Annotated in this window: 45 protein-coding genes and 2 tRNA genes (1 of these 47 only partly in view); 16 read left to right on the top strand and 31 right to left on the bottom strand. The window is 71.5% G+C overall.

Features of this window, described 5'->3' with window-relative positions:
* From ABIA35_RS14585 to ABIA35_RS14575, 3 genes are all read left to right on the top strand, one after another.
* Positions 1-7,335 carry the 3' portion of an SDR family NAD(P)-dependent oxidoreductase gene (locus tag ABIA35_RS14585; RefSeq protein WP_370358234.1) on the top strand. It extends 6,531 nt beyond the left edge of the window, so only the last 7,335 of its 13,866 coding nucleotides appear in the window; its start codon lies off the left edge, out of view; the stop codon is at positions 7,333-7,335.
* A gap of 49 nt (positions 7,336-7,384) precedes the next feature.
* Entirely contained in the window at positions 7,385-9,214 is a 1,830-nt protein-coding gene (gene asnB / locus ABIA35_RS14580; protein WP_370358233.1) for an asparagine synthase (glutamine-hydrolyzing), read from the top strand.
* 111 nt (positions 9,215-9,325) lie between these two features.
* Entirely contained in the window at positions 9,326-9,805 is a 480-nt protein-coding gene (locus tag ABIA35_RS14575) for a nuclear transport factor 2 family protein (protein ID WP_370358232.1), read from the top strand.
* 72 nt (positions 9,806-9,877) lie between these two features.
* Here the strand turns inward: ABIA35_RS14575 and ABIA35_RS14570 are convergent, their stop codons facing one another.
* The 5 genes from ABIA35_RS14570 to ABIA35_RS14550 all read right to left on the bottom strand — a co-directional run bounded on the left by ABIA35_RS14570 (position 9,878) and on the right by ABIA35_RS14550 (position 17,497).
* Positions 9,878-10,639 (bottom strand): GNAT family N-acetyltransferase, encoded by a 762-nt coding sequence (locus tag ABIA35_RS14570; protein WP_370358231.1) that lies wholly within the window; start codon positions 10,637-10,639, stop codon positions 9,878-9,880.
* 48 nt (positions 10,640-10,687) lie between these two features.
* Positions 10,688-11,848: an acyl-CoA dehydrogenase family protein gene (locus ABIA35_RS14565; RefSeq protein WP_370358230.1), complete on the bottom strand. Its 1,161-nt coding sequence runs from the start codon at positions 11,846-11,848 to the stop codon at positions 10,688-10,690.
* A 28-nt stretch (positions 11,849-11,876) separates the two neighbouring features.
* A complete protein-coding gene (locus ABIA35_RS14560; RefSeq protein WP_370358229.1) occupies positions 11,877-15,689 on the bottom strand; it encodes an SDR family NAD(P)-dependent oxidoreductase in 3,813 nt (1,270 codons plus the stop codon).
* A gap of 91 nt (positions 15,690-15,780) precedes the next feature.
* On the bottom strand, positions 15,781-16,587 hold the full coding sequence (locus ABIA35_RS14555) for an ABC transporter permease (protein WP_370358228.1): 807 nt from the start codon (positions 16,585-16,587) through the stop codon (positions 15,781-15,783).
* The gene (locus ABIA35_RS14550; protein WP_370358227.1) at positions 16,568-17,497 is read right to left on the bottom strand and encodes an ABC transporter ATP-binding protein; all 930 of its coding nucleotides are present in this window, start codon (positions 17,495-17,497) and stop codon (positions 16,568-16,570) included. The genes ABIA35_RS14555 and ABIA35_RS14550 overlap by 20 nt, the downstream gene beginning before the upstream one ends.
* Before the next feature lie 187 nt (positions 17,498-17,684).
* On the opposite strand from ABIA35_RS14550, the gene ABIA35_RS14545 reads away from it, so the two are divergent.
* Positions 17,685-19,205, top strand: a complete 1,521-nt coding sequence (locus ABIA35_RS14545; RefSeq protein WP_370358226.1) for an ArnT family glycosyltransferase — start codon at positions 17,685-17,687, stop codon at positions 19,203-19,205.
* Positions 19,206-19,305: 100 nt separating this feature from the next.
* On the opposite strand, the gene ABIA35_RS14540 is transcribed toward ABIA35_RS14545, so the two are convergent.
* Entirely contained in the window at positions 19,306-20,325 is a 1,020-nt protein-coding gene (locus ABIA35_RS14540; protein WP_370338664.1) for a hypothetical protein, read from the bottom strand.
* 732 nt (positions 20,326-21,057) lie between these two features.
* Between ABIA35_RS14540 and ABIA35_RS14535 the strand changes: the two genes are divergently transcribed.
* Positions 21,058-22,086, top strand: a complete 1,029-nt coding sequence (locus ABIA35_RS14535; RefSeq protein WP_370358225.1) for a hypothetical protein — start codon at positions 21,058-21,060, stop codon at positions 22,084-22,086.
* Positions 22,087-22,143: 57 nt separating this feature from the next.
* Here the strand turns inward: ABIA35_RS14535 and ABIA35_RS14530 are convergent, their stop codons facing one another.
* The 9 genes from ABIA35_RS14530 to ABIA35_RS14490 form a co-directional block, all read right to left on the bottom strand.
* A complete protein-coding gene (locus tag ABIA35_RS14530; protein WP_370358224.1) occupies positions 22,144-23,076 on the bottom strand; it encodes a family 16 glycosylhydrolase in 933 nt (310 codons plus the stop codon).
* Positions 23,073-24,356 (bottom strand): ATP-grasp domain-containing protein, encoded by a 1,284-nt coding sequence (locus ABIA35_RS14525; protein WP_370358223.1) that lies wholly within the window; start codon positions 24,354-24,356, stop codon positions 23,073-23,075. Before ABIA35_RS14525 ends, ABIA35_RS14530 begins: the two co-directional genes overlap by 4 nt.
* A gap of 5 nt (positions 24,357-24,361) precedes the next feature.
* Positions 24,362-25,147, bottom strand: coding sequence for a polysaccharide deacetylase family protein (locus ABIA35_RS14520; RefSeq protein ID WP_370358222.1), 786 nt, complete (start codon positions 25,145-25,147; stop codon positions 24,362-24,364).
* Complete coding sequence (locus ABIA35_RS14515; RefSeq protein ID WP_370358221.1) at positions 25,144-25,509, bottom strand: hypothetical protein; 366 nt, start codon at positions 25,507-25,509, stop codon at positions 25,144-25,146. The genes ABIA35_RS14520 and ABIA35_RS14515 overlap by 4 nt, the downstream gene beginning before the upstream one ends.
* Positions 25,506-29,840, bottom strand: coding sequence for a glycosyltransferase (locus ABIA35_RS14510; RefSeq protein WP_370358220.1), 4,335 nt, complete (start codon positions 29,838-29,840; stop codon positions 25,506-25,508). The genes ABIA35_RS14515 and ABIA35_RS14510 overlap by 4 nt, the downstream gene beginning before the upstream one ends.
* Entirely contained in the window at positions 29,837-31,234 is a 1,398-nt protein-coding gene (locus tag ABIA35_RS14505; protein ID WP_370358219.1) for a glycosyltransferase family 2 protein, read from the bottom strand. Before ABIA35_RS14505 ends, ABIA35_RS14510 begins: the two co-directional genes overlap by 4 nt.
* A gap of 106 nt (positions 31,235-31,340) precedes the next feature.
* Complete coding sequence (locus ABIA35_RS14500) at positions 31,341-33,398, bottom strand: response regulator (RefSeq protein WP_370358218.1); 2,058 nt, start codon at positions 33,396-33,398, stop codon at positions 31,341-31,343.
* Positions 33,395-34,768 (bottom strand): ATP-binding protein, encoded by a 1,374-nt coding sequence (locus ABIA35_RS14495; RefSeq protein ID WP_370358217.1) that lies wholly within the window; start codon positions 34,766-34,768, stop codon positions 33,395-33,397. The genes ABIA35_RS14500 and ABIA35_RS14495 overlap by 4 nt, the downstream gene beginning before the upstream one ends.
* A 297-nt stretch (positions 34,769-35,065) precedes the next feature.
* The gene (locus ABIA35_RS14490; protein ID WP_370358216.1) at positions 35,066-36,388 is read right to left on the bottom strand and encodes a hypothetical protein; all 1,323 of its coding nucleotides are present in this window, start codon (positions 36,386-36,388) and stop codon (positions 35,066-35,068) included.
* A gap of 161 nt (positions 36,389-36,549) precedes the next feature.
* On the opposite strand from ABIA35_RS14490, the gene ABIA35_RS14485 reads away from it, so the two are divergent.
* Entirely contained in the window at positions 36,550-36,891 is a 342-nt protein-coding gene (locus ABIA35_RS14485; RefSeq protein WP_370358215.1) for a hypothetical protein, read from the top strand.
* Between the two features lie 15 nt (positions 36,892-36,906).
* Here ABIA35_RS14485 and ABIA35_RS14480 read toward each other — a convergent pair whose 3' ends face one another.
* Positions 36,907-37,623: a response regulator transcription factor gene (locus ABIA35_RS14480; protein WP_370338689.1), complete on the bottom strand. Its 717-nt coding sequence runs from the start codon at positions 37,621-37,623 to the stop codon at positions 36,907-36,909.
* Positions 37,617-38,000, bottom strand: a complete 384-nt coding sequence (locus tag ABIA35_RS14475) for a histidine kinase dimerization/phospho-acceptor domain-containing protein (RefSeq protein WP_370338691.1) — start codon at positions 37,998-38,000, stop codon at positions 37,617-37,619. Before ABIA35_RS14475 ends, ABIA35_RS14480 begins: the two co-directional genes overlap by 7 nt.
* Positions 38,001-38,204: 204 nt before the next feature.
* Between ABIA35_RS14475 and ABIA35_RS14470 the strand changes: the two genes are divergently transcribed.
* Both ABIA35_RS14470 and ABIA35_RS14465 read left to right on the top strand, forming a co-directional pair.
* Complete coding sequence (locus ABIA35_RS14470; protein WP_370358214.1) at positions 38,205-39,212, top strand: glycosyltransferase family 2 protein; 1,008 nt, start codon at positions 38,205-38,207, stop codon at positions 39,210-39,212.
* Entirely contained in the window at positions 39,209-40,537 is a 1,329-nt protein-coding gene (locus ABIA35_RS14465; RefSeq protein WP_370358213.1) for an NAD(P)-binding domain-containing protein, read from the top strand. Before ABIA35_RS14470 ends, ABIA35_RS14465 begins: the two co-directional genes overlap by 4 nt.
* Positions 40,538-40,634: 97 nt before the next feature.
* Here ABIA35_RS14465 and ABIA35_RS14460 read toward each other — a convergent pair whose 3' ends face one another.
* Positions 40,635-41,531, bottom strand: coding sequence for a UTP--glucose-1-phosphate uridylyltransferase (locus tag ABIA35_RS14460; protein ID WP_370338697.1), 897 nt, complete (start codon positions 41,529-41,531; stop codon positions 40,635-40,637).
* A 64-nt stretch (positions 41,532-41,595) separates the two neighbouring features.
* On the opposite strand from ABIA35_RS14460, the gene ABIA35_RS14455 reads away from it, so the two are divergent.
* Positions 41,596-42,342: a DUF6348 family protein gene (locus tag ABIA35_RS14455; RefSeq protein ID WP_370358212.1), complete on the top strand. Its 747-nt coding sequence runs from the start codon at positions 41,596-41,598 to the stop codon at positions 42,340-42,342.
* Positions 42,343-42,371: 29 nt separating this feature from the next.
* On the opposite strand, the gene ABIA35_RS14450 is transcribed toward ABIA35_RS14455, so the two are convergent.
* The 3 genes from ABIA35_RS14450 to ABIA35_RS14440 form a co-directional block, all read right to left on the bottom strand.
* Positions 42,372-43,049 (bottom strand): hypothetical protein, encoded by a 678-nt coding sequence (locus ABIA35_RS14450; protein ID WP_370358211.1) that lies wholly within the window; start codon positions 43,047-43,049, stop codon positions 42,372-42,374.
* A gap of 47 nt (positions 43,050-43,096) precedes the next feature.
* Complete coding sequence (locus ABIA35_RS14445; RefSeq protein WP_370358210.1) at positions 43,097-43,471, bottom strand: hypothetical protein; 375 nt, start codon at positions 43,469-43,471, stop codon at positions 43,097-43,099.
* Between the two features lie 117 nt (positions 43,472-43,588).
* Complete coding sequence (locus ABIA35_RS14440; RefSeq protein ID WP_370358209.1) at positions 43,589-44,347, bottom strand: SDR family oxidoreductase; 759 nt, start codon at positions 44,345-44,347, stop codon at positions 43,589-43,591.
* A 110-nt stretch (positions 44,348-44,457) separates the two neighbouring features.
* Between ABIA35_RS14440 and ABIA35_RS14435 the strand changes: the two genes are divergently transcribed.
* Complete coding sequence (locus tag ABIA35_RS14435) at positions 44,458-45,294, top strand: helix-turn-helix domain-containing protein (RefSeq protein ID WP_370358320.1); 837 nt, start codon at positions 44,458-44,460, stop codon at positions 45,292-45,294.
* Positions 45,295-45,363: 69 nt separating this feature from the next.
* Here ABIA35_RS14435 and ABIA35_RS14430 read toward each other — a convergent pair whose 3' ends face one another.
* From ABIA35_RS14430 to ABIA35_RS14410, 5 genes are all read right to left on the bottom strand, one after another.
* Positions 45,364-45,840, bottom strand: a complete 477-nt coding sequence (locus ABIA35_RS14430) for an SRPBCC domain-containing protein (protein ID WP_370358208.1) — start codon at positions 45,838-45,840, stop codon at positions 45,364-45,366.
* A gap of 88 nt (positions 45,841-45,928) precedes the next feature.
* Entirely contained in the window at positions 45,929-47,254 is a 1,326-nt protein-coding gene (locus tag ABIA35_RS14425; RefSeq protein ID WP_370358207.1) for a sigma-70 family RNA polymerase sigma factor, read from the bottom strand.
* Between the two features lie 72 nt (positions 47,255-47,326).
* Complete coding sequence (locus ABIA35_RS14420) at positions 47,327-47,734, bottom strand: hypothetical protein (protein ID WP_370338704.1); 408 nt, start codon at positions 47,732-47,734, stop codon at positions 47,327-47,329.
* Between the two features lie 229 nt (positions 47,735-47,963).
* Positions 47,964-48,037: transfer RNA gene (locus ABIA35_RS14415), tRNA-Ile, on the bottom strand.
* Between the two features lie 151 nt (positions 48,038-48,188).
* Positions 48,189-48,261 (bottom strand) — tRNA-Asn (locus ABIA35_RS14410).
* A gap of 196 nt (positions 48,262-48,457) precedes the next feature.
* Between ABIA35_RS14410 and ABIA35_RS14405 the strand changes: the two genes are divergently transcribed.
* Entirely contained in the window at positions 48,458-48,736 is a 279-nt protein-coding gene (locus tag ABIA35_RS14405; protein WP_370338706.1) for a YtxH domain-containing protein, read from the top strand.
* 200 nt (positions 48,737-48,936) lie between these two features.
* Positions 48,937-49,677: a 3-oxoacyl-ACP reductase family protein gene (locus ABIA35_RS14400; protein ID WP_370358206.1), complete on the top strand. Its 741-nt coding sequence runs from the start codon at positions 48,937-48,939 to the stop codon at positions 49,675-49,677.
* 49 nt (positions 49,678-49,726) lie between these two features.
* Here ABIA35_RS14400 and ABIA35_RS14395 read toward each other — a convergent pair whose 3' ends face one another.
* Genes ABIA35_RS14395 through ABIA35_RS14385 form a run of 3 tightly spaced genes read right to left on the bottom strand, consistent with a single transcriptional unit; the run spans position 49,727 to position 51,661 of the window.
* Positions 49,727-50,086 carry a TrmO family methyltransferase gene (locus tag ABIA35_RS14395; RefSeq protein ID WP_370358205.1) on the bottom strand — a complete coding sequence of 120 codons (360 nt, stop codon included), beginning with the start codon at positions 50,084-50,086 and terminating at the stop codon, positions 49,727-49,729.
* Between the two features lie 46 nt (positions 50,087-50,132).
* The gene (locus ABIA35_RS14390; protein WP_370358204.1) at positions 50,133-50,837 is read right to left on the bottom strand and encodes a DUF4352 domain-containing protein; all 705 of its coding nucleotides are present in this window, start codon (positions 50,835-50,837) and stop codon (positions 50,133-50,135) included.
* A gap of 53 nt (positions 50,838-50,890) precedes the next feature.
* Positions 50,891-51,661 (bottom strand): GNAT family N-acetyltransferase, encoded by a 771-nt coding sequence (locus ABIA35_RS14385; protein ID WP_370358203.1) that lies wholly within the window; start codon positions 51,659-51,661, stop codon positions 50,891-50,893.
* 111 nt (positions 51,662-51,772) lie between these two features.
* On the opposite strand from ABIA35_RS14385, the gene ABIA35_RS14380 reads away from it, so the two are divergent.
* Entirely contained in the window at positions 51,773-52,699 is a 927-nt protein-coding gene (locus ABIA35_RS14380) for a hypothetical protein (RefSeq protein WP_370358202.1), read from the top strand.
* An 85-nt stretch (positions 52,700-52,784) separates the two neighbouring features.
* The gene (locus ABIA35_RS14375) at positions 52,785-54,650 is read left to right on the top strand and encodes an alkyl/aryl-sulfatase (protein WP_370358319.1); all 1,866 of its coding nucleotides are present in this window, start codon (positions 52,785-52,787) and stop codon (positions 54,648-54,650) included.
* Positions 54,651-54,663: 13 nt separating this feature from the next.
* Here the strand turns inward: ABIA35_RS14375 and ABIA35_RS14370 are convergent, their stop codons facing one another.
* Entirely contained in the window at positions 54,664-55,551 is an 888-nt protein-coding gene (locus tag ABIA35_RS14370) for an NAD-dependent epimerase/dehydratase family protein (RefSeq protein ID WP_370358201.1), read from the bottom strand.
* A gap of 141 nt (positions 55,552-55,692) precedes the next feature.
* Here ABIA35_RS14370 and ABIA35_RS14365 point away from each other — a divergent pair, with 141 nt between their 5' ends.
* Positions 55,693-56,544, top strand: coding sequence for a helix-turn-helix transcriptional regulator (locus tag ABIA35_RS14365; RefSeq protein WP_370358318.1), 852 nt, complete (start codon positions 55,693-55,695; stop codon positions 56,542-56,544).
* Between the two features lie 91 nt (positions 56,545-56,635).
* Positions 56,636-56,935, top strand: a complete 300-nt coding sequence (locus ABIA35_RS14360) for a hypothetical protein (protein WP_370358200.1) — start codon at positions 56,636-56,638, stop codon at positions 56,933-56,935.
* Here the strand turns inward: ABIA35_RS14360 and ABIA35_RS14355 are convergent.
* The gene (locus tag ABIA35_RS14355) at positions 56,914-57,420 is read right to left on the bottom strand and encodes a GNAT family N-acetyltransferase (RefSeq protein WP_370358199.1); all 507 of its coding nucleotides are present in this window, start codon (positions 57,418-57,420) and stop codon (positions 56,914-56,916) included. The genes ABIA35_RS14360 and ABIA35_RS14355 overlap by 22 nt on opposite strands.
* Positions 57,421-57,428: the final 8 nt, after the last annotated feature.

The raw sequence follows: 57,428 nt of genomic DNA, 5'->3' as shown, positions 1-57,428 counted from the left end.
GCGACCCCCGCCGATCTGGCCGCCTACAAGCTGGCCGACCGCGGCCTGGACATCGCGGCCGTCAACGGTCCGCAGGTGACCGTGGTCGCCGGTCCCGTCGAGGCGATGGCGGCGTTCGTCGCGGAACTGCGCGATGCCGAGGTCCCGCACCGCGCGCTGAGTACCGCGCACGCCTTCCACTCGCGGATGCTGGAGCCGTTGCAGGACCGGCTGACCGAGTGGGTCGCGGCCAACGTCACGCTGAACGCGCCGCAGATCCCTTACCTGTCCAACGTCACCGGCACCCGCGTCGGCGCCGAGGACGCGACCGACCCGGCGTACTGGTCCCGGCACATGTGCCGCACCGTCCGCTTCGGCGACGCGATCGCGGCGCTGCTGGCCGATCCCGAGATCGCGATCCTGGAGATCGGCCCGGGCCAGTCGCTCGGCACGATGATCCGGGGCGCGAAGTGCCCGCCGGACCGCTGGCCGCTGATCCTGGCCACGCTGCCCGCCGCCGACGACAAGCGGCCCGACGACCTGGCGTTCACCGAGGCGCTGGCCCGGTTGTGGCTGGTCGGCGCGGACCCGGACTTCGTGGCGTATCAGGGCCGGAACACGGTCGGCGAGGGCGACGACCCGCTGCTGCCGGGCCGCATCCCGCTGCCCACCTATCCCTTCCAGCGCCAGCGGTACTGGACCGAGATCCCGACCGGCGCGACCACGGTCGCGGCGCCCAGGCGCGCCGCGTTGCCGACTCCCGCGCAGGCCGCGAAGCCGCAGGCCAAGCCGGAACCCGAGGAAGTCCTCGTCGAGGTGCTGCGGCCGCGCTGGTCGGCCGCTCCCATCGCGGCCGGCGCCGGCGCGCTCGGCAAGGTCGTGCTGGTCGCCGACGAGGGCGGGGTCGCCGAGGCGCTGAGCGAGGTGCTGGCCGCCTCCGGAGCCGAGGTGGTCTGCGTGCCCGGCGGCCCGGCGCTGACCCGGGAGGAGCACGCCGCGATCGTGGCCCGCGAGGCCGCCGAGGACCGCACCACGGTCGTCGATCTGCGCCTGCTGGACCGGCCCGCCGGCGACGCCGCCGATCTGGACGGCCGCGACGTCATCCAGCCGCTGGCCCGCCTGCTGGACGCCTGGGGCAGCGACGGCACCGGCAGTGCCCGGATGCTGATCGCCACCCGCGGCGGCCAGCCGGTCGGCGGCGACGTGCCGCGCCCGGCGCAGCACGCGGCGGCGGTGCTCCAGGTCGTCGCGAACCTGGAATACCTGAACCTGGAGTGCGGCACTGTCGACGTCGGCGCGGACGCCGACGCCCCGACCGTCGCCGCCGCGCTGGCCGCCGAGATCGGCCGACCCTCCGACGTGGACGACGTCCTGGTCGGCTACCGCGACGGCGAGCGGCACGTGCGGGACTACGTGCCCGCCGACGCGCCGCCGGCCGAGCCGGTGCACCAGATCCGCACCGGCGGCAGCTACCTGATCACCGGCGGTCTGGGCGACCTCGGCCTGATCCTGGCCGAGCACTTCGCGGCCTCCGGGGCCGGCCGGCTGATCCTGACCAGCCGCACCGGCGCCCCCGAGGGCGGCAAGCGGCTGGACCGGCTGGAGGCCTTGCGCGCGGCCGGAGTGGAGGTCCTGACCCCGGCCGTGGACGTCACCGACGCCGACGCCATGCGCGCCGTGCTCGCCGACGCGCTCGCCGACGGCGGCCGCATCGACGGCATCGTGCACGCGGCAGCCGTGACCCACCCGGACACCTTCCGCGCTCTGCGCGCGGTCGACGACGAGGCGGTCGGGCTGCACTTCGGCGCGAAGGTCGGCGGCGCCCTGGTGCTGGACGGGCTGCTGGCCGAGCTGGCGGCAGATCCTGAATTCAACGCAGATCAGGCCCCTGAGTTCTGCCTGCTGTTCTCGTCCACCTCCTCGGTCCTCGGCGGCATCGCCTTCGCCTGCTACGCCGGCGGCAACGCGGCGCTCGCGGCGATCGGCCAGCGCAACCACGCCCGGTTCCTGGCCGGCGACTCGCCGACCCGCTGGATCTCCACCAGCTGGGACACCTGGTCGGTGACCATCGACAGCCACCACGTCGGCGCGGTCATGATCAAGCACTCCATGACCCGCGAGCAGGCCCTGGCGGCCTTCGACGCCACGCTGGCCGGCCCGGGACCCTCGCTCGTGGTCGCCGCCGGCGGTCTGACCGACCGGCTGCCGCGCGCCATGGCCCTCACCGACGTGGTCGGCGGCGGGGAGAAGTTCCCGCGCCCGGATCTGCCGCAGCCCTACAGCGCGCCGTCCACCGACGCCGAGCGTTCGCTGGCCGAGCTGTGGTCGCACCTGCTCGGCGTGGAGCCGGTCGGCGTCAAGGACGCGTTCTTCGACCTCGGCGGCAACTCGCTGCTGGCGTTGCAGATGCTGGCGCTGGTCAAGAAGCGGTTCGGGGTCGCGATCCCGGCGGTCACGCTGTTCGAGGCGCCGACCGTGCAGGGGCTGGCGGCGATCCTGGACAACGAGGGCGCGACCGACAAGGAGGCTGCCTCGGTCGCCGCGCGGCGCGCCGAGCGCCCCGCGGCGGTCGGTGGGAACAGATCCGCAGGTCTCGCCGCCTCCGACGACGACCGCCGCATCGCGGTCATCGGCATGGCCGGACGGTTCCCCGGCGCTTCGGACGTCGAGCAGTTCTGGACCAACGTGCGCGGCGGTGTCGAGACGATCAGCTTCTTCACCGACGAGGAACTGCTGGCCTCCGGCGTCACCCCCGAGGAGCTGGCCGATCCGGCCTACGTGCGGGCCCGTCCGGTGCTGCCGGACGTCCGCGGCTTCGACGCCTCCTTCTTCGGGATGAGCCCCCGCATGGCGGCCCTGACTGACCCGCAGCAGCGGCTGTTCCTTGAGGTCTGCTGGGAGGCGCTGGAGCAGGCCGGCTACGCGGCCCCCGAAGGCCGCAGCCGTGTCGGCGTCTATGGCGGGTCCAACATCAGCACCTACCTGATGCGGCACCCCGAGATCCTCGCCGACCCCGAGTTCAGCGTCTACGAAGTCCTGATGGGCAACGACAAGGACGCGCTCACCACCACCGTCTCCTACCTGCTGGACCTGTACGGGCCGAGCATCGCGGTGCAGACCTTCTGCTCCACCTCTCTTGTCGCCACGCACATGGCCGTGCAGGCGCTGCGCAACGGCGAGTGCGAGATCGCGCTGGCCGGCGGCTCCTCGGTGCACGTGCCGGAGAAGGTCGGCCACCGCTTCGAGGCCGGCGGCATGGCCTCGCCGGACGGGCACGTGCGCACCTTCGACGCCGGCGCGCGCGGCAGCATGTTCGGCGACGGCGCCGCCGTCGTGGCCCTCAAGCGCCTGTCCGACGCGCTGCGCGACGGCGACCACATCTGGTCGGTGATCCGCGGCTCGGCGGTCAACAACGACGGCGCCCTGAAGGTCGGCTTCACCGCGCCGAGCGTGGTCGGCCAGTCCTCGGTGGTCATCGAGGCGATGGCCGACGCCGGGGTCACCGGGGACGACATCAGCTACATCGAGGCCCACGGCACCGCCACCGAGCTCGGCGACCCGATCGAGGTCGCGGCGCTCACGCGGGCCTTCGGGGACACCGACGGCAAGCAGTACTGCCCGATCGGCTCGGTGAAGACCAACGTCGGCCACCTGGACCGTGCTGCGGGCGTCACAGGTCTGATCAAGACCTCGCTGGCGCTGAAGGACCAGATGATCCCGGCGAGCCTGCACTACGAGACGCCGAACCCGAACATCGACTTCGAGGACAGCCCGTTCTACGTCAACACCGAGCTGTCCCCGTGGCAGACCCGCGACGGCCGCCCGCCGATCGCCGGGATCAACTCCCTGGGCATGGGCGGGACCAACGTCCACGTGGTCGTCGAGCAGGCCCCCGAGCGGGTGCCGGCCGAGCCCGCGGACCCGAACGCGGTGCGGCGCTACCACGTGGTGCCGATGTCGGCGCGCAACTCCGGGGCCGTCGAGGCCGCCGCCGAACGGCTCGGGGCGTACCTGTTGGACGCCGCCGCCGATGCCCCGGACCTGCGGCTGCGCGACGTCGCCTACACGATGCAGGCCGGGCGCAAACTGTTCGAGCACCGGCGCGCGGTCGTCGCCGACGGCGTCGAGCAGCTGGCCGCCGCGCTGACCGGGCCGGACAAGGCCGCGGTGCTGGGCCGGCTGGACACCACCACGAGCCGTCCGGTGGCGTTCCTGTTCTCCGGCGTGGGGGAGCAGTACCCCGGGATGGTGCGGGAGCTGTACCGGCGCGAGCCGGTGTTCCGGACGCTGCTGGACGAGTGCCTGGAGCACCTGCGGGTTCTGATTCCCGACGCGGACCTGAAGGACCTGCTGACCGGGACCCGGGGCGGCGGTGCCGATCTGGCGGCGCTGCTGGGCCGCGGCGGCGGTTCCTCCTCCGACGAGCGGGCTTCGGCGCTGGAGCGGACCGAAGTGGTGCAGCCGGCCATGTTCGCCGTCGAGTACGCGCTCGCCAAGACCCTGATGACCTGGGGTGTGCAGCCCAAGCTGATGCTCGGGTACAGCCTCGGCGAGTACGTCGCGGCCTGCCTGGCCGGGGTGCTGTCGCTGTCCGACGCGCTGGCGCTGGTCGCGCAGCGGGCCAAGCTCATCGGCGCGCAGCCCGCCGGCGGGATGGCGGCGGTGTCGCTGTCGCCGAAGGGGCTGGAGAAGTACGGACTGGCCGCGCGCGGGCTGGACATCGCGGCGGTCAACGGGCCGGAGGTCACGGTCGTCGCAGGACCCGACGACGCGCTGGCCGCCCTCGGTGCCGAGCTGCTGGACGCGGAGATCCCGTTCCGTCCGCTCCAGACCACGCACGCCTTCCACAGCCGCATGCTGGAGCCGGTGCGCGAGGCGCTGACCGAGTGGGTCAAGACGAACGTGACGCTGAACGCGCCGCGGGTGCCGTACATCTCCAACACCACCGGCACCCGGGTCGGGGCCGACCAGGTCACCGACCCCGGCTACTGGGCCCGGCACATGTGCCAGCCGGTGCAGTTCGCGACCGCGATCAGCACCCTGCTGGCCGACCCGGACCTGGCCGTGGTCGAGATCGGCCCGGGCCAGTCGCTCGGCGCCCTGGTGCGCGCCGCCGGCTGCCCGCCCGAGCGCTGGTCGACGATCGTCAGCACCCTGCCGGCCGCCGGCGACGGCCGCGCCGACGACGCGGTGCTCACCGACTGCCTGGCCCGCCTGTGGCTGGTCGGCGCGGACCTGGACTGGGCGACCATGAACGACCGCCAGCCCGGCGCCCGCCCCGAGGACCCGGCGACCGTGCCGAACCGCGTGCCGCTGCCGACGTACGCGTTCCAGCGGCAGGTGCACTGGATCGACGCGCCGATGCGGCCCGCCGTGTACATGGGCGGGGTCACCGGCGGAGCCGCAGGTGGTAATGGCGGCTTCGGGGGCATCGGCGGTGAGACGACGCTGGAGACGGTCGCGGACCTGCCGAAGCTGCCGGAGGAGCAGTGGCTGCACCTGCCGGTGTGGCGGCAGACCGCCGCGCCGGCCGCCGTGGAGCTGCCCGAGTCGTGGCTGGTGTTCAGCCGGGACGGGGTCGCCGAGCGGGTGGTCGAGCGGCTGCGGGGGAGCGGTGCGGCGGTGACGGTGGTGCGGCCGGGTGAGGCTTACGCGGATGGGGACTATGCCATCCGGCCTGGAAACCTGGACGACACCCTGCGCTTGTTGCGCGATCTGCGTGCGAACGGCGGGGTGCCTTCGCGGGTGGTGCACCTGTGGGCGCTCGGGTCTTCGGACCCGGTGGTCGACGGCTTGCACACGCTGGTGACGCTCGCCCGGGCCGCCGGCGAGGTCGGCATCGACGACTGGTCGCTGGATGTCGTGACCGCCGGCGCGCAGCAGGTGCTGCCGGGCGACGCCACCGACCCGCTCGCGGCCACGCTCACCGGACCCGCGCTGGTGATCCCGGTCGAGTACCCGAGCGTCACCGCGCGCCTGATCGACCTCGACGCGCAGCCGACCGCCAAGACGGTCGCCGCGCTGACCGCCGAGCTCGCACGCCCGGCCGCCGACCGGATCGTGGCGCTGCGGCATGGCCGACGCTGGATCTGCGGATTCGAGAGCATGCCCGCCGAGCCGCAAAGTCAGGATGCTGTCACTCTCCGCGAATCGGGCGTCTACCTCATCACCGGCGGCCTCGGCGGCATCGCCCTGGCCATGGCCGAGCGCCTGGCGGCCGAGTGCCGCGCCAAGCTCGTCCTGTTCGGCCGCACCGGCCTTCCGCCGCGCGAGCAGTGGTCCGACGTCGCCGACGAGCCGACCCGCGAGCGCGTGCGCAAGGTGCAGGCGCTGCTCGATCTCGGCGCCGAGGTCGAGATCGTCGTCGGCGACCTGGGTCGGCCCGAGGACGTGCGGCGCGCCGTGGACACCGCCGTCGATCGCTTCGGCGCCCTGCACGGCGTCCTGCACGCCGCCGGCCTGCCCGGCATGGGCCTGATGCAGTTCAAGGAGCCCGAGCAGCTGGACACCGTCCTGGCGCCGAAGGTCGCCGGGACGCTGGCCCTGGCCGAGGCGCTGCGCTTCGGCGAGGCCGACGAGATCGAGCTGGACTTCCTGGTCCTGTTCTCCTCGATCACCTCCGCCACCGGCGGCGGGCCCGGCCAGGTCGACTACTGCTCGGCCAACGCGTTCCTGGACGCCTTCGCCGCGCAGCAGTCCGCCGCCGGACGGCGGGTCGTCGCCGTGGACTGGGGCGAGTGGCTGTGGAACGCGTGGTCGGCCGGGCTGGACGGGTACGCCGAGGCGCTGCGCAGCTTCCTGGAGGAGAACCGGACGCGCATCGGCATCGGCTTCGACGAGGGCTGGCGCTGCCTGCGGCGCGCGCTGGCCGCCGGCGAGCCGCGGGTGGTGGTCTCCACCCAGGACTTCGGCCCGCTGGTGCGGCTCAGCTCGCAGTTCACGCTGGACGCCGTCGCGGCCACCGCGGCGCTCGACGGCGGCACGCCGCACCCGCGGCCCGAGCTCATGACGCCGTTCCAGGAGCCCGACGGGGCCACCGAGGAGACCATCGCCCGGATGTGGCGCGAGTCGCTGCGGCTGGACCAGGTCGGCGTCCTGGACAACTTCTTCGAGCTCGGGGGCAACTCGCTGCTCGGGGTCACGATCGTCACCGCCCTGCGCAAGGAGTTCGGGCTCGACGACCTGCCGCCGCACACGCTCTACGAGGCGCCGACCGTGGCCGCGCTGGCCGAGGTCGTCGACAAGGCCCGCTCCGGGGCCCCGGTCCCGATGCCGGACGCCGACGCCGGCGTCCGGGCCCAGCTGCGCCGATCCGGCGTCCGCACCGCGGCCGCCCGCAGGCGCTCAGGCAGCTGAGCCGGCCCGGTTCTGCCAAACCGACAAGAAATCCAGAAAGGGACATCACATGTGCGGAATCACCGGGTGGGTCAGCTACGAGCGTGACCTGTCCGCCGAACGCGCCACCGTCGATGCCATGACCGAGACGATGATCTGCCGCGGCCCGGACGAGGGCGGCGTCTTCATCGACGGTCCGGTCGCCCTGGGCCACCGGCGCCTGGCGGTCATCGACATCGAGGGCGGCAAGCAGCCGATGACCGCCCAGGGCCTGGCCCCGGTCGCCATCACCTACAGCGGCGAGGTCTACAACTTCCAGGAGCTGCGCGCGGAGCTGGAGGGCAAGGGCCACAAGTTCCGGACCTCCAGCGACACCGAGGTCGTGCTGCACGCCTACCTGGAGTGGGGCAGCACCTTCGTGGACCGCCTCACCGGCATGTACGCCTTCGCGGTCTGGGACGGCCGCACCCGCGAGCTCCTGCTGATCCGCGACCGCATGGGGATCAAGCCGCTGTACTACCAGGTCACGCCCGACGGCGTCCTGTTCGGCTCCGAGCCCAAGGCCATCATGGCCTCCGGCCTGGTCGACCCGGCCGTCGACCTGGACGGCCTGCGCGAGATCTTCGCCTCCGTGAAGACCCCGGGCACCGCCTACTTCCGCGGCATGAAGGAGGTGAAGCCGGGCACCTTCGTGCGGGTGCGCCCCGAGGGCACCACCGAGCACCGGTACTGGGCCCTGGAGGCCACCGAGCACACCGACGACCTGCCGACCACCGTGGCGACCATCCGCGAGCTGCTGGACGACATCATCGCCCACCAGGTGGTGGCGGACGTCCCGCTGTGCTCCCTGCTGTCCGGAGGCCTGGACTCCAGCGCCATCACGGCCCTGACCCAGCGCGCCCTGACCGCGCGCGGCCAGGGCCCGGTCCGCTCCTTCTGCGTCGACTTCGAGGGCCTGACCGAGAACTTCGTCGCCGACCACCTGCGCGCCGAGGCGGACACCCCGTACGTGCACGCCCTGGCCGAGTTCGCCGGCACCGAGCACCGCGACATCGTCCTGCGCACCTCCGACCTGATGGACCCGGCCAACCGCACCGCGGCCCTGCTGGCCCGCGACGCCCCGCCGCAGGGCGACATCGACATCTCGATGTTCCTGCTGTTCAAGGCGATCCGCGAGCACTCCACCGTCGCCCTGTCCGGCGAGGCGGCCGACGAGGTCTTCGGCGGCTACAGCTGGTTCCACGACGAGGCCGCGGTGAAGGCCGACACCTTCCCCTGGCTGGCGGGCCTGGGCAACCTGGACGGCGCGGACTTCCTGGAGCCGGAGCTGGCCGCGAAGCTGGACCTGGCGACCTACCGCGCCGACCGCTACTCCGACGCCATGGCCGAGATGCCGCGCCTGGCGGGCGAGGACGGCCTGGAGAAGCGCATGCGCGAGATCAGCTACCTGCACCTGACGCGCTTCGTGAACATCCTGCTGGACCGCAAGGACCGCCTGAGCATGGCCAGCGGCCTGGAGGTGCGCGTCCCGTTCTGCGACCACCGGCTGGTCCAGTACGTGTTCAACACGCCGTGGGCGATGAAGACCTTCGACGGCCGCGAGAAGAGCCTGCTGCGGGCGGCGGTCGCGGACATCCTGCCGGAGAAGGTGCTCCAGCGCGTGAAGAGCCCCTATCCGACGACCCAGGACCCGAGCTACTACCTGGCCCTGCAGAAGGCGGCGCAGGAGATGGTGGCGAACGACCCCGAGGCGCCGATCATGTCGATCATCAACCCGTTCATCCTGCAGGTGATCCTGACCGCCCCGGCCGACGCCGACCCCCGCCTGCGCGACGGGCTGGAGAGCGCACTCGGCGGCAACGAGTGGGCGCAGCGGTACAAGGTGACGCTGGACGTGTGAGATCCCCGGGTCCCCCGGATGAGGGAGCCCCGTGGACGGTGCGAACTGTCCGCGGGGCTCCCGCGCATTGGTTCGAGTGCCGACGGCCTCGGCCACGGGTAGACAGACTCAATGTGCTCTGACAAGACCGGCCGCCCGACGCTCGGAACCCCCTCCCCGTCCCCGGACGCCGTAGCCGCTGTGGAGGAGTTCGCCGCGGGTCTGCAAGCGGGACACGACCAGCGCGATGCCGACGTCCTCAACCGCCAGTTCGCCGCCGACGTCGCCTGGGGCAGTCCGTTCGGCGCGCTGGTCGACGGGTACGAGCAGCTGCATCCCATCCACGTCCGGTTCCAGGAACAGGCAGCCGCCGCGCCGTCGGTCCGTTACGAGGTCCGGCACGTGCTCGCCGTGGGCACGGACACGGTCGTGGCGCACATCGCCCGGATCGTGCTCGACGTCGACGGGGAGCCGGTGGAGCCCAACAACGAGCCCTACCGGCCGTTCTCGGAGCTGGCGATGTACGTCCTTATTCGGCGCGACGGGCAGTGGTGGCTGGCCGCCGGCCAGAACACCCCGATGCGTCCCGGCGGCGCCGTGCCGGCTGACTAGTGCGTGATCCTGACCGCCCCGGCCGACGCCGACCTGCGGCTGCGCTGGACGTGTGAGCCCGGTTCCTCGCCGTCACCGGTTGAGGAAGGAGTGGGTACGGCCGAGCTCGGTGAAACCGCGACGGCCGTACCACTCGCGCCGCCAGTCGCTCGCGTCCGCGATCAGGAAGAGCTGCGGGATCCCGGCGGCGGCGGCCAGCGCCAGGCCGGTGGCGAGCAGCGTGTCGCCGTGGCCCCGCCCCCGATGCGCGGCGCCGGTGACCAGATCCTCCACCTGCGCCAGCCCGGCGGCGGGGTCGAGGTAGAGGTCGCACCAGGCGGCGATCTCACCCTCCGGCGTCCGCGCGGCCAGGAAGAGTACTGTCTCGGCTCCGCGCAACCGGGCGCTGCGGCGTTCGGTGAGCTGCCGGGCCAGTCCCTCGTCCGGGCTCCACTCGAACTGCTGGTGGAAAACCGGGTCTCGCAGATCGGCCAGCTCGACGGGCCGCGCGGCGGGCTCGGGCAACAGGCAGCCGGCCGTGTCCCGGGCCAGGACCAGCTCGGTGTCCCGCTCGTAGCCGGTCGCCGCCAGCACCGGCGTCGCACGCTCGCCGAGCGCCTCGTCGAGCACGTTGATCCGGTACCGCCGCCGCGGCCCGAGGCCCTGCACGGCCAAGCCGGGCAGCGCCGCCGGATCGGCGTCCGGAGCCTCGACGATCAGCTGGTTGTGCTCCTGCGAACGCGGGAACTCCGGATCGCGCACCGCGAAGGCCCCGGGCAACTCGACAAGTTCCGCGGCCTGACGGCGCGCGAAGGCGGCACGGAACGCGGTGACGCGCTCGAGGAGATCGGACACCCCGTCATCGTCGACCTGCCGGGCGCCGTGGGCAACGGCTTTTCGCCCTCAAGACCGCTTCGACACCGGCACCACATACCGCGTGAACACCAGATCCCGCAGCACGTCGTCGCCGCCCTCGACGATCGACACGTAGCGCACGTCCCGCAGCAGCTTGCCGACGATCGACTCGTTCGTGTAGCCGAGCCCGCCGAACATCTCCGAGGCCGTCGACACCACCTGCCAGCCGGTCTGGCCGCAGAACATCTTCGCCGTCAGGGCCGACTTCAGGGTCCCTGTGCGCAGGAACTCCTCGCCGGCGTCGGGGCGGGTGGCGATGGCGTCGTAGTCGCGGGCGGCGGTCAGGCATTGGTTGGCCATCACGTCGATCTGCATCTCCATCTGGCCCAGCTTCGCCGCGAACACCGCGTTGCCGGCCAGCGGGGCGCCCTTGACCTGCTTGGTCTTGGCGTAGTCCAGGCACAGGTCGCGGGCGCGGCGGGCGATGCCCAGGCCCGTGGCGGCGATGAGGACGCGGCTGGCGTTCAGGCCGACCTCCAGCAGGCGCAGGCCGTTGCCGCGCAGGGCGTTGGCCGCCGGGACGCGGACGTTCTTCAACGAGACCTGGTACGTCGCCGAGGACCGCAGTCCGATGACCTCCCAGCGCTTGTCCACCGTCAGCCCCGGCGCGTCGCGCGGGACGACCACCGCCAGGTAGCCCGCCGGGTCGTCCTCGGCGCGCGCCACCACCACGGTGAAGCGGGCGAAGTCGGTGTCGGTGGAGAACGCCTTCAGGCCGTTGAGGATCAGCTCGTCCCCCTCGCGGCGGGCGGTTGTGGTGATGCGTGCCAGTTCGCTGCCGGCCTCGTGCTCGCTGCCGAGGGTGGCGGCGAAGCCGTGGCCGGACACCAGGTCGGACAGCAGGGTCTTGCGGAGCGGGTCCTCGGCGTACCAGGCCACCATGCTCGTGGTGAGGATCGGGATGAACAGGGTGAAGGCTGCGCCGGCGTCGCCGTAGGCGAGTTCTGCGACGATGCGCACGCTCTCCTCCAGGCTCAGCCCGGCGCCGCCGTACTCCTGGCCCACCCACCAGTTGGCCAGCCCGGCCTCGGCGAAGCGCGCGTAGAGCGGCAGCGGCATGGCGGCGAGCGCGTCCAGCGCCGCCTCCTGGCCGATCAGCTCGCGGCGGGTGAAGGCCTGGACGGCGCGCACGTGGTCGGACGGTTTCATCGCGAAGCTCCTCTCGGCGGACGGCTGCTCAGCCGTCGATCAACGCGGCCAGCCCGCGCACGGTCGGGGCCTCCAGCAGCGCCGTGGCCGGCACCGAGGCGTTCAGCGTCTTGCGGATCCGGGTGGTGACCTTGATCGCCACCAGCGAGTGGCCGCCGAGGGCGAAGAAGTCGTCCAGGGCGCCGACCGGCTCCACGCCGAGGGCCGAGGACCAGATCTCGGCCAGGGCCGTCTCGGTTCCCGGGCGCGGTTCTTCGAAGGCCGTCGGGAGATCGGGGCGCGCGTAGCGTTCGCGGACGTCGTCCTGCTCGTCGCCGCTGCCCGGGCCGCCGTTGGTCACCCACTGCGCCAGCCGGGCGGCCAGCGGCCCGGTGGAGATCACCACGTGCCCGATCCGGTCCGAGGCGGCCAGCGCGCGCTCGAAGACGTCGATGCCCTCGGCCGGCGCCATGGTGAAATCCGTGACGGTCGGGCCGTGGCCGTCGAGCCGCTCGGCGTCGATGTTCCAGGTGTCCCAGTCCACGGTGACCCAGCGCCCGGTCCCGGCCGTGCGCGCCGCGCGGGCGTACGCGTCCAGCCCGGCGTTGGAGGCGGCATACGCCCCCAGAGTCAGCCCGCCGAGCACCGCCGACAACGAGGACAAGGTGATGCGCCGGTCCGGGCAGTGGCCGGCCAGCACCCGGTCCAGGACCAGGAAGCCGCGGATCTTGGCGTCCAGGTGCGCCTCGCTCTGCTCGCGCTCGGTGAGGTGCGCGAAGGCGAAGAAGCGCGAGTCCTGCACGCCCGCGCCGTGCACCGCGACGTCGATCCCGCCGAAGCGCGCCACCGCGGCGTCGACCACGGCCTTCATCGCGACCGGATCGGCGACGTCCGCCGTCATCGCGATCACCTCGGCGCCGCTGGCCTCCAGGGCGAGGATGTTCTGGACGTGCCGTGCCGTCCGCTCCTGTCCGGCCGGGACCTCCGCGAGGAAGTCCTGCCACGCCGAGCGCGGGGGGAGTGTCGAGCGCGTGCACAGGATGAGGCGGCAGCCATAGCCGGTCGCGAGGTGCCGCGCCAGGGTCAGGCCGACGTCGCCGAGGCCGCCGGTGATCAGGACCCGGTCGCCGGTCTTGAACGCCGAATCCGTTTTGGGAAGCGGGTGGCGCAGGTAGCGGCGGATCCAGGTCTGGGCGGCGCGCTCGGCGACAGGGCCTTGATACTCGGCGGTCGCGGCGGCCAGGACGGCCTCGGCCTGGTACCGCGCGGACGAGGAAGAGGCGGACAGGCCAGAAATGGACGAGGCAGAGGCGGGCGATTCGTCGATGTCGATCTCACGGGTCCGCAGCCGCGGGTTCTCCTGGGAGAGGGTCGCGGCGAGTGCGGCCATCGTCGCGTGCTCGGGGTGCCGCAGATCGGCGCCCGCGACCGTGGTGGCTCCCGAGGTGAGCAGCACGAGGTCCAACGGCGGCGCCGAGCCCGTGTCGTCGACCAGATGCCGCGCGAGAGCCAGGACGCTGTGATACCCGCGCTCCTGGGCGGCGCTGAACGTGATGACCGGGTCGGCGTCGGCATCCGTGTCGCCGACACCGCCGGCCAGGCTGAATCCGTGCACGATCGTCCGCGGCGCCACCAGCATCGACTCGAAGAGCTCGGTGAAGTCGTCCAGGCGCGCGAGGAAGAAGTCGCCCACGTCGTCCTGGTCGAAGGCCGGTCCCGGCCGCACCGCGATGACCTCGGCTCCGGCCCGGCCCAGGCGCTCGATCAGCGCCTCGGCCCGCTCGTCGTCGGACAGCACCAGCCACGGACCGGCCAGCCGCAGGCGCTCGTCCAGATCGGCGGTCGGGACCGGGAACGGGTCCCAGACGGGCAAGTTCGTCCACTGCGAAGGATCGGCGGCGCGCCCCGTCGGTTCGCTCGCAGCCGCCTCGGGCCGTGCCTCGACCCAGTAGCGCCTGCGCTGGAACGGATACGTCGGCAGTTCCACGCGCCGCCCCGCGCCGCCGTGCAGCATCGGCCAGTCGATCGCCGCCCCGGACTCCCACAACCGTGCCACGGTCGCGAGCAGCCACGACGCCGCGTCGGTAAAGCCTTCCGGGGCCACGACCACCTCGTCGCCGTCCTCGGCAGCCCGAACACCGAGTAGCTGCAACGCGTCCTCCAGTGCTGCCATCACAGCGTCCTGTGTGGTGGAGACGCCGACTTCCGGAGCGAGTACCGCGATCGCCGCACCGAGTTGTGGCCACCACTGCGCGTCCACGGCCTCCGGTGCCGGCTCCACGAGCCGCACCCGCGGCGACCGCCGCCGGGCCTCGCCGTCGATCCAGCGGTCCGGATCCGCCAGCGCGGCGATCGCGTCCTCGCGATCCCGCACGACCACAGCTCGCCGCAGCGCGAAACCGCCGCGCGAGACCTGCAGGGTGAAGGCCACGTCCGCGAGATCGACCGTGTCGTGCTCGGTCAGGAACTCCCGCAGCTGCTCTGTCACGGCGGTCAAAGCCCCCGCGTCCGCTGCCGAGAACGTCAGCAGGTGCGGCCCCGGCCGTGCGGTCCGCGCCTCGCGCTCCGGCGCCTCCTCCAGCACCACGTGCGCGTTCGTGCCGCCGAGCCCGAAGGAGCTCACCCCGGCCCGGCGCGGATCGGCTCCGCGCTCCCAAGCCTGGTTCTCGGTCAGGACCCGGAACCGGTCCGGGGCGCCGGCCATCGCGGTGTTCGGCGCCTCGTAGTTCGGCATCGCCGGCAGGATCCTGTTCTCCAGGCACAGCGCGGCGCGCATCAGCCCGGCCACGCCCGAAGCGCGGTCCAGGTGCCCGATGCTCGGCTTCAGCGAGCCCAGCACGCACGGCACCTCCGGCGTCTGCCGGAACACCCGCTCCATCGCCGCCAGCTCGATCGAGTCACCCAGGCCCGTGCCGGTCGCGTGGCACTCGACGTAGCCGACCGTCTCCGGCTTCACCCCGGCCACCTCCAGTGCGGTGGCGATCACCTCGGCCTGGCCGTCTACGCCGGGCGCGGTGTAGCCGACGCGGACGCGGCCGTCGTTGTTCACCGAGGAGCCCAGCAGCACCGCGTGGATCACGTCGCCGTCGGCCAACGCCTCCGTCATGCGCTTGAGCGCCACCACGCCCACGCCGCTGCCCATCACCGTGCCGTCGGCGCCGGCGTCGAAGCTGCGGACCCGGCCCTGCGGGGACAGGATGCCGCCGTGCTCGAACTGGTAGCCCACCGGCTGCGGCAGCGGGATGTAGGCGCCGCCGGCCAGCGCGATGTCGCACTCGAAGGTCAGCAGGCTCTGCACCGCGAGATGGACCGCGACCAGCGAGGTCGAGCAGAAGGACTGCACCGCGATCGCCGGACCGCGCAGGCCGAGCTTGTAGGACACCAGGTTCGCCAGCGAGTCGCGCTCGTTGCCCACCCCGAGCAGCAGGTCGCCGCCCGGCTCCTCGGCGACGTGCCGGACGTTGCTCATCATGTAGTGCGGGAAGCCGCTGCCGCCGAACACGCCGACATGTCCGGGGGTGTCGGTGGGGCAGTAACCGGCGCTCTCCAGCGCCTCCCACGAGCACTCCAGGAACATCCGGTGCTGCGGCTCCATGGTCTCGGCCTCGCGCGGGCTGAAGCCGAACACCCCGGCGTCGAACCGGTCCACCTGCGGCAGCGGCCCGCCGACCCGGATGTATTCGGGGTCGGCGAGCTTGTCCGGGCCGACGCCGGCCGCGGCCAGCTCCTCCTCGGTGATCGCGCGCAGGCCCGGTACGCCGGCCAGCAGGCCGCGCCACAGCGCCGCGACGCTCTCCGCGCCCGGGAAGCGCCCGGACATGGCGATCAGCGCTATCGCGCCGTCGTAGTCGGGGTCGGTCATGAGTCGCCTCCTTGGGCGGTGGGGCAAAGGGTTCGCGCCGGCCAGGACTGCGGCCGGTCGGAGCATCGGTGAAAGGGAAAGGGCCGGAGACCTAAAGCAGATGGCTGCGACCCCACCCGCGGGCCAGCCGGTACGTGGCGAACGTGCCCGCCGCCAGCGCCCCGGCCAGCAGCAGCGCCGCCGGACGCAGCGTCCCGGCGGTGTCGCCGCGCACCGCGGCCTGCATCATCCGGATCGCCCAGTAGCCGGGGGACCCGTGCGCCGCGACCGCGGCCCAGGTCGGCATGATCGACACCGGCACCAGGGCGCCGCCCAGGGCGCTGATGGTGATGGCGCCGACGTCGGAGACCATGCCGAGCTCGGCGTGGCTGCGCAGGATCGTGGCCAGCGCCGCGCCGAGGGCCAGCAGCGCCAGGCCCCAGCTGCAGATCGCGATCGCGACCAGCCCGACCGAGTGCGGGAACGGCAGGCCGATGATCAGGCAGCCGTAGGCCATCAGCAGCGTCTGCTGGAAGACCACGATCAGGTAGACCGGGATCAGCTTGCCGAGCAGGATCTCGGCCACCGACGCCGAACTGGTCCGCAGCCGGTCCCAGGTGTGCCACTCGCGCTCGACCAGGATCGAGTTGCCGATGATGGCCAGGGTGAATACCGAGAACATGATCAGCGGCCCGGTCACCACCTGCAGCGTGCCCTGGTTGCCGGCGAAGGCGCGCAGGTACAGCGGTTTGAAGACCAGCATCAGGATCATCGGGGTCAGCACGTAGCTGATCACCTGGCCGGGGTCGCGGACGCGCATGATGACCTGGTGCCGGACCAGGACGCCGATCCGGCGCGCCGCGTCGAGCGGGGAACCGGCCGCGGAGCCGCCGGGGGTGTCAGCTGTTGCCGTGGACATCTGTGTTTCCGTGGACATCTGCGTTGCCGTGGACATCGGTGCTTCCGGGGAAATCTGTGCTTCCGGGGACATCTGTGCTGGGGACATCTATGACCGCCAGGGACCGGTAGAGGTCGTCGAGGGAGGGGTTGTGCACTTCCACGCCGCGGACCGGCCGGGCGCCGTCGTGCAGCAGGGTGACCAGGGTGGCCGTGGGATCGGCGGTGCTGATCCGCACGGTCTCCTCGTCGAAGGCGACGACGACCTCGCCGGGCAGCCGGCCCAGCAGATCCTCGGCCGTGCCGCGGGCGATCACCTTCCCGGCGCGGGCCACCGCGATGGTGGCCCGCAGGTCGGTGAGCTCGGGCAGGTAGTGCGTGGTGTACAGGACCGCGGCGCCGTCGGTGGCGCGCTGCTTGACGGTGTCCAGCAGCGCCTGCCGGGTCTCCGGGTCGGCGCCGGCGGTGGGCTCGTCCATCAGCAGGACGGTGGGCCGGTGGATCAGCGCGCACGCCGCCTGGGTCCGGCGCTGCTGGCCGCCGGAGAGCACGCCGGCCCGCCGGTCCAGGAACGCGGTCAGCCGCAGCGCGGCCGCCAGGTCGTCGATCTCGGCGCGCAGCGTGCCGCGCCGCAGCCCGGACAGCCCGCCGAACAGCCGCAGGTGCTCCCGGACGGTGACCGATGGGTACAGCGCGATGTGCTGCGGCGCGACGCCGACGCGGTCCCGGGCCCGGCCCGGCGGCCGGCCCTCGATCAGGATCCGGCCGCTGTCCGGCCGGGCCAGCCCGGAGGCCATGGAGACGAACGTCGACTTGCCGGCGCCGTTGTGGCCGACCAGGCCGACGATCTCCCCGGGCTCGACCCGCAGGCTGAACCCGTCCAGGGCACGCAGGGTGCCGTAGTTCTTCACGAGGTCGATGGCTTCCAGCACTTCGTGGCCCTCCTCGAGACGGTCGGCACGCGCCCTCTGCCCGGACCCGTTGCCACTATCCGGGCCCGCTGTCACCCTCGGCCAGAGGGCACTTGCTGCCGGGCACTTGTTGCCACCGGTCTGTCCGCCTCCGATCACCCGGCGGAGTCGACTGCCAAGTATCAGGATGCGATGATCGGTGCTTGTGATGCCCGAACCGCGTGCCGCCGACCGCGCCCTGCCGCCGTTCGCGGCAGGTCCCGTGGCGGCGGTGGCGGCGGTGTACGCGGCGGTGCTGACGGCGCTGTCCGGCCGATACGGGTTCCACCGCGACGAGTTGTACTTCCTGCAGGCCGGCCATCACCTGGCCTGGGGCTACGTCGACCAGCCGCCGCTGACCCCGTTGCTGGCCCGCGCCAGCACGACGGTGTTCGGCACCAGCCCGATGGGGCTGCGCGCGGTCGCGACCGCCGCCGGGGTGCTGATCGTCCTCACGGTGGCGCTCCTGGCCCGCGAGACCGGGGCCGGCCGGGCGGCGCAACTGCTGGCGGCGGCGGCCACGGCGGTCTCGTCGATGGTCCTGATGTCCGGGCACCTGGTGTCCACCGCGACCTTCGACCTGCTGGCCTGGCTGGTGATCTGCCTGCTGGCCGCACGACTGCTGCGGACCGGCGACCGGCGCTGGTATCCGGCGATCGGCGCCGCGACCGGGATCGCACTGCTCAACAAGGACTTGGCGGTGTTGCTGATCGCCAGCCTGGCCGCCGGCGTGCTGCTGGTCGGGCCGCGTCCGGTGACGGCTGCCGCAGGGCGTTCATGGCCGTGGGCGATCAGTGGAGTCGTGCTCGCGCTGCTGATCGTCGCGCCGAATCTGTGGTGGCAGGCCCGGCACGGCTGGCCGCAGCTGACCGTGGCCTCCGGCATCGACCGCAAGGACGGGATGCTGAACCGCGCGACGTTCGTCCCGTTCCAGTTCGTGTATCTCGCGCCGACGCTGGCCCCGTTGTGGATCGCCGGATGGCTGCGGCTGTGGCGCGACCCTGATCTGCGCCGTCTTCGGGCGTTCACCGTCGCGTACCCGGTGGCCTGCGTCGTCGTCCTGGCGACCGGCGGCAAGTGCTACTACGTGCTGCCGCTGCTGCTGGTCCTGCTCGCGGCCGGGACCGAGCCGGTGGTCGGCTGGGCCGCAAGAGGCCGGGGCTGGAACCGGCCCGCGATTCTGGCGGCCGGACTGCTGGTCACGGCGGTGATCGACGGTGTCGCGACGCTCCCGGTGCTGCCGCCGAGCTCGCTGAGCGCGGTCAACGGGGTGAACAAGGAGCAGGGGGAGCAGGTCGGCTGGCCCAAGCTGGTCGCCACCGTGGCCGGTGCGTGGAAGACGATCCCGGCCGACCAGCGCCTCCGGGCGGTGATCCTCACGCAGAACTACGGGGAAGCGGGCGCCATCGCGATGTACGGACCTGGATATGGTCTGCCCGAGCCCTATTCGGGCCACATGAGCTACTCCGCATGGGGGCCGCCGCCGGACTCGGCGACCGGGCCGGTCCTGCTGGTCTTCTTCCCCGACAACAAGATCCTGCCCTCGGAGTTCACCGGGTGCCGCCTGGCCGCGACCGTCGACGACGGTGTCGGGCTGAGCAATGACGAGCAGGGCGCCCAGATCGAGGTGTGCTCCGGCCTTCGCGGCACGTGGAGTGATCGCTGGCCGGCTTTGCGGTCGTACTATTAGCGCTTTCCAGAAGCGAATTCGTTCGCCGGCATCCGTCTGCGGGATTTGTTCAGTCAGACGACGGAATCCGTACCCGGCCCCCCGACCGGGCGTATGCGGATCAGGCCAGTTCGATCAGATCGGAACTGGCCGCACGCACTCCGGCCTGGAAGCGGCTGACCGCGTCCAGGCTTCCCATCAGGGCCGCTATGTGCCGGCGGCACGTGCGGACCGACATGCCCAGCCGCCGGGCGACCGCCTCATCGGTGTACCCCTGGGCCATCAGTTTGGCGATGTCCTGCTGCAGGCTGTCCGCGGCCTCGGCGTAGCCGAACTCCGCGACGTCCACCGGGTTCGCCGTGTCCCACAGGTGCAGGAAGTGGTCTATCAGGAACTTGACGACATCCTGCGCGCGGACCCGGGTCACCACGCAGTCGTCGGCCGCACCGCAGCCCAGCACCGACAGCTCGTTGTCGAAGACCATCAGCGACTGCGGGACCCGGCTGATGGTCCTGACCTCGGCGCCGGCCTCGATCAGCCGCTTCATCGCGGCCCGCGAGCGCAGGTGCGAGCGACATCGGTGCGGGAGGACGATCCGCAGCCGGATTCCGCGGTCCACCGGGACGTGAAAACACTGGAGTAAATCGTCGAATTCGTTCTCGTCCTCAATGTAGGGTTGGAGAACGATGATCTCCTTTTCGCAGGCATCTCCGGATTCCTTCAGGAATCCCTTGAGGACCGCGCCGCCGTCGATACGCTCGATGGCGGCCGGCGCGGCCGGTACGAGGTGGGGATTCAGCGAGCCGGACTGGGCCAGCGTGCCGAAACTCCCCTTGATGCGCGCGATGAACTCGCGGCGCTGATAGATCTCGCGCTCCATCGGATAAGTCAGGAGCGCCGTGGCCACGTCAGGGCCGATCGGCAGGTACAGACTCGGGTTGCAGGTGTCCCTGATGATCAGCCCGATGTCCATGAGCTGGTTGATCGCGGCCACCACCAAGTCGGGGTCCAGCCCCAGTTCCAGTGCCGTTTTGTCCAGGCACTCGATCATGCCGTGCCGCACGGCGTGGCAATAGATGTCGATCACATACTGATCGACGGCGGATAGTGCGGTCACGTGCGGAACAGTCTCATCGCGCATATTCGGACGGCCTCCTTCGCCCACACACAATGGCATCCATCGGCGGCCGTCGCAGAGTCCAGCGCGAGGCCGTCGTAAGCGTCTGAGAAGTCCGCCGAGTGAACAGCCGATATCGCCGGGAGCGACACTTGGGCAACGCGGCAAGAATTCCCGACTATGCCTCCCCGTTGGAGTCAATATGACTGTAGCAGAACACGATGACAGCAGGGAAGTCATCCCAGCTGGAATCCCTGCCGAGACGGGTGGCCGAGAATTGTTGAAATCTGAAGTGGTGTCGACACAACAGCGGTTGTTTGTAAAGCGCGACCGGGCCGACCTCGTGAAATACCGGCGGCGGCGGCCGGCGGGCCGCCGAGGGCCACCGTGCGTCACGACGACGGATTCCGTCGAACCTTCCGTAGGGGGAAGGTCGCACTCTCTGTGCAGGTGGGGCCGGACTTGTCGATCTTCCTCGGTCCGGCCGGCCGGATGCCTCCTCCGTTTGCGCAACCGGTTCCGTCGCCGGTAACCGGGGAGTGGGCTTCGCGGATGTTACTCATAGGTAATCGCGAAAGGCGTCGGCCGGGTTGGAATTGACGGGCCGTCAGCTTCAATGGGGACGCCTCGCGTGGCGAAGCACGCCCCGCGGCCAGATGATGAAGTGCGGCAAACACGATGAGGGAGCCGATGCGAGGCGAGCGCTGGATGTCCCGGGCGGTTCGGTGTCTGTCGGCTGCGGCGGCTGTGCTCGCCGTGGCCGCTCTCCTGGCGACCTCCGGTTGTGGGCAGGGCTCGGGCAGCAGCGCGCAGAGCACGGTACCGGCCACCAAGGCGCCGGCGGCGCAACTGGGCATCGACGTCTATTGGCACACGCCGACCGACCCCGCCAAGGCCCGCGGCGCGGCGGCCCCGATCCTGAACTACGTTGTCGGCCTGCACGCCAACAGCATCGCCCTGGCCTTCCCGATCTTCACCGACGGCGCCCGGCCGACGCGGGTCTACACCGACCCGGCCTCGACCCCCGACCCCGCGACGCTCGGTGCGCTCGTCGCCGCGGCCAAGGCCCGCGGGCTGCGGGTGACGGTCCGGCCGCTGATCGACGAGACCGACATCTCCGTCACCCCGGGCCAGTGGCGCGGCTCGATCGTGCCGGCCGACGCCGACGCGTGGTTCGCGAGCTACCGTTCCGTGCTCGATCCCTACCTCGCCGCCGCGCAGACCGTGCACGCCGACGAGTTCGTGCTCGGCGCGGAACTGAACTCGCTGATCCACGCCCCGCAGTGGCAGGACGTGTACACCGACGCCGCCGCGCGCTTCCACGGCGAGCTCAGCTACGCCGACAACTGGGACACCTGGGCCCGGGGCGAGGCGCCGCCCGCCATCCCCACCATCGGCCTGGATGCCTACCCACCGGTGGACCTGCCCGACACGGCGACCGTCGGCGAGCTCACCACGGCGTGGACCGCCTGGTTGCAGCACAGGTCGGCGGCGACGCTGGCGGCCACGGTGATCCAAGAGGTCGGCATCCCCGCGCAGCCGGGCGTGTTCAAGACGCCTTACGTCTGGGGCGTCAGCGGTGCCCCCATCACCCCGGCCATCCAGCAGAACTGGTTCGCCGCCGCGTGCCAGAGCGCTCGATCGCTGGGCATGCCCGGCCTGTACTACTGGTCGGTCGACAGCACCGATCCGTTGAACGGCCACAGCGACTCCCCGGGGTCGTTCGTCGGACGCGGCGACTCGGCGATCAAGGAGTGCTTCGCCGATCCGTGGAACGCGGCCTGACCCCGACTGGCGGGGCCGCACTCTGACCGGCGGCCGTACTCCGACTGACTGGGCCGCTCAGGGATTCTTGGCGTAGGCGGCGACGTAGGCGACCGTCATCGAGCCGCCCGAAGACGTCTGCGCGGTCGGGGTCGTGCACCCGCAGGCCGCATCGGGATACCCGCCGCCGACGGCCAGATCGAAGATGACGGAGTATCCGTGGTCGACCGCCTGCTGCCAGGTCGCGGCCGGGAACTGGCCCTCGGCCACCCGGAACATCTGCCGGCCGTCGATCGACCAGGTCATCGACTCCTTGCCGGGGGTCGTGCGGTCGATGAGCACGCTGTAGGTGTGGAAGCCGCTCTGGCAGTCCGGGCACGGGACCAGCCCGCTGCCGATGCCGTTCGGCTCGTCGCACGGGCCTCCCGGCAGGATCCCGCAGTGGAACGTTCCCGAGAAGTCCGGCAGTGCGTTGACGTTCTCCAGGATGTCGACCTCGCCGGTTCCCGGCCATTGCCCCGGCCCCAGCAGCCAGAACGCGTCCCAGTAGCCGAGCCCGGATGCCGGGGTGGGCTGGTCGATGGACGCGGTCACCTCCAGCTCCCCTCCCGCCGGAGCGGTCACCAGCTCCGTGCTCTGGATCCGCCCGGACGTCCAGGAACCGTTGGCCTTCAACGCGGTGATCACCAGATCACCCTTGCCGTCGAGGTGCGTGTTCGCGGTCGCGGTGGTGTAGGTCTGCGCGTTGCCGCTGGAGTACATGCTTCCGGGACCCACATTGTGGGCCCACACCGAGGACGAGGGCGCGCCGCCGCCCCGGCCCTGGAAGTCGTCGCCGAACACGGTGGTCCAACCCGGCGGCGCGGCGGGCAGGCCGGCCCGCGGGTCGGGCGCGTGTCCCGAACCGCCGGGGAACCACAGGACCGCCACCGCCGCCGCCACGAGGACCGCGCAGGCCATGGCCACGAGTGCGGCCGGCGAGCTGTGTCTGATCGATCCGCGGCGCATCATGGCCCCTGAGCCCGATCGATGCCGCTCCGATCGATGCCGCGGCGGACACCGGCCGCCACTGTCGACACTCCCCGTGCGACAGCGAGTCCGGCGAACCTTGTGGAGGCCACGACAAAGGGGAACATGTCGTCCCGCGCGAACCACGCGGTCTCCCGCCGGGTGTCCACGGCGCGCACCGGTGCCCGGTGCCCGGCCATCCGCGTCACCAGGCCAGCCGCCAGATCGAGGTGCTCGACCCGCAGTTCCACACCGTCGATCTGCGTCCCCTGCGGGACCGGCCTGCCGGTGAGATCCAGATGCAGGGCCCGTACTCCGTCCACACCGGCCGTCGTCCGGAACACCTGTGCCTGCGCGCCTGTCCGGGGATTGAAGTCGACCAGATGGAATCGGCCGGATCGTGCGTCGAAGCGCCAGTCCAGGTCCCCGAGCCCTCTGTACCCGATCGAGCGGCAGAACCGCGTGCTGAGCTCCGCCAGCTCCGGGTTGGCCAATGCCAGACCGCGCGCGGTGATCCCGCCGCCGGCCGGCCAGGCGCGGAGCTTGGCCCCGGTGAAGCAGACGAGGGCCCGGGACTCGGCGTCGCAGTACAGGTGCACGAACCAGTCAGGCGGATTGTCGCTCACCGTCGCCTCGGCCGGCAGGTACTCCTGCACCACGGTCGCCGCCCGGCCCGGCCCGGCCATCGCGCGCTTCACCTTCTCGACGTCCTCGCGGGTGCGCAGCACCGTGGTCGACTGCACGACCGGGGTGCGCAGCCGGTTGAAGGGCGCCCGGTGCTTGACCACCGCGGGCAGGCCGATGGCCGTCACGGCTTCGTCGAACTCGGCAGGGGAACGCGGACACACGCTGTGTGGTGTCGGGATCCCGTGCTTGAGACAGAGCTCGTGCAGGTCCTGCTTGTCGGCCAGGAGGCGGGGCAGGCCGGGGGCGATCGCCGGGGCGATCAGCCGGTCGGCAAAGGCGTCCCGGTGCTCGGCCAGCAGGATCGCGGCCTCGTCGTCGTTGGCGACCGCGACCGCCGGGTGCCCGATCCGGCCGGCGATCCGGCGCAGGCCGGCCACCAGGTCGGCCTCGTCCTCCAGGCCGGTGGTCGGCCAGGCGAACGAGCCGGTCAGGTACCGGGACAGCGCGCCGGGCAGGCGGCCGCTCTTGGTGATCGTGTAGACCGGGACGCCCAGCCGTCCCAGGCTGCGGATCAGGCCGGTAGTGCCGTGGTGCGGCGCGTAGTCGCCGATCCGGACGATGAGCACCGGGATGTCCCGGTCCAGTGTCGGGGCCACGTCGTTCACCTCCGCACGGCGTGCAGCCGTGCCCGGGAGCGGCGGTACTGCCGCCACAACATGGTCTGCGGCTGCTCGTGGGCCGAGGCCGTGGGAGCTCCCGTGCCGCTGAGCCAAGAGGCGAAGGTCTCCGGGCTGGTGTCGCGGCAGACCATGAGCCGGGCGATCCGGTAGGGATCGTCGTCCTCCGGGCTGAAGGCGTTGCGCACGGCGAACGCCCCGAGGTAGCCCGTGTGCCGCGTCTGGTTCCGCACCTCAAGGCTCGAATACCCGTAGGGATAGGCGTAGAGCGACACCGCGTGCCCCAGCGCCTCTTCGAGGATCGTCTTGGGGATCAGGAGTTCCTGGGTGATCCGCTGCGACGGCAGCGTGTCCAGTTGTTCGTGCACGTGGGCGTGCGAGCAGATCTCGATGCCCTCCTGATCCAGGCAGACGACGTCGTCCATGCTCAGCATCGGTGCGTCCCCGAGGACGCTGCGGCGGTGCGGGTGCAGGGCCCCGGTGGTGACGAACAGCGCCGCCGGCAGCGACCGCGCGGCCAGGGCCGGCGCGACGGTGTGCGCGAAGTCGCGGAACCCGTCGTCGAAGGTGAGCGCGACGGCGTCCGGCGGCAGGGCCGGCCCGCCGCGCCGGGAGGCCACGACCTGGCTCGCCGTCACGATCGGGCGTCCGCTGTCGACGACGGCGTCGAGCTGGCCGAGGAAGGTACGGGTACTGACGGAGAACGGCGCCACCCACGACGGCGGGTCGTCGTTGATCGTGTGGTAGAGCAGAACAGCGAGCGGGTTCATGACTTCGCCTCCCCGAGGTGGGTGAGTCTGGGGATCAGGGCCAGACCGGTGGTCAGCGCGGCGAGGGTGATCACGCACCGCGCCATGGTGAACGTCCCGGTCAGCGTGAACGCCTCGCTGACCAGCGTGGCCAGCGCCAGGCTCACGGCCACGGCCAGGACCACGGAGGCGAGCGCTCCGTAGGGACGGACACCGCGCCTGGCCATCAGGGCGTCGGCGAGCAGCACGGCTGCCGCCCCCGGGCACACGAGCAGGAACACGACGGAGACGACGACGCGGAGCGGCGACTGCGCCGGCAGCGCCGTCGCGGCCAGCGCGATCCACCCCGAGACGGCCAGCAGGATGATGACGGGGATCTTCATTGCGGTACCTCCGGGTGGAGCTCGGTGCCGGTGTTCGGTGGCTGTTGGGGTTGGGCCTGTGGCTGTGGCTGCGGCTGCGGGATGAGCCGGTAGACGGTCGCGTTCTCCGTCCGGTAGACGGTCTGGACCTGCGGCGACGTGTCGAGCGCCGACTGGATCTCGGCGTACACCCCGTCCGGCATCAGGCTGTTGTCGGTCACGGCCGCCTCCTGGCTGCGCGTGAGGATGACGAAGGTCGCCGCGTTGGGGGTTTGCTGGGACAGCGCCTGAAGTTCCCTCACCGGATCCTGCGCCAGCCGCTGGGTCACCTGGACGCCCTGTCCGTCGAACTGCACGAGCGGGTCGTTCCAGTAGTCCGTGTACGCGCGGTCGAACTCGTCGTTGGCGGCCAGGATCAGCGAGTGCGGCGGAGCCACGGAGTACATGTACTCGGCCGCGCGCACCTGGTCTGGCGGCGAGTAGTTCACAAGCTCGTTGCCGTAGTTGCCGAAGGTGTACGCGACGAACATCACGACCAGCGCTGCCGCCCCGGCGACGCGGATGCCGGCGTTGAACAGCCTGCGCCCGAGGCGGTGCGTCGACTCCCACGCGGCGCGCCATGGCACGAGCGCGGCGGCGGCCAGCAGCGAGGCGGCCGGGAGCATGAACAGGTAGACCCGGAAGATCACCGCGCTGCCGTAGGTGGTCAGCGCGAAGATCGGGATCGGCGCCAGGAACAGGGGGATGAGCGCGACGCGCTCGGGCCAGCGCCTGCGCAGCATGCCGATCAGCGCCAGGACGACGATCGAGGCGGACAGGGCGCGGTCGATGTTGGCGATCATCACCACGTGCGGCGGCACCGTTCCCAGCTGGATCACCCCGACGCTGGTCCCGAAGCCGAGCTTGCCGACGGCGCTGATGAACCCGCTGAGGTTCGCCGCCATGAACGGCCGGGCCACGGTCCCCGCCCACACCACGACCATCAGCGTGGTCCCGGCCAGCAGCGGCAGCGAGACCTTGCGGTAGGCGCGCTTGCACGAGACCGCCGCCAGTGCCGCCACGAGCATGAACGGCGTCAGCTGGTGGCTGGTGACGATCGCCGCGGCCATGACCAGCAGCATGGCGGTCTCGATGTGGGGCGCGCGCGGGACCCGGGTACCCCGCTTGACGGATGTGAGCCGGTGCACCAGCACGGCGATGAACGTGATGTACAGAAGCAGCGAGAAGGACTGCGGGGAGAAGTAGTCCTCGCCGATCCACGCCCCGACGTAGAAGATCCAGACACCGGTCCAGATCAGGGCCCGGCGCGAGGTCACCGACCGGAAGAGCAGCACCAGCGGCATCAGCATCAGCAGGTTGAACACCAGCGGGGCCCAGGCGGCGTAGGACGTCGAGTCCTGGACGCCGATCATCTTGGACAGCAGCGCGTTCAGGGAGAAGAAGCCGGGCCAGTCGCTGTACGCGGACAGGATGTTGGTCCCGGGCAGCGATGGGACCTTGCCGTGCGAGGCGATGTAGGAGGCGACCTCCGTGTGCTTGAAGGCCCAGGGGTAGCGCAGGGTGGAGTACCGGAAGATCGGGGTGGCGTTCTGAATGAAGATCAGGACGATGACATAGGCCGCCGGCGGCACCGCCCTGCGGACCGGCGCCGCAGTGAGGGTGAGGCAGAACCCGATGGTCAGGATGACGGCCGCGATCCAGTAGGAGTGGGGCAGGATCCCGGTCAGCCCGAGGTCCCCGAGCTTGTCCAGCGGGATGTGGTGCAACGACCGGATCCACAGCCCCAGCGCGGCGACCAGCGCCGACACCGTCGCCGCGACCAGCGCCCAGCGGAGCGCCGGGTGGGCCGCGATGAGGGGGTTGGCCGGTTCCGCGGCTCGCTCGGGTTCGGCCTGTTCCGGGGTGGCGACTGGTTCCACCGGCTCGGGCGGCTCTGGCGGCTCGGGCGGCTCGGGCGGTTCGAGTGGCTCGAGCACTCCCGCCAGGCGCGCGGCACCATCCCGATCGGCGTCCGCGCCGACCACCGGCACCTCGCTCGTACTCGCGCTCGCTGCCACCGTCGCGCTCGAAGCCAGGCCCTTGTTCGCGCTGCCGACGACGAATCCCGAGACCGTGGACACGACCCCCGCGATCAGCATCGGCACCGTGGCCAGCGAAGGCCGGTCCGGGCCGCGGCGCAGCGGCCGCACCAGCGCCGCCGGGATCGCGCTGGACAGATATCCGCGTTCCGAGGCCAGTCCGGCCCCGCTGCCGGACATGCGCCGGACCACGGACTTGGACAGGCCCTCGGCGAAGCAGCGCGACAGAAAGTAGTGCCGGGTGCCGCGATGCTCGGGTACGCGGTGCCGGACCCGGGCCCCTTCCTGGTAGACCAGCGAGCCGCCCTCGGTCTCGGAGGTGGCCCGGATGCAGAACTCGGTGTCCTCGCCGCCGACCGGACGGGTCCCGACCCGTCCCAGGTCGGTGCGGAATCCGCCGATCCGCACCGCGACGTCGCGCCGGAACGACATGTTGGCGCCGATGAAGTTGCGGACCGGGACCTGCATGCCCCGGTAGCTGCAGCCCACGACCCAGTCGAATTCCCGGGCGAACCACGACGGGCGCCCGGCGTCCCAGCGGGGCGTCACGAGGCCGCCGACGCCGAGCACCGACTCGTTCTCGTAGGAGGCCAGCAGCCGCTCCAGCCAGTCCGGATCGGCGACGGCGTCGTCGTCGAGGAAGGCCAGGACGTCGTGGGAGGCCGTCTGGATCCCGGTGTTGCGCGCCCCGGACAGGCCGCGCAGGCCCCGGCTGGGCACCACCCGGACGCCGGGCAGCGCCTGCTGGGCCCGCCGCAGGAGCTCCGGGCAGTGGTCGATGACCAGGACGACCTCGTCGGGGCGGACCGTCTGGTGCCGCACCGAGTGGACGGCGGCGAGCATGTCGTCCCAGCGGTCCGGGGTGTAGGCGCAGACGATCACGCTGACGCTGGGCAGCGCCGTCCGGACCGTCGCCGGTGCGGTTGCCGGTGCCTGTGCCGAAGCGAGGGCGGCGGCAGGCAGATCGCCGGTGAGCCAGGCCCGCCGCTTCCACAGCAGGCCGGCCGCGACCACCGTCAGGCTGGCCAGCCACGCGACTCCGGCGCCGGTCACGCCCATCACCGGCAGCAGCACCACGGTCAGCACGATGAGCAGGACGAACTGCACCAGGTAGACCACGGCGACGACCTTCATGCGCATCCGCGCGCGGGCCACGCTCACGGCCATCACCAGGACCACGTTCGGCAGCGCGGACAGCACCAGGATCCGCAGCAGGTCGGTGGCCCCGTGCTGGTAGTCGCTGCCGTATATCCGCAGGATCAGCGGCGCGGCCGCGACCGCCAGCGCGATGCAGGGGACGAGTATCGCCATCGTGTGCCGGAACATGTGCCGCAGCCGGGCCGGGTCCACCGTCTGCCGGTGGGCGCTCTCCACCACGAACGCCAGCCCCATGTTGATGCCGAACATGTAGAGCGCGTTGGTGATGGACCACGACACCGAGAAGTACGCGCTGTCCACGGCGCCCAGCCGGTCCAGGACCATGATCGGCGGCAGGCTGTTCGCGCTGATCCACAGCAGCTGCCCGACGTAGTCGGCCGTGATGTAGCCGGCCGTGGGAGCGGGAACTGAGCCGGTCTCCGTGGCCTGGCTCCGGGCCAGGGAGGCCAGTCTGCGATACAGGAACGCGTTGGTCACCAGCACCGCGGCGACCAGGGCCACGATCCAGGACACCAGGATCCCCTGAGCCCGCACGGCCGTGACGGCCAGGACCGAGACCAGGAAGATCTTCACGAGGGCGAACAGTGCGTTCTCCCAGACCACCCAGCCGGGCCGGCTCAGCCCGGTCAGGGCGCCGTCCTGGAGGATGAAGATCGAGTACGCCGCCGCGCCGACGACGAACGCCCCGCCGATCAGCGGCGAGTGCAGGAAGGCGAGCCCGGAGGACAGCCGCGGGACCAGGAGGATGAATCCGAGGGCCGCGGCGGCGGCGCCCACGGCGGCCGCGGCGTACATCGTGGTCACCAGCCGGCGGGCCCTGGGCCCGGAGTTCGGCAGGAACCGGACCAGCACGTTGCCCAGGTTCAGCCCGCCGACGCTGGCCAGCAGCGTCATCGCCGACACCGCGGCGTACGCCCGGCCGACGCTGGCCGGGCCGTAGACCCGGGTCGCGACGGCCCAGTAGATCGCGCCGACCGCCGCGGTCAGCAGGGAACTGAGGGTCAGCAGGTGGCCGGTGCGGACCAGCTGGTCCCGGTACGTCGGCAGGCGTATGCCGGCCAGGCTGCGGCCCGTCGTGCGGGCGCGCGGCCGGGGCTTGGTGACCGTGGAGGTCACCACTGCTCCTCCCACCGCGGCTGGTTCCGGGCCTGCCAGCGGCCGCGCAGGTAGGCGGCCGGGCCGCAGAGCATGCCGCGGCGTTCCAGCGCGGCCAGGCGGGCTGGCCAGGCGCTGCGGTCGTAGCGGTCGGGCGCGGAATTGCGCAGGGCGTAGGCCAGGCCGCGCGGCAGCCGCCGGAGCAGTGCCGGCAGCATCGCGGGTTCCCGGACCACGGCCGCGGTCAGGTAGGCGCCGAGTCCGACGCCGTACCCGAAGGCCTGCGCCGCCAGCGCCTCGCGGTTCCGGCGGTGGTGGTGCCAGACCACCGCGTCGGGCTGGTAGACCAGCCGGCTGCCGGTCGCGACGGTGCTGAACAGGGCCAGCAGGTCCTCGCCGGCGCGGGCCTTGGTCCCCGGGCCCAGCGAGATGTCGAAGCCGTCGAACTGCTTCAGGACCGAGGCTGTGAACGCCATGTTGGCGCCGGATCCCATCCGGCCGGCGGTGAACGGGAACAGCGGGTCGTCGGTGTGCCGCCCGGTCTGGAAGACGCGAGGCTCGAAGCCCCTGGAGTACCCGCCGCGCCGCTCCAGCATCGCCTGGGTCCGGTTGCCCAGTTCGGCCGGCATGATCAGCCCGGTCACGCAGCCGACGCGGGGATCGGTGAAGGCCTCGGCCAGGGCCGGCAGCCAGTCCCGGTCCACCTTCACGTCGTCGTCGGTGAACGCCAGGATCGTCCCGGTCGCCGCCTTGGCGCCCAGGTTGCGCGCCGCCGCCAGGCCGCGCCGGCGCTGGCACAGGTAGAGCACCGAGATCGGGGCCCGGTCGGCGACCCGCCGGGTCCGGTCGGTCTCCGGGTCGTTGTCGACGACGATGACCTCGAAGCGCGGGTAGTCCACGGCCGCCAGGGAGCGCAGGCAGCGCTCCAGCTCGGCGGGACGCTCCCGGGTGCCGATGATCACGCTCATCCGCGGCGGGTCGGCGCGGATCGCGGCGCGCGTCCTGAGGCAGGCCGGCAGCCCGGCGTAGCCGTTGACGGCCTGAGCCCGGCCCGGGCGCCCGAACGGTTCGGCGTCCATCCGCCGGTGCCGTTCGATCTCCGGCGCGAGGTCGCGCGCCGCGGCCTTGCGCAGCGCCGCGCGCAGGTCGTGGCCCGCGCCGACACGGGTGCTCACCACGCCCAGGGGATGCCGGTGCAGCCAGACCAGGGCCATCACCGGCCCGGCGTGCCCGGTGCGGATCGCGGTCCGGTCCGGATCGTCGAGGTCGAGCTGGGTGACCAGGATCGGCGCGGCGTTCGGGTCGATCCGGCCCGCGAGCCAGACCTGGTCCTTGCTCTGGGGGACCCGGTGGCGGGACGGCGGGGCGTAGGGACCTGACGTCGGAGGCGCGGACCGGGTGTTCTGCTCGTCCATCGCTGCTCCCGCACGCCGGGGATGAAGGGTTCAGCACCCACGCTCGGCGCCCGAGGTACGGTCGCCCTCAAGCAGTTCTCAGCGTTTGCTCAAGGGCCGCGTCCGCTCAGCGGTGCGCGGACCGGAGCAGCTGGTTGAGCGCGGTGAGCAGCGCCGCGGTGGTGAACGGCTTGCGGATCAGCGCGACCGGGCCCCGGGGGGCGAAGCCCTCCGAGAGCCCGCCGGCCGTGTAGCCCGACATCAGCAGGACCGGCAGCTCCGGGTACCGGGCCCACATGCGCTGGGCCAGCGCGGTCCCGGACATCTCCGGCATGACGACGTCGGTCAGCATCACGTCGTAGCGGCCCGGAGTCTCGGCCAGGGCCAGCGCTGCCTCCGGCGAGGAGGCCGCGACGACCTTGTAGCCGGACCGGCTCAGCATCACGATCACCAGCTCGCGGACGTCGTGGTCGTCCTCGACGACGAGCACGGTCTGGCCCCGGCCGTGCGGCGGCGCCGGTTCCGGGCCGGGCGCCGGGGACGCGGCGTACGGGGCCGCCGGCAGGTCCACCTGCACGGTCGTGCCGTCACCCGGTGCGGAGTCGATGGTGATGCTGCCGCCGGCCGCCGTGACCACGCCGTGGGCGGTGGACAGCCCCAGCCCCGTGCCCGTGGCCGGATCGGTGGTGAAGAAGGGCTCGAAGACGTGCTCGACGATGTTCTCGCCCATCCCGATCCCGGTGTCGGCCACGCTCAGCCGCACCCGGGGTCCGGGCTCGGCACCGGGCTCGGCACCGGGCTCGGCGCCCGGCTCGGCGCCCGGCTCGGCATCGGATCGGCTCGCACCGGGCTGGTCGTCACCGGACTGGTCCTCGCCCGGCTCGCCGCCGGCCTCCCGCTCGGTCGCCGGCACGTTCCGGGTCCGGATCGTCAGGCAGCCGCCGTCGGGCATCGCCTTGCGCGCGTTGACCACCAGGTTCAGCAGCAGCCGCTCCAGCTCGCTGCGGTCGATCATGACCCGCCACAGGTCCGGGGCCAGGTCGGCGACGAACTCGACGTCCTCCCCGATCGCCCCGCGCAGCACCTTCTCGGTGAGCGCGACCGCCTCGTTGACGTCCACGATCTCCGGCGCCACCGCCTCCTGCCGGCTGAACACCAGCAGCTGCCGGGTCAGCCCGGCGCCGCGCTCGGCCAGCTGCCGGACCAGCCGCAGGTTGGCCCGGACCCCGTCGTCGGCGGTGTCCTCGGGGCTGTCGGCCAGCGCCAGCTCGGTGTGGCCGAGGATGACCGCGAGCAGGTTGTTGAAGTCGTGGGCGATGCCGCCGGCCAGCCGTCCCAGCGAGTCCAGCCGCTCGACCTGGTGCAGCTGCTGCTCCAGGGACTCGCGTTCGGCCGAGGCCTGGACCTGGTCGGTGATGTCGCGCAGGATGCCCTCGGTGGCCACGGTCTGGCCCTCGGCGTCGCTCAGGGCCACCACGCGCTGCTCCGTCCACACCTTCGCGCCGTCGGACCGCCGCCAGCGGATCGTCAGCGGCCCGGGCACCGGCGTCTCCCAGGACTGCCGGAGCAGCGCGCGGTCCCCGGGGGCTACAAGCGAGAACACCGTCTCCGGATCGCCGCACAGCTCCTCCGGGTCCCGCCCGAGGATGACCGAGGCGGCCGGACTGAAGTACTCCACGTCCAGCGTCGGGTGGATCCGGACCCGGAACAGCGCGTCGGGGATGCGCTCGGTGAGCTGCCGGAACCGCTCCTCGCTGACCCGCAGTGCCTCCTCGGCGGCCCGGCGCTCGCGGCGGGCGTGTGCCTGCGTCAGCTCCCGGCGCACCACCGGAACCAGCCGCACCATGCGGCCCTTCAGGACGAAGTCGTGGGCGCCGGCCCGCATCAGGGTGACCGCCGACTCCTCGCCGATCAGCCCCGACACCACGATGAACGGCACGTCCAGACCGCTGGCGTGCAGCAGCTTCAGCGCCTCCTCGGCGGTGAACCCGGGCATGACGTAGTCGGAGATCACCAGATCCGGGGGACGGTCCCGCAGCGCGCCGGCGACGTCGGCGGCGGTCTGGGCCCGCTCGTACTCCACCGACAGGCCGCCCCGCCTCAGGTGCCTGACCAGCAGGACCGCGTCGTCGTCGCTGTCGTCGCAGATCAGGAGCCTGAGTTCGGGGGCGGTGCCGACGCTCACGGGTCCCCGGCGGCCGGCCGCCGATCGGGGCCGCCGGGCAGCGTGAAGTAGAAGGTCGCGCCCTTCCCGACCTCGCTCTCGGCCCACACGTGGCCGCCGTGCCGCGCGATGATCCGGGCGACCAGCGCCAGGCCGACGCCGCTGCCGGCGAACTCCGCGGTGGAGTGCAGGCGCTGGAACGGCGCGAACAGCCGGTCGGCGTGCCGCATGTCGAAGCCGGCGCCGTTGTCGCGGACGAACAGCACCGTCCCGCCCTCCTGCTCGGTCGAGCCGACGTGGATCACCGGCTGCGGCCGCTTGGCGGAGAACTTCCAGGCGTTGGAGACCAGGTTGCGCAGCACGATCTCCAGCAGCGCCGGATCACCCACCGCGAGCAGGCCGTCGTCGACCGAGACCCGCACCGAGCCGGCCGTCTCGGGATGGGCCGTTGTTAGCTCGCCGGCCACCCGGTGCGCCATCGCGCTCAGGTCGACGGGCCGCCGCGACAGGTCGGCCCGGCCGGCCCGGGACAAGTTCAGCAGGTCGTCGATCAGCCGGCCCATGTGCTTGGTGGCGGCGACCACGCGGTCCAGATAGTCGCGACCGTCCTCGTCGAGCTGCCCGCTGTGGTCCTCGAGCAGCATCTCGCTGAACCCGGCGACGGCGCGCAGCGGCGCGCGCAAGTCGTGCGACACCGAGTAGGCGAACGCGTCCAGCTCTCGCGCCGTGGCCTCCAGCTCCGCGGTCCGGTCCCGCACCCGGCCCTCCAACTCGGCGTTGAGCCGCCGCTCCTTCTCCTCGACCCGCTTGAGCGGTGTGATGTCGGTGGAGATACCGCAGATCGCGTATGTGCGGCCGGCGAGATCCCGGATCGGGTACTTGACGGTGATGTACGTGTGCACCCCGTCCGGATGCGGCGCGACCTCCTCCATCTGGATCGGCGCGCCCCGCGACAGCGCCCGCAGGTCGTTGGCCCGGAAGTCGTCCGCCATCTCCTTGGGGAACAGGTCATGGTCGGTGAGCCCCACGATGTCCTGCCGCCGGATTCCGAAAAGCTGCTCGTACTGACGGTTCACCAGCAGGTAGCGGCCATCGTTGTCACGCATGTAGATGACCGCGGAGGTGTTGTCGATGACCTTCAGCAGCCGATCGGTCTCCGCCCGCTCCGCCGCCAACCGCTGCTCAGCCAGCCGCCGCCCGCTCAACAGCCGTGCCGCACTGGCGCACACACCGACTCCGAACGCGGCGAGCGCGCTCACTCCCAGCAGCCTCGGCGCCCGCAGCCAACCCGCGCCGGACCGCCGGACCCGCACCGAGGACCCGGAGCCCGCCCCGGCACCCGGGCTCAGCAAGGTGACCGACGGCGCACCGCCGATCCGCTGCCCGTTCATAGTGCCTCCGCAGCATGGGCGACCGGGTTCATTGTCGGCGGCATCCCGGGCGCGCACCACCGGAGGGTCGACCGGACGGGCCAACGGCGAGGGGCGGCGGCTGGGTGGGCGGCCGAGCCGGCAGCCGACAAGGCGGCCGAGTTGGCCTCCGACATGGCCTCCGACATGGCAGCCGAGTTGGCAGCCGAGCTAATGGCCGGGTGGGCAGCCGAGCCGGCAGCCGACATGGGGCACACAGCGCCCGGCACCGCCTCGGCCGGCCCCCTCGATCGAGCCCGCTGCCCGCCGCTCGCCACCTCAGCCCTCGCCGGCCTGGTACCGCACCGTCGGAACCCCGTCCGGCCGGTCTGCCGTCCGCGCGCCCCGGCTCAGCTCGTCGGCCGGCAGCATCGCGAACATCCGCAGCGGGTGGTTGCGGCGCGCCCGCGTGAGCCGCACCAGCAGCGGTTCCTCCATCCCGCTGGTCCCGCGCCGGTTGGACACCAGCGGCGAGTCCCCGACCCCCGCCTCGTCGCGGGCCCGCTGCGGCTTGAACAGGTACTTCTCCGTGAGCATCAAGTGCACCCCGCCGACCTTCGCGTTCGCCGCCAGCAGCGAGTACCAGGCGGCCAGGTCCGGATGCTCGCGCACCAGGTCCCGCAGCTGCTCCCGGGTGGCCGTGGCGAGCTCCGCCGGCGCCAGGTCGAGCGCCCGCAGCAGCGTCGCCGGCAGGGCGGGCCGTGCGGCCTGCCGGTCGAGCCCGGCCCGCTCCTCGTCCAGCAGCGCCGGATAGTTGCGCCGCATGTGGTGGTGGTATCCGGGGAAGTCGATGCCGAGCAGAAGGTCCCGGCGCAGGAACTGGGCGTCCTGCGCGCCGCTGGGCGGGATGTCGTCGGGCTGCCAGTGCACCGCGAACTGGCGGAAGACGTCCATGAAGTGCTCCGTGCCGAGCCCGCCGTGGTCGGGCGCCAGCGCGGCGAACCCCTGGTTGGCCGTGGCCAGCGCGACCAGGAACCGGGTCGCGGCCCAGGCCCGCTCGGTCGCCTCCGCGGAGCCGATGTCGCAGGAGCCGTCCGCGATCGGTTCCAGCGCGTCGTTCGCCGCCAGCTCCAGGACCTCGGACGTCTTCAGCAGTTCCAGGAACGCCAGCTCACCGGGGTCGCCGGTGTAGGTGCGGATCCGGCCGTCCGGGAAGACGCCCGGCAGCGCGGCGACCGTCTCGCTCCCGACGCGCACCTCGGCGGTCGGCACGTTCCACCGGACGATGGACGCGTAGCAGTCACGCCCCGGGTGCCCGGTCCCGGAGGCCTCGGCCACCGTCGCGAAGTAGCTCAGGAACGGCGCCCCCGTCGCCCCGACCTCCAGCCCGCCGAACGACTCCTGCGGCTTGGCCTTGCGCGCGACGTCGGCCTCCTGGTGGTGCCGCGCGGCCGAGGCCCCGAGCAGCCCGAGCAGCACCAGCACCCGGCGCGCCTCCCGCGGCGTGTACTCGCCGGCGTCCGGCAGATCCGCCAGCACCTCCGCCCGGGCCTGCGCGACCAGATCCCGCGCCGGCCGGCGCCCGCGGATGACAGCCCGGTTGAGCACTGGAAGCTCGGAGAGCGTCCACTGGTTCCACCGCTCCCACCACACGGGATCCACCTCTCCAGGAGATCATTCGCGGCAGGTGGGGCGACACCCGTGACACCTGATCATGGGCCGTTTGAGCAGAACCTGACGCAGCGCAGATCTCCGCTTGGGGTTCGCCGGTCAGGCTGTGGCCCATGGTCCCTCCGACACCCGCGTCAGGACCCGCGGAACCCGTGGACCGCGTCCGCCTGGCGAGAGTGCGCGACGAGGTCGGCGAGGGCACGATGCGACGTTTCATCGCCACGTACCTCGACCTGCTCCAGCCCCGCCTGAAGCGCATCGCGCAGCCCCGCGAGAGCGGCCGCGCCGACGGCTTGCGGGCGGCCCACGACCTGCGGGTCGCCAGCGAGATGCTGGGCGCGGCCCGGCTGGCCGACGCGGTCGCCGGGATCGAGCGGGCGTTCGGGGACGGCCGGGCCGCCGGTGCGCGGCTGACCGCGACGCTGCGCCGCGAAGCCGACGCCGTGGCCGAGGACCTGGCCGGCGTGCTGCGCGACCTCGCCGCGCGAGGATGAGGCTCTCGCTCTGTTTCAGGCGCCCTGCTCGACATCGGCGCCGAACCGGTACCCGACGCCCCGCACGGTGCGCACCAGCCCGCCGTCGTCGGCGCTCTGGCCCAGCTTGTGCCGCAGATTGGCGACGTGCACGTCGATCACGTGGTCGTTCACCGCCCACTCGGTCCGCCACACCTGCCGGGCCAGCGTCTCGCGCTCCCACACCCGCCGTGGCTGGCTCATGAACGTGACCAAGAGGTCGAACTCGGTCCGGGTGAGCCGGACCGGGTTCCCGGCCAGCGTCACCTCCCGCATGTCCCGGTCCACGACCAGGTCGTGGCTGCGCAGCACCGACGGCTCCGCGGCCGCTCCCGGGTCGTCCATCCGCGGCCGCCGCAGCATCGCGGTCACCCGCGCGCGCAGCTCCCGCGGCGAGAACGGCTTGACCATATAGTCGTCGGCCCCGACCTCCAGGCCGATCAGCCGGTCCGCCTCCTCGGTGCGCGCGGTCAGCATGATGAGATAGGCGTTGCTCATCGTGCGCAGCCGGCGGCACACCTCGATGCCGTCGATGTCCGGCAGGATGAGGTCCAGCGTGACCAGGTCCGGGTGCAGCGCCGAGGCCAGGTCCAGACCCTGCGTCCCGGTCCCCGCCTCGGCGACCTCGAAGCCGGCGTGGACCAGCGTCTCGCGCAGCAGCAGCCGGATGTCCGCCGCGTCCTCGATGACCAGCGCTTTGTCCCGGTTCACCATCGCTTCCCCCGCGCGGCCTCCTCCTGCGCTGTCGGGCCGGGAACCGGGAGGCGGACCGCGCCGTATTCGTCGATCGGCCGACGCTGATCGTGCCGATCGGGGAGCACCGGCTCGAGTCTGTCCACCATCGCCATCAGACGGGCCGCGTTGTCCGCGACCACGGCCAGCAACTTCCGCTGCTGCGCGGTGACCGGTCCGGCCGCACCCTCGCCCAGCAGTTCGGTGAAGCCGACGATGCTCGTCAACGGCGTCCGCAACTCGTGCGACGCCGCGTGCAGAAGGTCAGCCGACTCGCGGTTCAGCGGACGCAATGCGTCGACGAGCGCCGCGATCGCATCTTGCGTGTCTTCCAAGCCGGCGTTCCGGTCACCGAACACGGACCCCAGGCTAGTCGCGAACCGCTGGGGCCACACCTTGAGCGGTGCCCACAGCATTGACCAAATACAGATGAGGCCTTGAAGGCCGCTGGATCTCGGTCGCCGAATCTTCCCTTTAGTAGCCGAGCCGAGCCGAGGCTCCGCATCGCCATACGGCGGCTCGCGGATCGCCTCGGCGGGCAGAGGAGGACAGGTGAGGCCACCATGCCTGCGAGAGACACGGTGTCGCCGGACGGGGTTTCGACACTCCCGCGGCCCGTCAGCACCCAGCTCACCAGGGGAGTCCATCCCCTTCCGCGACCTGGGACCGAACCCGCGGCCCGCCGGGTCCGCGCCGAGCCGCGAGCCGGCACCACGCTCAAGGTCAGCGTGGTCATCCCCGCCAAGAACGAGGTGCGCAACCTCCCGGACGTCCTGACCCGGCTGCCCACCTCGTCGCTGCACGAGATCATCCTCGTCGACGGCGGATCCCGGGACGGCACGGTCGCCGCGGCCCGTCGCGTCTGTCCCGACGTGGTCGTCATCCAGCAGACCCGCCGCGGCAAGGGCAACGCGCTGTCCTGCGGCATCGCGGCCTGCAGCGGCGACATCATCGTCACGATGGACGCGGACGGATCGACGGACCCGGCCGAGATCCCCTTCTTCGTCGCCGCGCTGGCCGCCGGATGCGACTTCGCCAAGGGCAGCCGGTTCCTGGCCGGCGGCGGGAGCAGCGACCTGACCCCGCTGCGCCGGGCCGGCAACCGCGTGCTGGCCATGATGATGAACGCGCTGTACGGCACCTCGTTCACCGACCTTTGCTACGGCTACACCGCGTTCCGCGCGCAGTGCGTGGACCGTCTGGGGCTGCCGGGCACCGACGGCGCGGCCGCCGAACGGGGCGACGGGTTCGAGATCGAGACGCTGCTGGCCGCGCACGCGGCCTCGGCCCGCCTCAAGCTCGCCGAGGTGCCGTCCTACGAGTTCTCGCGCACCTTCGGCCAGAGCCACCTCAGGACCTGGGCCGACGGCTGGCGCGTGCTGCGCACCATCCTGAGCGAACGGGGCCGGCCGGTGCGCCGGCCGGCTGCCGGATCTCGTTCCGCCGACCCCCGCTTCGACGACTCTCGTCCCTTCGACTCTCGTCCCCCCAACGCTCACCCCGCCAACGCTCGTCCCTTCGACTCTCGTCCCTTCGACTCTCGTCCTTCCGAACCAGGGGAGCAGCGATGACCGCGACAATCTCCAGGACCGACGCCGCCGTCCCGGCGGCGAGCCCGGCCGACGGCACGGTGGACGTCCTGATCGTCGGAGCCGGCCCTTATGGCCTGTCCACGTGCGCGTTCCTACGGAATCACGGCCTGCGGGTGCGGATCTTCGGCCACACCATGCAGTCCTGGAAGGCCCACATGCCCAAGGGCATGAACCTCAAGTCCGCCCCGGCCGCCTCCAACCTGGCAGCGCCCCAGCCCGGCCACAGCCTGGCCGACTACTGCGCCGAGGCCGGCCTGCCCGTGCTGACCGGGGTGGACCCGGTGCCGATCGGGGTGTTCACCGACTACGGGCTCTGGTTCGCCGAGCGCATGGTGCCCGACGTCGAGGCGGTCGAGGTCCGCGGCATCGAGCGGCGCCCGGGCGGGTTCGTCGTCACCACCGGGCTGGGGGAGCGGATCGAGGCCGGCGCGGTCATCGTGGCCAGCGGGCTGATCGGGCACGCGTACGTCCCGCCGAGCCTGTCGGGCCTGGCCGGGAAGGCGAACGCGGGCCTGGAGCAGGCCGGGCCCGGCGCGAGGCCGGTGTCGCACAGCTCCGAGCACACCGACATGGCGGCGTTCGCCGGCCGCGAGGTCGTGGTCGTCGGCGCCGGCCAGTCGGCGCTGGAGAGCGCGGCGCTGCTGGCCGAGTCCGGCGCGCTGCCGGTCGTGGTGGCCCGCAGGCCGTCGGTGGTGTTCGCGGACGCCCCCGATCCGGACCTGCGCGGCGTCGGGCGCGTGGTCGACCGCCGGCACATCGTGCCCAAGCCGCTCTCGCCCCTGGGCCCCGGCCTGTCGCTGTACGCCTGCGCGCACGGCGCGGCCGCCTTCCGTCATCTGCCGGGCCGGGCGCGCCTGGAACTCGTGGCGCGGATCCTCGGACCCTCGGGCGCGTGGTGGCTGCGCGACCGCGTCGACGGGGTCGTGCCGATCCTCGAGGAGCACCGCGTGGTCGGCGGGACGGTCGTCGGCGACCGGATCGCCCTGAAGGTGCAGGGCCCCGGCGGCATCGCGCGCACGATCCGCGCCGACCATCTGCTCGCCGCGACCGGATACCGGATCGGGCCCGGAGCCTTCCCGTTCCTGGCCCCGGAGATCCGGAGCAGGCTCACCCGCCGCGGCGGATGGCCCGTGCTGGGAGCCGATTTCGAGTCGTCGGTGCCGGGGCTCTACTTCGTCGGGTTCCCGGCCGCCGGCGCGTTCGGGCCGCTGATGCGGTTCGTGTGCGGCACCACCTTCGCCGCCCCGCGCGCCGCCGCGGGGGTGGCGGCCAAGACCCGGGCGTACCGGCGCCGCGTCTGGTGAGAGTAGGCGCGGCGGCTGGTGCGGCCCGGTTGCGCGATCAATCGCCCGATTGATGGCCCAGTCAGTTGCCGGATCAGTTGCCCGATCAATTGCGCGATCAGTTGCCCGCGGAGTACCGAGCGGAGAGCCCGCGCAGGATCGGACCGTACTCGGGGTGCGCCAGCGCCGCCATGAACTGGGCGACCAGGTAGTCCGCGGGATTGCCGGTGTCATACCACTGACCGGCGATGACCTGCCCGTACACCGCGTGGTCGGCGGCGTGCGCGTTGATCGCGTCGGTCAGGTAGACCTCGCCGGAGCGGTGCCGATCCCACTCGTCCGTGACCCGCTGGAGCTCCTCGATGATCGCCGGGGTGACGACGTAGCCGCCGATCGCCGCGAACTCCGACGGCGCCTGCTCGGGCTCGGGCTTCTCCAGCAGCCCCATGATCCGCAGCAGCCCGCCGCCCAGGTCCTCCTGGACCGTCGGCACCCCGTACCGCCGCGAGTCGCCGCGGGCCATCGGCATCAGCGCCAGCACCGGACACCCGGTCTTCTCGAACGCCGCGATGAGCTGCTGGGCCCGCGGGACCTCGGCGACGAAGACGTCGTCGGGCCACAGCACCAGCATCGGCTCGTCCCCGAGCCCCCGCGCGGCGTTGAGCACCGGCGTGCCGTTGCCGTAGGGCCCGATCTGGTCCAGGTAGGTGATGTGGCCGGCCCGCGACAGCTCGCCGACGTCCTCGACCGCCTGGGCGTAGTCGGTCTTGCCGGCCGCGTGCAGCTGCTCGACCAGGGCCGGATTCGGCCGGAAGTGCTGCTGGATCAGCTCCTTGCCGCCGGACACGACGATGGTGATGTCGCAGATCCCCGACGCGACCAGTTCGCGCACCGTGTGCTCGATGACCGGCCGGTCGCCGACCGGCAGCATCTCCTTCGGGATGGCCTTGGTCAGCGGCAGCAGCCGCGAACCGATCCCGGCCGCCGGGATCACCGCCTTGCGGATCGTCGCCATGGGTCAAGACTATCAATCCCATGACACGGACCCGGTGAGGCGGCGCTCGCTAAAGTGTGCGCGCATGAGCTGGTTGAAGAGGCAAGTCTCGCGTTCGGCCCCCCAGGCCGCGGCCGAGCCGATGTCCGCGGCGGAGTTCAAGCTGAGGCTCGCCAAGTCGTACCTGGACGCGATGTTCCGGCCCTGGTTCCTCGACCAGGACGAGGAGCACGGCCTGCTCCTGGCCGGGCCGAACGCGTCCATCGTCTTCCTCGGCTCCTGCGAGAACGACCAGGACCCCGCGCACGTGCGGCTGGTCTTCGCCATCGCGAACGACGACGGAACCGTGACCCACGTTCCGGACTGCGTCCAGGTCCCGGGACCGGATGTGAACACCTCAGTGCGCCGTGGCGTCGACACCTGGGCCGACACGACCGCCCGCGCGGTCATCGGCATGTTCCAGGGGCCGCACAACGCCGTCGGGAAGACCTTCGGCCCCGACCACCCGCACGGCGTCCCCGGCTGGAGCGTCAGCGCCGGCCTCATCGGCGGCTGGGGCGAGGGCGACGAGCACGAAGCGCACAAGGACTGGTTCATTCGGAACCCGCCGTGGCCGCTCGTCGCTCCCCACCTGATGCCGGACCTCGACCCGGCCAGGCCGAACGGCGTCAAGTTCTCCCTCGCCACGAGCTCTGCCTCGCAGGACGTGGAAGTCCGCCTGAACGGCGACCTCCACGGGGCCGCCACCCAGGCGTTGCGCGAAGCCGACTGGCCGAGGACCGAGGAGATGACCGTCGGCCGGACCTTCGCGATGTTCGTCCGCGCCGATTGAATGCGACGTGAGTTCGACTTGAATTCGACTCAGTTCAGGTGCGCGGTGTCGACGGTGATGTAGTCACCGGTCATCGGACTGGAAGTGACCGTGAAGTAGCCCGGGTCGCCGTGGGAGTCCAGGTAACACGTCATCTCGCCGTCGCTGACGACCACCTGGCGCGCCGGCTCCTTGGCCACCGCGTCGCGGCACTGCGCCGCCGTGGGGTTGCCGGCCTGCGTCCATCGCGCCAGCTTCCCGGAGGTGGAGTAGATGAATCCGCCCTGGACGTAGATGGCGTCGGTGTTCGGTCCGGCCGGCACCGGCGGGGTGCGTGAGAAGTCGTACCCGACCGGCGTCGCGCCGGACTCGGCCACCGTGAGGTGGAACCCCCGCACCAGCTTGGTGGACGGGCCCGACGAGCCCGACATCGCCCCGCTCGCCACCGCCCCGGTGCCGCCGAGGACGACCACGGCCGTCGTCACGGCGATGACCGGGTGCACCGAGGCGAAGCTGAACAGCGGGCCGATGACCGGCATGGAGAACTTCAGATGCGTGTTCTTCTGCGTGGTGGTGACGGTCGAGTTGTCGCCGGCCGTGACGGTCATCGACGAGGAATCCCGTGTGCTGCGCCGGCCGCCCGCCTGCGCCTTCTGGAGCGGCAGATAGGTGTTGTGCTGAGTGTTGCCCTCGCCGACTTGGGCGCCTTTGGCCTGACCGATCCGCATGGCTGACTCTCGCCTTTCCCCCCGGCCCGCCGACCCGTCGGCGGGCCCTAATGGAATGTGTTGGTCTGCGTGTTGCCGTCGCCGACCTGCATGCCCTGTCCGTCGCGCAGGTGGAGCTGGAACTTGCCGGACCCGGCGCCCTCCGGGTCGGCCAAGGCCAGCAGGTGGCGCGCGTCGGCCAGGAGCTGCTCGTCTACGGCCCCGGCCACGACCAGCTCGCGGATCAGCGCGTCGGTGCCCCCGGCGCTGCCGTCCTCGATCGCCTCGAGCTGCGCCAGCGCCGCGTGCCGGCCTGCCAGCCGCCGGGCCAGGACGTGCTTCAGCGCGCCGTAGCCGTCGGTCACCGCGGCCGAAGCCGTGCCGCCCAGACCTGCGCCCGCGCCGGTGACCAGCGCCTGCACCACCACCGCTGCCGGATCCACCCGGTACCTCCCCGCCCATGCGTAGATCGCAGGGCTCGAACTCGCACCCGGCGGCGCAAAGCTATCGGGTGCGGGATTGATCCCGCACCCGTTTGGCATGATTTCTGGGAGATCGCATCAGCTGATGCGGTGCCCTCCGTCGACGTGCAACACGGTGCCGGAGATGTACCCGTTGCCCATCACGGACGAGAATGCCTTGGCGATGTCATCCGGTGTACCGATCCGGCGCGCCGGCAGCCGCTGGGCGAGTTCACCGAAGGCCGCCTCCTTGTCCATGCCGAGCGCGTCCCAGATGGGGGTGTCCACCCAGCCGGGGGAGACCGCGTTCACGCGCACCGGCGCCAGCTCGATCGACAGGCCGTAGACCAGCGACTCGAGGGCGCCGTTGGCCGCGGCCATGATCGTGTTCGATCCGTTGGGGCGGTAGGCGTTGATGCCCGAGGTGAAGGTGAGGGATCCGGTGACGCGCCCCGCGGCGTGCTTGGCGACCAGCCAGGCGCCGAGCACCTTGGTCTCCAGGACGGAGCGCGCGGTCGCGGTGGCGACGTCGGTGGTGGGCCCGTAGACGCCGGTCGCGTCGGCAGCGGTGACCGCCACGTGGTCCACCTGTTCCACCGCCGCGAACAGTGCGGCCACTTCTTCCTCACGGCTGATGTCGGCGGTCACGGTGGTGACGGCGGTGGTGGCGGTGGCGGTGGCGACGGCGGCGACCTTGCCCTGCCCGCCGCTCGCAGACGCCTCCAACTCCTTGCGAGCACCGGCGAGCCGCTCCGCGGACCGCCCGACGATGGTCACTTCCATACCCTCGGCGAGCAGCGTCCGAGCCAGGGCCAGGCCCATCCCGGAGCCGCCGCCGATGATGATCACGTTTGTCATGCCCCAGAGCCTGTCCCGCCCGGCCACCCCCGACGAGACCGCCTCGTTCCTAGGTGTGCCACGGCCACCCTCGCGCCGGTCACCGATGGCAGACTGAAGCGGTGAACGCCATGGCGCAGTTCCTGCGCGACCGGCGCGGACGCATCACGCCCGCCGACGTCGGCCTGCCCAGCGGCCTGAGCACCCGGCGCATCCCGGGCCTGCGCCGCGAGGAACTGGCCGCCCTGGCGGGGGTGAGCGTGGACTACTACATCCGCATCGAGCAGGGCCGCGAGACGGCGCCGAGCGACGCGGTCCTGGGCGCACTGGCCAAGGCCCTGCACCTGACCCCGGACGAGCACACCCACCTGCTGGGCCTCGCCGACCAGGCCGCCGGCCGCACCGCCCGGCGCCCGCCCTCCGAACCCAGGCCCGTCACCCCGGGAGTGCACGTACTTCTGGAGTCGCTGCGCCCAAGCCCGGCCTACGTCCTGGACGAGATCAACGACCTCCTGGCCGCCAACCCCGAAGCCCTGGCCCTGATGCCCGGCCTGGATGACTGGCCCCCCGTCCACCGCAACACGATTCGCTACACGTTCCTGCACCCCACAGCCCGCACCCTCTTCGCCGACTGGGATCGCGTAGCCGCCAACTGCCTGGCGCACCTGCGCACCGCACAGCTGACCGCACCGGACCGAGTCGACGCCGTGGTCGCCGAACTCTCCGAAGCGAGCCCTGAGTTCACGACCCTGTGGAACCGCCACGAGGTCCGCCTCAAGCGCGCCGGCTCGACGGACTTCCAGCACCCGGTGATCGGGCGGGTCACCCTGGCCAACGAGGCGCTCAGTTTGGTGGGAGAGAGCCAGCGGGTTCTGGTTTATCAGGCCCCGCCTGGGACGCCTGAGCACGACGCACTCGTCTTGCTGGCGATGACGGCGGAGAAGGCGCACGTAGGCGGACTCGCCTGATTCTCGCTCGCGCCTCGCTTAACTACTCGCCTGTTGCCTTCCACCTATTTGCCTACTTGCCCTCCTTGCCTACTCGCCTACTGTCTTCGCGAGATTGTCCAGCTCGTTCGCCCTTCCCGCCGCGAGCCGCCCGGTCCACTCCTCGTCGTGCATGGCGTCGGCCGTCATGGTCACGTGCGTGCCGCCGTCGGCCGTCGGACGCAGTTCGACGTCGGTCAGGAATTCGTAGGGCTCGACGCCGGGGATGAAGTCGGCGAGCGTCGAGTAGACCAGGTGCCGGGCGGGTTCGATGTCGGTGAACGTCTTGTGCGAGGTCGTGCTCGGCGGCAGCCCGTTGCCCTCCATGAAGGCCACCTGCTCCGCGCCGGTGGCGGTCATCGTGTAGGTCAGGATGCCGCCCGGGCGCAGATCCAGGGCGTCCACGTGCACGGTGAACCCGTCCGGGGCCCACCAGGATTCGATGCCGGCGGCGGTCGTCCACAGCTCCCAGATCTTCTCGGGGGCCGCGGTGTAGGTGCGCTCCAGCCGGAACTTCTCCGTGGTCATTTTCGTCTCCTGTTTCCGATGTTTCCGATGAGCAGTGCTTTCAAGGAGTCGTGCTTTCAAGGAGTTGGACGCCGCCGGCCGCGGTTCATCATCGGAACCCCTCCGCGGCACTCACGCCCGGCAGCGTCAGCGGCAGCCCGAACGCCGCGACCAGGTGCGCCTCGAACGTGGTGATCTCCACGATCCGCCCACCCTCGATCCGCAGCACATCGACCATCTGCGCCCGGAACACCGACGTCCCCGGCCGCTGCACGTACCCGGCCACAGCCGGCTGCCGGTTGGCCCCCACCGGCACATGCCGCCACCGCCCGAAGTAACCCGGCGACACCGGATCGAAAACTCGCCTGAGCTGCCCCAACAGCGCATCCCGACCGGCGAACCACACAGGATTCGGCGGCATCGTGACCAGTACATCGGCACTGAGCAGATCAGCCATCATCGAAACATCAGCCCGCTCCGCCGCGACCATATAGCGGCGCACGATCTCCCGCTCCTCCTGCCCCCGCTCACCAGCCACCCAATCCACCCGCCGCGCCGGCATCCGCTCCCGCAACGTCTGCCGCGCCCGCTGCAACGCGCTGTTGCAGGCAGCGAGCGTCATGTCCATGAGCGAAGCGGTCTCCTCCGCAGGACGCCCGAGCACATCCCGGAAGATGAGCACCGCACGCTGCCGCGCAGGCAGATGCTGAAGCGCAGCAAGGAAAACCAGCTCCATGGTCTCCCTGGCCACCGCAGCGGCCTCCGGCTGCCCGTCCTCCTCCAAAGCCTCATCGAGCAGCCGATCCGGATAAGGCTGCAACCACGCCAGCCGCTCCGGAGGCTCCCCACCCCCCGACTCGACCCCCGGAACACCCTCATACCGCTGCGGCCGCCGCCCAGCCCGCCGCAGATGATCGATACAGGCGTTGGTGGCGATCCGGTACAACCACGTCCGCACCGCCGCCCGCCCCTCAAAGCCGGCCTGCTCACGCCACGCCTTGAGCAGCACCTCCTGCACCAGATCCTCGGCATCGTCGTAGGAACCGACCATGCGATAGCAGTGCAGGTGCAGCCGCTTGCGATGCGACTCGACGAGCACGGCGAAGTCGGCCTCGTCAACTTGCTCTGCCGGACGCTCGACGGATTTCGTCACACCATCCGGCGTTACGTTAAAGGCCAACCGCCTCAACCGCCGCACCGCCGAACCCAACGCCACGACATCGGATCGAAAAGCCTCCGGCGGCTCCAACGCCAGGCTCCCCACCTGCCGCGCAATGGCCGCAAGCACATCAGCGGCCGACTCGCCCCCTGGCCCCTGCGCGTTCCGCAGCCGATAGGCCCGCTGCCGACACGCCGCTGTGCAGTAGACGGAGGTCCGGCCCCGGCCACGATCCGGCAGCGGGGCACCGCAGAGCTGGCAGGTGCGTCCCTTCATGAGGGCAACTGTAGTCTTTCGTTACGGGAGGCCAGCGTTACGAAAAGAGTCCGGCCTTCGCGGCTTCACCCTTCACCCTTGATTCAGTGGCGGCAGCCAGTTCTCCTCGTCCCACCGCTGCTCCAGCCGCGACACCTCGACGCGCTGCAGCGTGTACTCCAGCAAATCTGGGCTCCACGTCGTCAAGTGACGCCCCAACGACGCGAGCGCGGCCGCTGCCTCTTCGAAGTCCAAGCCCTCACCGTCCATGACAGCCGTGACCGAAGCCCCACCGGAGTAGCCGACGATGCGGTGATCAAGCACCTTGCGAACTGGCGCAACCAGGTCGGTTGAGCCGTTCATCTCGTCCTTGCTGAGAACGAGCGCGAAGAGCGAGCTCCATCCCTCGACCATCGCCGTGGACAAGGCATCAATGAAGTGCTGCCGCCGTTCCACTTCAGGCTCTGGCCCCGTAATGGTGATCCGACCCAGGTATGGCACGTCGCTCCCTCTCGTCACTGGCACTGCAGGCGAATGGCCGGAGCGTAGCGATGGCGTGGCCGCGCAACGGGTGCCTTTCGGCGGGATGCCGCACCGGTTGGCTTGATCGCGACATTGGTTGGCGGGGACGTGGTCGAACATACCGACCTGATCGGACTCCCAAAACCAGAAATGACCTGACCTTTAGCGCTTCATCAGCTGCCGAGGGCCAGGTCATTCTGTTATGAAGTGGGGCGTGAGGGACTCGAACCCACGACCAAGGGATTATGAGTCCCCTGCTCTAACCAGCTGAGCTAACGCCCCAAGTGTGAAGTGTCTCGCCGCTCACGACGTTGGTGGGCATCTGCCCGGCGTCGTGGTGGATCAACCCTCCCCGGTGATCGACTCCCCCCAGTGACGGCAAACGTCTCCGGGTCGCGTGGGTTGCCACGGGAGCGGAGACGTTCGTCGTGCGCTCCTGCAATAGGACTCGAACCTATAACCTGCCGGTTAACAGCCGGCTGCTCTGCCAATTGAGCTATGCAGGATTGTGCTCGCGCCGTCGGTCCTTCGCGCTGTTCGCGGCTCCGGTCCGGCGGTGCGTGACTAGGTTAGCGCATCCTGGGGGGAGATCCGCAATCCGCTTTACGGGGCAGGTCGGGGTGGGTGTGGGAACTTCGGGGGGTCGCCCGTCCGTCGTAAGGTCCGTTCGTAGGATCCGGTGGTGTGGGTAGTGGGGTTGCCATGAAGGCTGGGACGAAGCTGACGTTGGCCGCCGGACTCGGGGCCGGGTATGTGCTCGGGACGCGTGCCGGGCGGGAGCAGTACGAGAAGATGCGGGCGGCGGTGCGGAAGGTGGCCGACGCGCCCGCTGTGCGGCAGACCGCGAATGTGATCCAGGTGCAGGCGTTCGAGATCACGAAGAACACCGCTGCCAAGGGGCGGGTGGCGGTCGGGCACGTGGTGGAGACCGTGCGGCACCGGGGCGACGGTGACGGGGGTGCCTCTGACGACCTCGGGTAGCGCCGCTGGGCGGATACCGGGGTTCCGGGCGGGCCGGGCCCGTGCGGCGATGCCGTGTGGCGATGCCGTGCGGCCTGTTCGCGCGCCCGGACAGCCTCCCGGACAGGCTCCCGGACCATCGGGCTTGACTCTCACATTGGTGGCAAGGATCGATCCTCCTTCATGGGCTCGCACCGGGCCCATGACGGGAGGGAACGACGATGAACGACTTGGTCGGCACGGTGGCTCTGGTGACCGGCGGCAGCCGCGGGATCGGCGCCGCGATCGCCCGCAAGCTCGCCGCGCAGGGGGCCGCGGTGGCCCTGACCTACGCGCAGGGCGTCGAAGGGGCCCGGAAGGTGGTCGCGGAGATCGAGGCCGAGGGTGGGCGGGCGGTCGCCCTGCAGGCCGACCTGACCGCCCCGGACGCCGCGGCGCGCGTGGTGGAGCAGACCGTGCGGGAGCTCGGGGGCCTGGACATCCTGGTGAACAACGCCGGGTTCCTCACCTACGGCCCGCTGGAGGAGGTGACGGAGACCGAACTGGACCGCGTGCTCGCCGTGGACGTCCGCTCGGTCTTCCTGGCCTCCCAGGCCGCCGCGCGGCACATGCGCGAAGGCGGTCGCGTGATCAGCATCGGCTCGTGCTTCAACGGCCGGGTGCCCGGCGAGAACTTCGTGCTGCAGGCGATGGCCAAGTCGGCGCTCGTCGGGCTCACCAAGGGCCTGGCGCGCGAGCTGGGGCCGCGCGGGATCACCGCCACGGTCGTCGATCCCGGGCCGATCGACACCGACATGAACCCGGCCGACGGGGACAGTGCCGACTTCCAGCGCTCGCTGACGGCCCTCGGCCGCTACGGGGCGGCCGAGGACATCGCGAACGCGGTGGCCTACCTGGCCGGGCCCGGCGGACGATACATCACCGGCACGGCGCTGGCGGTGGACGGCGGCTACACGGTCTGAGCGGGCGGAAGAGTCCGATCAGCCGGACCGCTCAGTTCAGCCGGCCCGCTCAGTAATACTCCCGCATCAGCTCGGTGGCCCACTCGGGCTGGGCCACCTCCACCTTCAGCAGCCGGCAGCGCGAGACGCCGATGCGGTTCGGCCGGTTCTTCCCGCGCTGGGCGAAGATGCCGACCAGCGGCCACTCCGTGTTGTTGCGCGGGTGCCGGGCGCCGGTCTGCACCTTCTCCGGGTCCACGAGGTGGAACTGGTAGACGACCTCCAGGTGCGAGAAGGCGTCCAGCCCAGCGAGGGCTTCGGGGCCGAAGCGGTCGTCGAGCCGGATCACGGCCGTCTCGCCGCCCCAGTCGTCGTCGCGCGGCTCGACGCGGCCGCCGACCACCTGCCCGATCGGGATGATGTTGGTCATGCGGCCCAGGATAGGGCTGGGCATCATGGCCGGGGGCGGCCGCCGATCAGAACCCCATCGTGATGGAGGGCGGGGTCTGGCTGGCCTGCCACATGTTCCCCTTGAAGATGAGCCGGTAGCCCGAGGCCTGCTGGCTGAGGTCGAAGATGAGCTCGCCGCGGGAGGTGTCGCCGGGGTTCATATCGTGGTCCTGGAAGGCTTTGTCCTTAAGGTCGTCATCGGCGCTGACCGAGGTCAGATACGAGGCGTTGGCACTGTCGCGCATGTCGAAGGCGCCGATGGTGGAGAACATCAGCTGCTGGCTGCTGACGTTGGTGACCTCGAAGTCCAGCAGCAGCCACTCCCGGGTCGGGCCCGGGGTGAAGAACGTGCCGGCCGGCGGGTTGTAGGGCATCGTGGCCGAGTGGATCTTGATCTTGAATCCGCCCTCGGTGACCGTGTCGGTGAGCTTGTAGGCCTGCCCCGAGGGGGCGACGGACGACGAGGTGTCCGCGTCCGGCAGCGAGGTGGAAGCCGAGGTGGAGGCCGAAGTGGAAGCCGACGTGGAAGCCGAGGTGGAACCGGCGTCCGAGGGGAGCGTGGCCGTCGCCGAGCCCGGCGCCGACACCGTCTGCGAACCCAGCGCCCCCGTCGTGACGGCCTGCCCCGGCGTCACCCCCTGCGACGCACATCCAGCTGCGGCCAACGCCATGACTCCCGCCGCGAGCAGAACGCGCACGGGCAGGCGGGATCGCCGAGATTGCACAGCCATTTCTTCCCCCATGTTTGAAGAGTCCCCACGTCGCACAACAGAGTACTGCCAGGTCATTGCCGCTGGTCGAGGTGGAGCCACCACGTGATCCCGACGCCGATCTGACGGAAGCCGCAGGACTCGTACAGCATCTTGCCCTCCGGAGTCGCGTTCAGCACGGCGTTGTCGGCCCCCGCCTCGGCTGCGGCCGCCACGACCGCGCGCAGCAGCCCGGTTCCGAGTCCCCGCCGCTGAAAGGCCGGCCACACCTCCATGTCGAACACGCCGGCCGTATCGCCGTTCAGATGCGACCACGCGCGGCCTGCGAATCTGCGGCTGCCATGGTTGTCGCTGCCTTCACGGCCGCGCCGGTCGTCGTAGGCGGCGGCGTACCAGGAACGCTGAGGACGGACGCGGGTCATCTTCAACGTGTCCCGGTACGCCGCATACTCCCCGGTGTAATCGACGGTGTCCTGCTGAAGTTCGATGCGGGGATCGACGGGATCTACGGGAGCACCGGGTCCGCCGGGATCGCCGACATCGGCCACCGGGGCCGTCATCCACCACGGCTCCCACCCGCGCTCGAACCCCGCGGCCGCCAGAGCTGACGTGTCGACGTCCGTCCCCAGCCAGGCGCCGATGGTCCGGACCCCCGTCTCGCGGGCCCGTTCCACACCGCGCGCGACCGCGTCAGCCGGAATCCGCTGCGGGAACATCAGGTTCTGCTCGTCGCCCTCGCGCGCCCAGAGCAGCGGCCCGTCGCTCCACGTCTGGCCGCCCAAGACCGCGGCGCGGCAGGTGAACCAGCAGGTCTGGGCGGCTTCGCAAGCCTCAACCGTCGGCATACGACCACGGTAGACGCTGCGGCCGACACCGCTCGACCGTTCCGTAACAACCCCAGCCTGCTGCGCGTCGAGTTACACGCGGGGGAGCAACCGAGCGGGAAAGGACGCCACGTGCGCGACGATCTGCCTCATGCGATGCGGGAGACCGCGCGCAAGTTGGAGCCGGACGTCGTACGTCTGGCCGCCGGCGGGGTGACGCGCGGGACGCGGATGCGGCGCGTGGAGCGGGCGGTGCAGGTTCTGGGCTCGGCGCTGGCGGTGGCCGTGGTCTTCGCGGGGGTGACGTTCCTGGAGCCGCATCGGACGTCGGGGGACGGCAGCCGCGGGGGAGAGGTCAACCAGCCTGCTGCTTCGGCTCCCGGCAACGCCTTCGGGACTGCCACCCCGGGTGCCCCGGACGCCCCGAACTCGAGCGCGACGAATCCCAGCACGCCCGACCCCGACCCCAGCACGCCCGACCCCGGCGCGACCACCCCGGACGCCACCGTGCCAAGCTCCACCGGCAACCAGCAGATCTCCGACGACGAGCTGGACGCCACCCTGAAATCCTGTCTCGCCGGCACCGGAGTCAGCGGCCGCGGCTACGTGGCCTTCGCCGGCACGACCACGGTCAGCGCCCAGATCACCGCCGGGAACGACGTCGGCTTCATCGCCATCGTCGTCTCGGCCCCCGGCGCCGCCCGGCCCGGGCGCGGCGCGCCGCAGCTTCTCGCGGACGGCTCGGTCGCCTACGTCTCGGAAGGACCGGGAACCTCCGACGGCCGCCACGCCGACAAGACCGAGCTCACTGTGACTCTCGTCCGCACCGACGGTGCGAGCCTGACTGCCCTGGAGACCAACTCCTCGTCCGAGAAGAGCGCCGCTGCTCCAGGCGCTCCGCTGTTGCTCTCCGATAAGCAGGTCCTCGCGGTTCTGGACAACCCGGCGTGGGACGCGGCGGCGGCAGCCGCGTCCGCTTCACAGAACTCGGCTTGGGGAAACTCGCCGCAGGACACCCTGGCGACCGCGCTCCCGCCCTCCGTGCCGAATCGTCGCTAGCCCGCGGCCCGGCGGCATCGGCAACTCCTAGCCGTTTCGCCGAATGGCGCTCCCCCGATGGCGGGGCCCATGGCTGCCGATGAGCATGGCGGAGGATGTCCGCCGAGCCCGAGGAGCAGCCGTGACCGCACAGGGGAGCGCACAGGGCAGCGCCGACCTCGGCGACCGCACCGATTTCGCCAACGCCGACCGGGGCTTCCTCGCCGCTCCCGAGCAGCGGCAGATCAAGACCGCCGAGGGCAAGACCGCCTGGGACTTCGACGCCACGGCGTTCCTGGACGGCGACTGCCCGGACACCGTGACCCCGAGCCTGTGGCGGCAGTCGCAACTGTGTGCGAGGGCCGGGCTGTACGAGGTGGTCCAGGGCGTCTACCAGATCCGCGGCTTCGATCTGTCGAACATGACGCTGATCGAGGGCGACACTGGCGTGGTCGTGGTGGACCCGCTGGTCTCGGCCGAGACCGCGGCCGCCGGGCTCGCGCTGTACCGGAAGGTGCGCGGCGACAAGCCGGTGACCGGCGTCGTCTACACGCACTCGCACATCGACCACTTCGGCGGGGTCGAGGGCGTCCTGGAGGCGGGCTCGAAGGCGCCGATCCTGGCGCCGGAGGGCTTCATGGCCGAGGCGGTGTCGGAGAACGTCTATGCCGGCACCGCGATGCTGCGCCGCGGCATGTACTACTCCGGCGCGAACGTGGCCCACAATGCCGAGTCGCACGTGGGCATGGGGCTGGGCTTCGCGGCGTCGACCGGCACCGTGGGCCTGCTCGCGCCGACGGAGTCGATCACCCGGACCGGGCAGGAGGAGACGGTCGACGGCGTGCGGTTCGTCTTTCAGATGACGCCGGGCACCGAGGCCCCGTCGGAGATGAACTTCCTGCTGCCAGATCGCAGGGCCCTGTGTATGGCCGAGAACGCCACGCACAACCTGCACAACATCCTGACGCTGCGCGGAGCCCAGGTCCGCGACGCCCGCATCTGGTCGCACTACCTGGGGCAGGCCCTGGACCTGTTCGCCGACCAGGCGGACGTCGTGTTCGCCTCGCACCACTGGCCGACGTGGGGAGCCGGCGAGCTCCGCGACTTCCTGGAGATCCAGCGGGACCTCTACGCCTACCTGCACGACCAGACCCTGCGCATGATGAACCAGGGCCTGGTCGGCGCCGAGATCGCCGAGCTGATCCAGCTCCCGCCGGCTCTGGAGGCGGCCTGGCACACGCACGGCTACTACGGCTCGGTCAGCCACAACGTGAAGGCGGTCTACCAGCGCTACCTCGGCTGGTACTCCGGGCACCCCTCCGACCTGTGGGAGCACCCGCCGGCGGAGACGGCGAAGCGCTACGCGATCTGCTTCGGCGGCGTCCCGAACCTGGTCGCCAAGGCCCGCGAGTACGCCGACGACGGCGACCTGCGCTTCGCCGCGCAGCTGCTGAAGCACGCCGTCTTCGCCGACCCCTCGAACCAGGACGCGAAGCACACCCTGGCCGACGTCTTCGAACGCCTCGCCCTCGGCGCCGAGAACGCCACCTGGCGCAACTGCTACCTGATGGGCGCCTCGGAGCTCCGCGACGGCGTGCAGCCCACCCCGATCGGCGCCGCCGGCATGGCCGCGGCCCTGAGCGTCCCGCAACTGCTCGACACCTTGGCCATCCGCGTGAACGGCCCGAAGGCCTGGGACGCGAAGGCGGTGACGGACTGGCACTTCACCGATCTCGACGAGCACTACCGCCTCACCCTCCAGAACGGCGTCCTGACGTACAGCCCGCAGACGGCGAAGACGGGCGCACCGCCCCCCGACGCCACCTTCACGCTGACCAAGCCGCAGTTCCTCACAGTGCTCGCGGGCGGCGGGTTGGACGGCGTGACGGTGAACGGCGACCTTTCGGTGCTTCAGACGATCGTGGGGGTGCTGGACGCGCCGGATCCGGATTTCGCGATCGTGACGCCGTGATCGGCCGGCCTGACTACATCGCCCCCGCGTCCACCGCCTGCCACATCGTCGGATACAGCGGCCGGAAGCCGAGCACCCGGCGCGCTTTGGTGTTCTCCACGATGCCGAACCAGGGCTCGGTCACCGTGCGTCCGGTCATCTCCGGGGTCAGGTCGCGGCCCGTGTAGCGGTAGATCTCGGCGAGGGTGGCGGCGGAGTCGTCGGCGATGTTGAAGGTCTCGCCGCTCAGGCCGTCGGCGCGCAGGGCCAGGATGAGGCCCTGGGCCACGTCGGCGTGGTGGACCATCTGGAGGCGGCGGGAGGGGTGCCAGTCCAGGGGGCGCTTCATGAACTCCTGGATGTGCGGGTCGCCGTCGCCGTAGACGAAGGCCAGACGCACGACTCGGAGGTCCAGGCCGCGGTGCGTTCGCAGGTCCTGCAACGAGTTCTCGGCCGCGACCTTCGACGCCGGGTACGGTCCGCCCCAGGCGATCGGCCCGAGTTCGGACTGCTCGTTCTGCGGTGCGGTGTGGCCGCCGCCGTAGACCAGGTTGGTGCTGGCGAACACGAAGCGGGTCACGCCGGCCTCCAGCGCGGCCTCGGCCAGGGCTGTCGAGGCGTCGGCGTTCACCGCGTTCGCGCGCTCGGGGGTCGGGGAGTCGCGGAAGGTGGCGGCGAGGTGGATCACCGCGGCCGTGCCGTCGACGACGGCCTTGAAGCCGGCGGCGTCCAGGGTCGCCAGGTCGCCGACGACCAGGTCGGCGCCGGCCGCGCGCAGCCGGAGTGCGGTGTCCGACTCCGGGTCGCGGACCAGGGCGCGGACTGCCTCGCCCTGGGCGAGCAGCCGGGGGATCAGGCGGCTGCCGACCGTGCCGGTGGCGCCGGTGACCAGGATGGGCTTGGCGGAAAAGGTGGTGGTCATGGTGTTCGTCTCCTTCGCGCTGCTGCTGACACCCTGAACGTTGCCGCAGGTCGGAGCCGGTGTGCAGAGACCCGCTCATCCTGGGACTCCCGATCCCTGGATAGCGCGCGGCAGGTGCGCGATGCTGGATGGGTGCTCAAGATCGACCGTGCCGAACTGTCCGCCTTCCTGCGCACCCGCCGTGAGCGGCTGCGTCCGGAGGACATCGGCCTGCCCGCCAACACCCGCCGCCGTACGTCCGGCCTGCGCCGCGAGGAGGTGGCGATGCTGGCCGGCATGTCGGTCGACTACTACACGCGGCTGGAGCAGGCGCGGGGGCCGCAGCCCTCGGCGCAGCTGCTCAGCGCGCTGTCGCGGGCGCTGCGGCTGACCAAGGACGAGCACGACCACCTGTTCCACCTTTCCGGCCTGATGCCGGAGGACGAGAACCGGCTGCCGACCGAGCACGTGCGCCCCGGCGTGCTGCACCTGCTGGACAAGCTCGACGACACCCCGGCGATGGTGGTCGGCGACCGCGGCGACATCCTGGCCTGGAACACGATGCACGCCGCGCTGATGGGCGACCCCGGCCGCATCCCGGTGGAGCAGCGCAACATCCCCTGGCAGCACTTCTGCAACCCGGACTCGGCGGCGTACTTCCTGCCCGAGGACTTCGTCCGCAACGGGGAGAACACGGTCGCGGACCTCCGCGCGCGCCTGGCCGCCCACCCCGACGACACCCGGCTGCGCGCCCTCGTCGAGGAACTCAGGGTACGGAGTTCCCGCTTCGCCGACCTGTGGGAGCGGCACGACGTGAAGCGCCGCCGCGCCGACCACAAGACCGTGCTGCACCCGCTCGTCGGCCGCATCGACCTGGACTGCGAGGTCATGTTCTCCCCGGAGCACGACCAGCGCCTGATCATCCACTCGGCGCGGGCCGGGACCCCGGCGCAGCAGGCGCTCCAGCTGTTGCGGGTGATCGGTACCCAGCGCATGGCGGAGTCTGACGCGTAGCGAAGAACCGAGCCCGATGCGTAGCGAAAATACGTCACCAAACGGAGGGCGTGCTCCCGCGAACGGCCGTCCCACCGATACGGTTGTCAGCATGTTGGTGAGGGCTACTAAGGTCGGCTTGGTCGTCGGTGTGCTGCTGGTGATCGCTGCGGTGTACGCGCTGTATAAGGGTTCGAGCACCGCTCCCACCTGCGACGGCAGGCAGATGTCCGCCTCGGACAGGTGCATCACGCACTATGCCGACGGCCACACCGTCACCCAGGACTACACGCAGGCCAAGCACTACGACGCCGGGCTGGCCTGGGTCCTGTTGGTCGGGGGTGTCGCGGTCGCCGCGGCCTCGGCGACCGGCTGGCAGCGCCGTCGCGGTTACCGCCTCGGCGAAGCCTGAGGGCGGTCCAACGCCCAGACCGTGCAGGGCTTGCCGAGGACCTCGTCCTCGCGGCGCGGTGTGAAGCCCAGCCGCTCGGCCACCGCGATCGACGCCTGGTTCTCGGCGTGGATCATCGCGGTGATCCGCGTCAGCTCCAGATCGCCGAATCCCCAGTCCAGAACGGCGCGCGCGGCCTCGGTCGCGTAGCCGTTGCCCCAGTGCCCGCGCGCGAAGGTCCAGCCGACCTCGGTCTCGCCGAACTGGTCCCACCAGTTGAGCCCGGACCGGCCGATTGCCTCCCCGGTGGCCAGCGACTCCACCACACACAGGCCGTAGCCGCGGGCCGCCCAGCAGTCCTCGATCTCGCGGAGCCGGGCCTCGGCGCGCTCCCGCGTGTACGCGCCGACGAACTCGTTGACCTCGGGATCGGCGTGGAGCTCGATCCAGAAGTCGACGTCGGCCGTGGTGGCGGGGCGCAGTCGCAGGCGTTCGGTGGTGATCATCACACCAC

This window comes from Catenulispora sp. MAP12-49, assembly GCF_041262705.1.
In the GTDB taxonomy this organism is placed as follows: domain Bacteria; phylum Actinomycetota; class Actinomycetes; order Streptomycetales; family Catenulisporaceae; genus Catenulispora.
This window is presented reverse-complemented; position numbering and strand designations above follow the sequence as displayed.

What these genes read in the sequence shown, in the direction of transcription:
- ABIA35_RS14455 (WP_370358212.1), top strand. Translation starts at nt 41,596, where the DNA reads ATGAGCTGGTTGAAGAGGCAAGTCTCGCGTTCGGCCCCCCAGGCCGCG.
- ABIA35_RS14520 (WP_370358222.1), bottom strand. Translation starts at nt 25,147, where the DNA reads ATGAACCCGCTCGCTGTTCTGCTCTACCACACGATCAACGACGACCCG.
- ABIA35_RS14450 (WP_370358211.1), bottom strand. Translation starts at nt 43,049, where the DNA reads ATGCGGATCGGTCAGGCCAAAGGCGCCCAAGTCGGCGAGGGCAACACT.
- ABIA35_RS14395 (WP_370358205.1), bottom strand. Translation starts at nt 50,086, where the DNA reads ATGACCAACATCATCCCGATCGGGCAGGTGGTCGGCGGCCGCGTCGAG.
- ABIA35_RS14400 (WP_370358206.1), top strand. Translation starts at nt 48,937, where the DNA reads ATGAACGACTTGGTCGGCACGGTGGCTCTGGTGACCGGCGGCAGCCGC.
- ABIA35_RS14435 (WP_370358320.1), top strand. Translation starts at nt 44,458, where the DNA reads ATGGCGCAGTTCCTGCGCGACCGGCGCGGACGCATCACGCCCGCCGAC.
- ABIA35_RS14360 (WP_370358200.1), top strand. Translation starts at nt 56,636, where the DNA reads ATGTTGGTGAGGGCTACTAAGGTCGGCTTGGTCGTCGGTGTGCTGCTG.
- ABIA35_RS14390 (WP_370358204.1), bottom strand. Translation starts at nt 50,837, where the DNA reads ATGGCTGTGCAATCTCGGCGATCCCGCCTGCCCGTGCGCGTTCTGCTC.
- ABIA35_RS14505 (WP_370358219.1), bottom strand. Translation starts at nt 31,234, where the DNA reads ATGGACGAGCAGAACACCCGGTCCGCGCCTCCGACGTCAGGTCCCTAC.
- ABIA35_RS14565 (WP_370358230.1), bottom strand. Translation starts at nt 11,848, where the DNA reads ATGAAACCGTCCGACCACGTGCGCGCCGTCCAGGCCTTCACCCGCCGC.
- ABIA35_RS14530 (WP_370358224.1), bottom strand. Translation starts at nt 23,076, where the DNA reads ATGATGCGCCGCGGATCGATCAGACACAGCTCGCCGGCCGCACTCGTG.
- ABIA35_RS14355 (WP_370358199.1), bottom strand. Translation starts at nt 57,420, where the DNA reads ATGATCACCACCGAACGCCTGCGACTGCGCCCCGCCACCACGGCCGAC.
- ABIA35_RS14440 (WP_370358209.1), bottom strand. Translation starts at nt 44,347, where the DNA reads ATGACAAACGTGATCATCATCGGCGGCGGCTCCGGGATGGGCCTGGCC.
- ABIA35_RS14370 (WP_370358201.1), bottom strand. Translation starts at nt 55,551, where the DNA reads ATGACCACCACCTTTTCCGCCAAGCCCATCCTGGTCACCGGCGCCACC.
- ABIA35_RS14480 (WP_370338689.1), bottom strand. Translation starts at nt 37,623, where the DNA reads ATGGTGAACCGGGACAAAGCGCTGGTCATCGAGGACGCGGCGGACATC.
- ABIA35_RS14460 (WP_370338697.1), bottom strand. Translation starts at nt 41,531, where the DNA reads ATGGCGACGATCCGCAAGGCGGTGATCCCGGCGGCCGGGATCGGTTCG.
- ABIA35_RS14430 (WP_370358208.1), bottom strand. Translation starts at nt 45,840, where the DNA reads ATGACCACGGAGAAGTTCCGGCTGGAGCGCACCTACACCGCGGCCCCC.
- ABIA35_RS14425 (WP_370358207.1), bottom strand. Translation starts at nt 47,254, where the DNA reads ATGAAGGGACGCACCTGCCAGCTCTGCGGTGCCCCGCTGCCGGATCGT.
- ABIA35_RS14465 (WP_370358213.1), top strand. Translation starts at nt 39,209, where the DNA reads ATGACCGCGACAATCTCCAGGACCGACGCCGCCGTCCCGGCGGCGAGC.
- ABIA35_RS14470 (WP_370358214.1), top strand. Translation starts at nt 38,205, where the DNA reads ATGCCTGCGAGAGACACGGTGTCGCCGGACGGGGTTTCGACACTCCCG.
- ABIA35_RS14545 (WP_370358226.1), top strand. Translation starts at nt 17,685, where the DNA reads ATGCCCGAACCGCGTGCCGCCGACCGCGCCCTGCCGCCGTTCGCGGCA.
- ABIA35_RS14555 (WP_370358228.1), bottom strand. Translation starts at nt 16,587, where the DNA reads ATGTCCACGGCAACAGCTGACACCCCCGGCGGCTCCGCGGCCGGTTCC.
- ABIA35_RS14540 (WP_370338664.1), bottom strand. Translation starts at nt 20,325, where the DNA reads ATGCGCGATGAGACTGTTCCGCACGTGACCGCACTATCCGCCGTCGAT.
- ABIA35_RS14495 (WP_370358217.1), bottom strand. Translation starts at nt 34,768, where the DNA reads ATGAACGGGCAGCGGATCGGCGGTGCGCCGTCGGTCACCTTGCTGAGC.
- ABIA35_RS14515 (WP_370358221.1), bottom strand. Translation starts at nt 25,509, where the DNA reads ATGAAGATCCCCGTCATCATCCTGCTGGCCGTCTCGGGGTGGATCGCG.
- ABIA35_RS14385 (WP_370358203.1), bottom strand. Translation starts at nt 51,661, where the DNA reads ATGCCGACGGTTGAGGCTTGCGAAGCCGCCCAGACCTGCTGGTTCACC.
- ABIA35_RS14375 (WP_370358319.1), top strand. Translation starts at nt 52,785, where the DNA reads ATGGCGGAGGATGTCCGCCGAGCCCGAGGAGCAGCCGTGACCGCACAG.
- ABIA35_RS14405 (WP_370338706.1), top strand. Translation starts at nt 48,458, where the DNA reads ATGAAGGCTGGGACGAAGCTGACGTTGGCCGCCGGACTCGGGGCCGGG.
- ABIA35_RS14575 (WP_370358232.1), top strand. Translation starts at nt 9,326, where the DNA reads ATGTGCTCTGACAAGACCGGCCGCCCGACGCTCGGAACCCCCTCCCCG.
- asnB (WP_370358233.1), top strand. Translation starts at nt 7,385, where the DNA reads ATGTGCGGAATCACCGGGTGGGTCAGCTACGAGCGTGACCTGTCCGCC.
- ABIA35_RS14560 (WP_370358229.1), bottom strand. Translation starts at nt 15,689, where the DNA reads ATGACCGACCCCGACTACGACGGCGCGATAGCGCTGATCGCCATGTCC.